Consider the following 54,778-nt stretch of genomic DNA (forward strand, 5'->3'; position numbering starts at 1 on the left):
CGCAACCGCTTGTTGGTGCGCGCCTGTCGTGGCTGTGTTGGAGGTGTCGTGGCTGGCTGGGGGCGCGGCCGCTGGTTCCGCACTGTCGGCTGGCAAGTCCTCATGTGTGATGAGGGTCTGGATCTCGTTTGAGGCGAAGCCGAGCGACATCGGGCATGCGACGCCGGGCAGTGCGGCGACGTCGTAGATCTCTGCGACGGCGCCATCGATGCGGAACCAGTCGATGCAGGTGCCGGTGTCGAGGTCGATGACCTGGAGGCCGCACCACGGCTCGGAGTCGGCGTCCTTCAGCTTGCGGTCGAGCGGGAGGCCCTCGAAGCGCTCGTAGCGCGGCTTGGAGAGGCCGACGAGGGCGTAGCGCCCGGCGAAGGCCAGGCCGCGCAGGAAGCCGGGGCAGAAGGCGACGGGATGGAAGGTCCGGCTGTCGCGGTCGACCCAGCCAAGCTCGCCGGCGCCGGAGTTCAGGATCCACAGCCGCCCCTGGTGGAGGCGGGGCGAATGGGGCATGGACAGCCCCTCGCAGACGATATCGCCGGTGGCGACGTCGATGACGACCCCGCCGCCGGTGCGCCGGTCGCGCCAGCCGTCGATGGTGTTGGAGCGGCTCACGGCGGTGACATAGGCCGGCCGGCCCTCCTGCATCGCCATGCCGTTGAGATGGCAGCGGTCTTCATCGACGATGTGCGAGATGAAGGGGGGCTTCCATATCGGCGTGAAGCTCCTGGCGCGCGCGAGGCTCGCCAGGCAGTTGAAGCGGGTGTTGACGAAGACGACCTCGCCCTCGGCCGTCAGCCCGACATCATGGGCATCGAGGACGCCGGTGGTGAAGCTGATGCGCGGCACGTAGCAGGCATCGAAGGTGTGGTTGATGAACTGGCCTTCCTCGAGCACGTTCTCGAAGCGGTGTATCTGGAAGAGCGTGGCCAGGATGAGCGCGTTGCCTTCCACGGCGATGCCCATGGCCTTGTGGAACAGGCGCTCGTCCACCATCAGGCCGCCCGCGGGATTGCGGCCCAGCAGGTAGAACTTGCCCGACTGGTAGGAGGAGATGGCGACCGAGAGATTCAGCCGCGCCAGGGTCGCAACGAACCCGGGCGAGACCGAGTAGGCGGTTTCGGCAGCTTCGCTCATGATGCCGCCATCCATGCCACATGCCCCACGGCTTCGCTGCTTCGGCCGGGTTGACGGGAGTGGAGACGTGAGAACGACATTGGACCCTGCGCAGATTCAGACAAAAATCGCTGATTGAAAATTTCTGCTCGGAATGTAGTATATTACCTAAGGTAATGTATCATATATAATGATCACATGTTTCACAAAACGATGGCTTCTGACGTTTATTTCAATCATAAATTGCCGATTTTGTCGTGACTGTTGTGGATATACAACAGTGGTTCCAAAAATGGAGCCGCGGATCAGGGGGCGAGCAAGTCACGACGGCGCGAGGCCTGAATTCGTGTCGGGAGCCTGGGAGGGCCATCACGCCTATTGCAGCGATGCACTGCCCATTCCCGAGGAGCTGGCTGAGAAGCCGATCCCAAACGGCACGGCAGCATTGTCCCAATAATACCCGGAGGACACCATGATACTCACAGCAAAGCAGAAAGTCGCGCTCAGATCGGTGCTCGTCGAAGCGCTCGATCTTCGCCGGCTCGCGCGGCATCCCGATCTGGAATTTACATCGTCGGCTTGATTCCTGCGTCTCGCCGGCATGCAGGTTGATCAGGACAGCGCTTGCAGAATCCGGACGCCGCCGCATACCCGTGTCTCACGCACCATCTCGCCCTTCGCCACCAGTTTGCGCATGCCCTGTGCAACCTGACGGAGTGACTGCCGCTTGCCGAAGCTCAACCAGATGCTGTCCCGAACCTGCTGCGTTGTGGCTCCGTCCGGACCGTCCGGCCTGTGCGCTTGCATAGCAGCGACAATCCACGTCTGAAGTTCGGTCCGGCGCGCGCTTTTCATTGACCGCTACAGAAATCAGTTGGGCAACAGTATGCTCCCACCGCAAGCCCTCACCGATCGAACTACTGTCGCGGCCAATCGAAGAAGACAGCTATCCGATCGATGCATTGCCGCGCCTTCTGCAGATCGGCTTCCACCTTCTGCTTGTCCCGGACCAGCTTCGACGAATTTATCTCAACTGACTCATCAAACAAGGAACTCGCGTTCGGATCGGGCGGGACTGCAAAGCACGCCGTGCGCCTCGACATTGATCCCCGGGCTTTGTGGCTGCAGTCTTCTTTCGGGCATTAAAGGCTGTAGTGTCCAATTGAAAACACCACGGGCCAACCTGCAACGTCAATGTCGTTGGTGCGTTGTCTTATATTAAAGATCATTTTGTGATAAATGAGATCATTTTATATAAAAATAGAATTTATACTTTAACGTTGTATTTATGTCACACAAAATATGGGCAAGATGATGTATATATTTTAGGTCAAAGGGATTTAAATTCATGAAAACATTGTTTGTGGGAACTATTGCCGTTGCGCTATCCTCAACTGTGGCAATGGCTGCCGATCTTACGCCTCGGGCAAGCGAACCGGTCGCCCCGATTGCGATACCATTCACCTGGGCCGGCTTTTATGTCGGTGCCCAGGTCGGTTACGCCTGGGGGGACTCAAAGACCAGGGCTGTCGATGCCACGGCCGGAGATTATGGTGGGACATCCAACGATCCGAAGGGTGTTATCGGCGGCGGCTTCGCTGGGTATAATTATCAATTCAACCAGAATATTGTCGTGGGCGCCGAGGCCGACATCAACGCTTCAGGTGTAAAATCGTCCTTCCATCCGGTAATTGCGAATGGCAATGACTTTCCTGCTGGCACAGCCCTGCCTGTTGGCTTCGAGGTGAAGCAACAGTGGTTCGGTTCCGCGCGGCTGAGACTGGGTTACGCCTTTGATCGCTTCCTCCCCTATGTTACGGGGGGCCTCGCTTTCGGTGACATCAAGACGGACCTCAAGAACCCATCGCAGGGTATCTCCGCATCCGTGAGCGACACCCGGGTGGGCTGGACTGTCGGGGCCGGTCTGGAATACGCGGTCACCGACAATATCATTGCTCGCGTCGAATACCGGTACGCTGACTACGGAAAAGCCAAAATGGCGGTCACCGACTCAAATGGTGCCCCGGGTCATCTTCCTACTACCCTCAAGACCAACTCTGTTTTGGTTGGCGTGAGCTACAAGTTCTAATCTACCGTTGGGTGAGCACCGGTGCGCTGGTGTTGGCTCGACACATTATCCGCGATGGCGTCAGCTTCGGTCTCGCCAAGGGCATGTTGGCTGCCGGCATCGCGGATTTCGATATTCGGTCCAAAGGCCAGCGCCCCGCGCTGGTCCTCCTCACTTAGGCGCCCTGCGATTTTCTTCGTTATCCAGCTCGACCAGACGCTCAGGCATTGAAAGTAGCTTTTGGGCAGCGGCCGCGATTGCCTCTGCGACCGTTGGGTAACTCTCTGCCGAGCTCACTTCAGTCCCCGAAGCATAAGTGATAGTGGCTTGGTAGCCATTTCCTTTTGGCGTTGCGGAAAGGACGACCTGCAACACGAGCTGTCCTTCTCACTTGGACTATGCGTCACATCCCACACAAGGCGCTCAGTTTTGCCCGCACGTCGGCCAGGGTTGCGGCAGGCACTGTCCCGCCAGCCTGACGAATGGGACGAGCCAAGATATCGATGCTACGGACATGACTGGTCAGGATCTCGCCGGACACCGCCAGTCCAGGCGGAAGAATTACGCTGGTGCCAAAGTTGCGGATCGTGCTGGTGATCGGGCAAACAATGGCAAAGCCAGCCGCTCGACTAAAGGCAACAGGCGATAAAACCAGCGCCGGCCTTCTGCCGCCTTGTTCCCGGCCCGTTCTGGGGTCGAAATCGGTCCAGATAAGGTCGCCTTCATTGGGCACATAGGTGACGTTAGTCATCCACGACCTCTCTGCCCACATCCGCATCCCATTGGAACGCCGCACGCATCGCCTCGGGCGTCACGTTGGACAGCATGTCCTCCAGGCGATAGCGAGGGGCAGCAGCCTCAACAATCAGCCTATTGCCTTCAGCTGTTACGCTGACCGATTGCCCTTCGCTGACCCCCATTTGCTGAATGAGCGCTCTGGGCAGCCTCAACCCGAGGGAATTACCCCATTTTGATATAACGACCTGCATGTGCCTCGCCTCCAATAAAGGATATACATTGTATATCCTATGTGAGCGCTATGCAAGCCTTTCCGCTGGACTGCTCGTCCAATGTGAGCATAGCTCGACCAGAAGGTGTGATGGTGGTGTCACCTCAACGGATGGCAGACCCGGATGAGGGCACATTGGGCATTCCGTCAGGCTGCAATCGACAAGGCGACCTTTTGCGGCGAGGAACTCGATCCTCATGGCAACCGGACCACGCATCCAGGCTGGGGCAATCTCCGTGATGTAGAGCGCGATGCCGAAACTGATCGGCATAGCGATCATCATGGCGATAAGAGCGCTGACGATGGTTCCATAGATCGATACCAGGGCGCCGAACTGCCTGGTTACCGGATCCCAATCAGTGCTGACGACGAAGGGCCAGCCAAGGGTGTAAAAGGCCAAGCTTCCGCCCCAGAGCATCGACAGCGCGGCTGCGCTGAGGGAGAGAAGCACGACGATAGAGGCAGCCATGACCAGGCGCCGAAAGAGCTTGTCCGAAAAGGCGTCCCAGTTGGCGGCCGACGACGGCCCTCCGGCGGAAAGCTGTTCAACTGCGGTTGCGTCAGCCATGGCTCGTTCCCGTTGCACGAGGGGGAATGGAGTTCCCCGGAGGCTGGCACCTCCGGGGAAGTCGACGGCACTGCGTTAGCTTGATGTTGCCGGCCCAATAGGCTTCGATCTGCTTGACCAGCGAATCGGGCAGCGGGACATAGTCGAGCTTGTCCGCCTGCTCCTTGCCGACTCCAGGGACCACTTGAATAAATTCAAGGCCGACTGGTTGCGGGCGCCGTCCTTTGGTTGCTTATACCTGATGACGAACACAGTGGCGGTTATCGGATAGGCGGCATCGCCCGGCGAATTCGTCATAACGAGATTGAAATCCTTGGCATTGGACCAGTCGGCACTGGCCGCGGCAGCCTGGAAGCCCGACCCGCGGGATAAGCGCTCAAGTCTTGTTTCCCTGACCAAGAAGGCGGTTGAGCGACTGCCGGCAGGCCGGGCCATATTGCGCCAGGGCAACGCCGACATGACCAGCGGGTTGTCGTGCGAGGAAGTCGACACGCTGGTCTCACTTCTGCGCCGGGCGCTCGCCAATATCGATGCACTCGAAGCCTGACGCCCGCTGTCCCATACCGGTAGTTGGAACAAGATGGCCGAGTGGGTGGAGGGGGCCCAGCCCCTGTCCCGGTCCTACCACTGAAGTAGCGATCCCTTGGGCGGAGGAGGAGCCGGCTCATCGGCTTGACAGCCATGCCTTAGCAGCGCCGATTGATGCCAGGGGAGGGGGCTATGGAAGATGACGTGACTGATGTGTTCGAGGAGGGCGAAGGTCCCTTTGCCACACCACTCGTGACGAAGCTTCGCGAGATCCGGTACGATGACGACGAGAGAGACTTCGTTGTGGCGACGTTCGAGCTTGAGGATGGCGCCTTGGTTCACGTGCCTCTCGCCAACACGGTGCTGGTCCAATTGCGCGTTGCCATCGCCGCCATCGAGGCCGAGCGGGACAACCGCGAGCCTGTCAGGCATTGAGGCTGCCGATTGTCAGCAGAGAATGGCGGATTTGCTGCAGCTCTCCCTGAAAGCGCCCCAATTCGTGCGCCTTTCTCCTCGTCTGGATTTCGCTCTATATATGAAGAAGGACACCCCTTGAACAATCCCATCACGGACCTGACGGCCGATATCGTCTCCGCCTATGTCTCCAACAATTCGGTGCCGGCGAGTGGTCTGGCGCAGCTGATCGCCGATACACACCAGGCGCTCGATCGCCTCACGCGCCCCCAGACGGCAGCCGTCGAGCCTGCCAGGCCCGAACCAGCCGTGCCGATCAGGAAGTCCATCACACCCGACTTCCTCATCTCGCTCGAGGACGGCAAGAAGTACAAGTCGCTCAAGCGCCATCTCAGCTCCCAATATGGCATGACACCGGCAGACTATCGCGAGAAGTGGGGCTTGTCGGATGACTATCCGATGGTGGCGCCAAACTATGCCCGCCAGCGCTCTGAACTCGCCAAGACGATGGGGCTTGGCAAGGGGGGAGCTCAGCGCAAGCGTCCCAGGAAGTAACCCCACCGGCACGGACGCCGGGGATTGGGAGGGATGCAGGATTGTGCTGCCAGCACCAGGCTTCCCTCGGACGCACTCACCCAATCGTAACCTTTCGGGACGACTATTACCTGGTTCGCAAGGACGAGCGCGATCCGGCCGATGACTTGTAACGCGTACTGCCGGATCGCCTTCCCCTCATTCTTGCTAGCGCTGGAGCGGCTTGCAGCGCCCTCCAGCCAAGGGGCAGTGGGGCCCGCCGGACGGGTCAGCTGTCCTCGTCTTTACCGGCTTTCTGTTTTTCCCGGCGTTCGAGGACAAGCCGTACCTTCTCGAATTCCGACGGAGCCATCGAGACTCCCTCCACCTTATCGCTGCCCAACTGCTCGACAGTTGCACGCAGATGTTCGGCCGGCACTACTTTCACCTCCCCACCCTTGAGGATGATGGCGACCGTACCGAGGGGCACCAGCTCGCTCGCCGTGATGCCAAAGCCCTCCACGAGGATCACTTCCTTGTCCAACAGCGCGTTTCTTCCTTTTCTTGGGCCCGGAAAAGAAGATCTACAGTCTCAACCGCGACACCAAATCTGCGATGTCGATCGTTGAAATACGACAGAAGGTGTCGGACACGGCGTACGGCAAAATAATCTTGCTCCCCTGCCGCATCGCTCCGCACGTATAGACAACATTCGGGACGTAGCCTTCGCGTTCGGAGGGCTGGGGCCGTATCAATGGGTCGCTTGACCTTCCCAGGATTTTTGCCGGATCGTGCTTGTCCAGAAGAACAGCTCCGATGGAGTATTTCCGGATCGGGCCAACGCCATGGGTCAGCAGGAGCCAACCCTCATCGAGCTCGATTGGTGAACCGCAATTACCTATCTGCACAAACTCCCAAGCATTGCGGGGCCTTAAAATGGCAACGCCGCCATCCCAGGAGTGGAGGTCGTCGGAATAGATCAGATAGAGGTTTTCATTGTCCTGTCGCCCGATCATGGCATAGCGGCCATCGATCTTGCGGGGAAACAAGGCCATGCCCTTGTTACGAGCGGCTGCTCCTCCCAGCGGCGTCATTCGAAACGACACGAAATCCGTCGTCTCAATCAACTCTGAACGTATCGACCGACCATCATAGGCGGTGTAGGTGGCATAGAATTTATTTTGGGAGCCGTCTTCGAACCGAACGAAGCGAGCGTCCTCGATACCGTGGGACTGTGCCAAAGTAACCGGAAAGATAACCCTTTCGCTAATTTCATCGGCCGGATCGAAGACGACAATCACCTCTTCACCGGCCGGCCCCGACATCCTGCTCTGTACCTTTGGAAGCGATGCGAGGCGCGCTGCGGGCTGGACCGTTACGGTACTGTCGGCCGTAACGGTGCCGGAACGAAAGGTAAGTGAAGAAATATGTCCCTCACCTACGGCACGCAAGCTGAGAATGAAGCGGCATCCTCCCTCCGGCGCGCCCGATTGGTTGGGGTCGAGGACGATGCTCGGATTGAACAAAGCAGACGCTTCAAAGGAGTACTCATTCAAAAAATAAGCGCCTACCAGCAGACGCTGTGCTCCGGTGAAGGTGATATGCGATGCAAGGGCCGCCTCCATTTCATCGGCTCGCGTCTCCATTGAGGCCAAAAGACTACGATGCCGTGACTGGAAGTTTGCAAGAACGTCGGTCAACTCGTGTTCAATCTCCGCGGGCGTGAGCGCCAAGACACGATCGACGATGTGGTTCGCCCGCGTCTTGTCGACCGGACTGAGATCTCTCGGCTCGGTAGCAGGCCTGAACTGACGCACAATCACTCTGCCAGGATCCGGGTGCAGATGAACATCCTGGGGCTCAAAGAGCGAACGCCAGCGCGGCTGGTCCCCAACCGGCTTGTGCGGATCAGAGAGCTTATTCATGGCCATTATTCCAATGCTCTCGCCTGAACCCGACTTAGGTAGAAATTTTAAGCCGAGGCGACCTCAGGCATGAAGTGCCTGCACGGGCTTGAGTTTTGCCGAAACCCTGCCCTCACGAGCCATCTGGCGAATTTCCGCAAGGCTGCTCAGATAGGAAAGGACCGACTCGCCCCCCCTGTTTTCATTGGCGCGATCTGGATGAAGTCCGTCACGGCAACTGCCGCTTTGCGGATCGGCCAGCGGCACTCCCAAGTCGTTGCTGCCAAGGAACCAAGCAAATGTCCGGGTCGCATCGGCCTGCCAGATGACGTCGTTGGTCGCTCGCCAAGCGGAGAGACAGGCCGAGATCATGGCCGTTGCTTCCACCGGCTGCTGGTCGAAGGCATGGGGCAGCTTACGAATCTCGCCGAACCCCCTGGTGCCAACCGGCCGGAAATGGCCGGTGGGGCTGATCTGCAATTGTGTTAGCCAGCGCAGGGAGCGTAGCCCCGCTTCGACATAGGCGGGATTTCGGAGGGTATCGCCAGTCAGGATCATAGCTTGCGAGAGGCGGGCATTGTCGTAGGAAAGTCCCTCCTCGAACCAGACCCAATTGGGTGTTTCCACTGTCGACAGCAGCGAGAGCAATCGGTCCGCGAGCACGATGCGTAGACGCGAGGCCGCAGCGTTCTCGCTAACAACGGCGCAGAAATCATCGAGGCCCAACAGCGTGAAGGCCCAGGCACGGGGTGAGGTGAAACTCTCAGCAGCTGCGAGCGCCTGCTCGAATAAAGATGCTGCCCACTGCCGCCGCGAGGGATTTGCGTCATTACGCATGCATTTGCCTAGAGACCAGAGAGTTCGGCCATGGCTGTCTTCCGAACCGCAATTCTCGAGCCAACGGCGATCAAAACTCATGAAGTTGCGAAAGCGTTTGGTGTCGGGATTCCAGGCATGCTGGACGAATGCAGCGAAGCGAGTGGTCATTGCATCTGAAAGGCGCAGTTCACCAAGGCTGTTCAATGAACAGGCAAGGAGAAGGGCGCGGGCATTGTCATCGATGCAATAGCCGTGGTCCCGGTCGGGCACGCAATGGATTGCGTGCTGGAAAAGTCCCGTATCGTCGCACATGGACAGGAAATGGGCGAGTTCCATAGGCGGTGAAGCGGTGGCGTCGCGGGCGAAACGGTGGTGGTCGATTTGCGTGCGCGTCTTATAGGCGGCCCTGATCCGGCTCCCACCAATCGCCTGCTCGATCGTGACTAGATAGCGTTCGGCGGTTTGCTCCCATGTCATAGATCGACTGCTGGCATAAGCTCGCTTGCGCATTGCCTGGCGCTGGGTCTCGTTGGTGAGAAGGCCTCCGACGGCGCTGCCGATGGCCCGCGAATCGCCAAATGGCACGAGGATGCCACGGCCATCGGCAAGCAGTTCCTGAGCGTGCCAATAGGGGGTCGATACGACTGCCTTGCCGAGCCCGAAGCTATAGGCCAGCGTACCCGACGTCATCTGCGCCTCGTTGAGGTAGGGCGTGACATAGACATCGCACATGGCAATGAAAGAAAGGAGCGTGGGCTTGTCGACGAACTGGTCGAGGAATACCACGCGATCGTCGACGCCCAAATAGCGCGCCCGTTCCATCAGGCTTTCGCGATAGGCTTCCCCATCGGTGCGCACGAGGTTGGGGTGGGTGGCGCCAAGAACCACATAAACTGCGTCTGGCCGGCTCTCTAGGATGGAAGGCATGGCATCAATCATGGTCTCGATGCCCTTGTTGGGTGAAAGCAGGCCGAAGGTCAGGATTACAGCCTTGCCGTCGAAACCGAGCTTGGCCTTGGCAAGATCGGGTTTGACGAAGGCAAAGTCGGGAATTCCGTGCGGAATGACCTCGATTTTTTCGTCTGCGACCTTGTAGATCTGACTCAAGAGCTCGCGCCCTTTCTCGGCCATCACGATAACCTTGGAGGAGGCGTCGACCACGTTGACCAGGACGCTGCGTTGCTCGCACGTCGGCTTGGCCAGGATTGTGTGAAGCGTGGTTACGGTCGGCATGGTCAGACGGGAAAGCAAGGCCATAATGTGGCCGCCGGCCTCGCCTCCGAAAATGCCGAACTCATGCTGGAGGCTAACGGCATCGACCCGGCCGCCGTTCAGGAAGTCGGCGGCTTCGATGTAGTCCTCCAACCTGTCGTCGTGAATCTGAAGCTGGACGCTGGAGGGATAGGCATAATGCTGGCCGTGATCGGTCATTGGCACAACCGAAGTCTGGATGTCCGTACGCAAAGTGGCCACCGCCTGCTGCAAATCGGTCGTGAAGGTAGCAATGCCGCAATGGCGAGGCAGTGAATTGCCGATAAAGGCCAAACGGTTCAATGAGGTCATAGGCGCGCTTCCATCTTTTGTGAGGCCGCTCGGGGAAAGATCGAAGGGCGGGGAAAATCGCAGCTCGGCTTGTTCGCAGGGGCAAGATCGAGCTGGATCAGCAGGTTCTCGGCCGGGCGATTGCCTGAGTAGGCCAGAAGGCCGATCAGACCATCCGGGCCGACCTCGATACGAGCGGTACCCGTATCGAGGTAGAAGGCCCGGCCGATGGCGGCGCTCATTGGGCCGATCAGCGCATGGCCATCGAGCACCAGCAACCAGGTCTCGCTGTCGACCTTCAGGCCCCAATGGGCGTTCGCAGCAAGATCGATTCGCTCGAGGATGAAATAGGAACTGGCAATCAGAAGCGTCCTGGCATCCGACAGGCTGTCGGCGATGGGCTGTGGCTCCGGATCCTCCCGGCTGGAGGCGGCAACCGCATCGTCCACATCGAGGCTGCGCCGGCGCCCATAGTCGAAGAGGCGAAATGTGGAGTCGCTTCTCTGCTGGATCTCCGCCAGAACGATGTTCGGGCCGATGGCGTGGATCGTACCCGCTGGAACGAAGATGACGTCATCCTTCTGAACGCTATGCCATCGCACCAACTGCGATATCGAGCCATCTTCGATCGACGTCCTTAGTTGTGTGGCGTCAAGATGGCGCGTTAGGCCGAGAGCCACGCAGGCGTCCGCGGCAGCCGATAAAATGTACCAGGCTTCGGTTTTGCCATGGGCGAGGCCGATGGATCGCGCAAAGCCATCGTTAGGATGTACCTGGATGGAAAGCGGCTGAGTGGTGAAGATCAGCTTGAGCAGCAGCGCCGGTTCGATCGAGTGAAGACCGACTCGTTGGCACCACAGTTCTCCGATAGGGCCGTTATCGTCCTGAATATTACTCCAGGGCAGCAGATCCGTACTTCCCCATGGCTTGCGCACGACGCGCATGCTCGCCTGTTCGATTGCCATTGTGATCTCCTGGTTTGCACCAGCGGATGTCATCCAAAGCGAGGATTGCTCCTGACGCGCTGATCCCGATGGTTGAGTTCGTTCAAATAGGACAGCTTCACCCCCAGGGTGCGCTACCCCTTTTTCTTTGGAATGGTGCTGACGGGGCTCGGCAAACCTTGTTCCAAGCGCGGCTGCACCGCAGAAGCCGCCAGCTTCGCAGTCTTCGGTTTGCGGATTTCCCGATTACTGCGCTTCTTTCCCTTGCTCATGCCGCTCTCCTTTGTCTGTCGCCCTCAGAAACAGGACGCTCCACGATCTTCGCAGATCTGCAGCTCTTCTGTGGTTACAACCAGCCGAAGTGCCACTCATGCATGAAAACCCACGCCAAAATAATCGAAATTGTACTAATATTATCAGTGCTTAAATAAAAGTAATTACGAATTGCCGAATTTAAAGGTGCTAAAATATTTAAATTATAATAGCATAAAGCTAGGAATATTTGACGTATTTCTAGGTAATTTTATGTAATTATTATATGATTTCGGTGCCTTTGGACGAACGATGTGTGCCAAAGCGGCGTACCCATCAGTTATCAGGATTGGCTTCTTATATGACCCGCCGAGCATCCCGAGCCGAGGCTAATCATCGTGGCCGACGCTCCTCTGGAGCCGTGCTGCCATTGGCGCCGTGCTTCTTGATCTTATTGGTGGAACGCGAACCTGCTGCCCGCTTGAGAGGTGCTAACGACCTGCTCGATGAAGGTTATGACATTATCGAGAGTGAAAGTGTCGCCGAGGCCGTGCGGATTCTGCGTGGCCGTAGCGATTTCGACGCGATGGTCGCCGATATTGATGAAGAGCATGTCGCCGGTGGGCTAGCTCTTATCCGCTATGCAGCAAGCCATCATCCGGCGATGAAAATTCTTGTAAGCACTGCCCAGCCGGGACTGTTAATCGAGTCTGAGGAGGTTATTACCGATTTCCTCGCAAAGCCATATCCTGCTGGCGGGCTTGCCCGGCGGATGCGAACCCTCCTCGGCCAGAGGCCGCCTCGCGAGCGAAATATTTCGTCAGGTTAGGTTCAGCTGCTTTCCATGGCTTCATTGGTACCAAGTGCCGTCTTTACCCCTGATCAAGCTATAGAGAGCCCTCCGAGTCCTGCCGCGAGCCACTCGAACCTTCTGACAAAGGATTTCTGCCGCATCTAAATCGCCTCTCTCAAATGCGAGCTGACGCTCGATATCGGAGCTGCCTGCATCGGCCGCTGCCAATATGGCATCAAGTGCCGGGCCCCAAAACTCCATTGGGAACTCCTCGGGTGAAACTGTCATGCTGTATGGCCTTTGGCTGTACGCCCGAGGCATTCATTCACATCGGGGAAACAACCATAGCAGATCATGCCTACGATGCGGGGATATTCAAAGGACCTTCTCCAAAGGTACATCACTCGTGACCGATGGCGTCCGCCTTCCCTTTACCAGTTATTGTGATCGCATCCGAGCCGCCGATCTGCATAGTTTACGGATAGCCGTAGCAGTCCTCGCAATAACACAAAACGGAATATACTGAGCTTGGCGGTATCGTCTGGAGTTCAGCGACGTCAGTGACGGTGCTGGGGCCTCCTGGTCTTCGTCAAGCGACACAAATACCCGCTATTTTCATCTGGCATCCTGCTATTCGCTCCAGGAACGATCCGAAAGCGTGCACTCTCAGCGCCCGGTTAACGCTCACGCTAGATCAACGTCCACGTTAAGTACGGCCCTCGATTCATAAGAAACGCCTGGTAGAATGATTTTTAGTGCGCTCAACGATCAAGAATATTGTCCATTAATTTTAATTTAACATCCGTATATCAACAGAATTTTCTTTCTATAGCGATGGCGATACCTCGTAAGTCCATACTCGAAAGGATTTCAGCGCGTGAGGGCCGAATGAATTGATGAGAGGGACATCTGCGGCGTCGCGCCCGCGTGCGACGACTATTCTACCAATCCTCGGCACATTATTGCGAGGATCAAAAGTATGCCAGGTGCCATCGAGGAAAACTTCGATCCAAGCGCTGAAATCCATGGGGTCAACGACGGGCACGCCGATGTCACCTAGATGGCCATTCACGTAGCGGGCCGGGATATTGAGGCAACGGCAGAAGGTGACAGCCAGATGCGCGAAATCGCGACAGACGCCAACTTGTTCGTGAAAGGCTTCGTAGGCCGTGCGAGTTGCGCGCGCTTGCATGTAGTCGAAGCGGATGTGGGCATGCACGAAGTCGCAAATCGCCTGCACCCGGCCCCAGCCAGGCGGGAGCGATCCGAACGTGTCCCACGCGATCTGACTCAGACGATCCGTCTCGCAATAGCGGCTGCCCATGAGGTAACCTAGGCACTCATCCGGCAGATCCGCTACGGGAGTTTCGTGCGCTTGGGTCAGCACGGGGTCCAATTTGCCGTCGTCTTCGATCGTGGCGTCGCCCCAGATCATGACGTCGCCCGCCGGGGCGACGAGCCGCCGGCACTGGTTCCCGAAAAGATCCCGGTAGGCGGATATAGGAACGGCAGGCGTTGTGAAGGTCGTCTCGGGAATCCTGATATCCGCCGCACGATCTTCGTGGACAGACAGCAGACACACCAACGCCGTCGGTCGTGCGAAGGTCAAGGTGATTTCATAGCCATAGCGGATTAGCATCGTCACGATCTATCGGAAGTCAGAGGGGGTCAGGATGTTCAAATTTCGATGATGGCTCGAATACACCCCGCCAGCAACGTCATAGATGTTGGGACGCATCGCATCGAATGCGGAAAGACATTCCGCTTCCGACAACGGCGTTCCTTGTGCCCGATGCGTGGCCAGCGCCGCGGCCTCGACGAAGAATTGGATCTCGAACATGCCATCATAGCCAAAAAACCGCACAGCGTTTCGCACCTGGTCGAAACTTCGGCTCGTATTGGGAAAAGCCAGCGTCATGGTTGGCACGCTACTTCGAGCGCCCGTAATGCAGGCGATGGCGACCTATTTTGGCACTCCGTGGGTTGTAGGCTGAGCGACAGCATCGTATCCGTCGGCTCCGACCAGGTGAGACCTGTCATTGTGCGGCCATCCACGTCGGCCGTTGTCCCTGAGGATACGTTACAGAGGGCCCAGAATCGGTCACGCTCGATCCATTTGCCATACTGATGATCATCCGTGCCAGAGGCGGACGCACCATCGTCATTATCCCAGGCGCCAAGGGCGAACGCGTGTTGCTCGAATTCGATAGGGAGCAAGTCCATGGCGATGTCCTTTGATTCAGAGGCCTGCGCCTGGGTCTAACTTACGGGAATAGAGCTCGTGCCCATCGCTGTCGACGATGGACACTGCGTCCGGACGCTGCGGCATGTTGAGAGTCCGGCTAAGCCGCCCTGCCGCTTCGATTGCGCCATCTAGATCTGTGGCGTCCGCAATTTCTTGGCCAATAACAGCATGGGCGTTATCTGTTTCACGTATACGATAGAACTGAATGACGATCGTCATCGTCGCCCCCGGATTTTACAAGACTTCACGACCATTATTATTTGTCATTGATACGTTTGGTGTTTGTATAGGCCACAAGCTGGCTCTGATTGGTGCGGCTGCCTGCAGGCTTGAGAGCGGGGGATTGCGGCTTCGGTTTTCTGACTTTGCGATTACTGCGCCTCTGTCCTTTAGCCATAACCCAAGGTGCCCTCAATAAGAGTAGAGTCTTCGTTGCCAATCGATGGTTCAAGGTTTCGAGCTCGTCCCGCGTCGTTACCTCTAAGAAAACGTTGTCTATCGTTGTTCCGGTACCGCGTGAATCTTCCCTTTTGGCGTCAATATGGGGATGCCGGTGGTTCAGCATACCATGGCATGAAAGTGGCCCTTAGTCGAACCACCTGTGCTACGGCATAAAGATGTACTGGCGGAGAAGGAAGCATTGGGCGAGAACTGGGAATAATCTGGAGGACTCACGGTATTCTTCTGTCCTTCTCAATCACGGCGTCGAGGACCGCCGGATTGATCGGCACCATCTGATGTGTCGACATCTTTGCATCGATTGCAGGTAAGTGAATAAAGGAGGCGGTGCGAAGCCATGCCAGACGGGAAATACCTTCGATAGACTCCTCGTCGTAATCGACGCGGTAGTTCCCGGCTGATTGCGGCTTATCGAAATCGGGCAGCAGGAAGGCGTGCGAAAAGCTAACGATAGTCTGAGTGGTCCGGCTGGCCATGGCTGCGGGTCTCCGTAGGCGACACAATGATCGCGTTGTGGGTAATGCTGGTTCAAACCAGAACGTTCGCCGAGTTGCCAGCCTATCCGGACTTAGTGGCAGAGCCCAATTTCGAGAGCTTCCACGGACTCGTCCGCCACTTCAACTGGCCTGAGCCCCAAAAGGCGGTAGCGGCACAAGCCAGATTAATGATACATAAGTATGCGCCTGAATCAAAGCAAAAACAAGGAGACAAATTATAGTTATGTATGAGATAAAAAGCATGTTATTTTTTCGAATAAATGGAATTTTGGAGGGAATCTCTATTTAATTTGAATTTATACGGAATGATATTATAGCCTAATACATCATAATGCCGCTCATTTTTCGCTAGTTTTATTTGTGCTAGGGCGTTGCAGAAATAGCCTCGTGGGGTCGTCGTCACCAGGCGAAATCGTCCACCGAGAGCGCAATTAGCCATCAGCCACTACTGGTACAAGGTTACCTTCAACGGTGACATATGCAGGGCATACCGATATATTTGTGACGGCGACAGTGCTGCCAATCTATTCGTCTTAGCTCGTCGCGGAATGCGGACGATTGTCTGAAAAGTCAAATCAAGTAGCCCGTCCGAGGCGTGCTCAGCCAATGCCCATTGCTCTCTGGGCTGGCGACGTTGATCCACTTGTGCGCGGCCAGAGCGACGCGGCTAGTTCTTCAGCAAAGCTGGACAGGGCTCGAACGACGGCGGCTTCGTTCAGGCTTACCGATCCCTGATCATTTACGACAATGGGCAGTTCCATCCTACCGACAGCCGAATGTACCCGAACGTTGAAGAGAAGCTGCCCGCCCGGGCGCTCCTCAACCTTGAGAATATTGAAACTTGCCATACATGGGCCTTCCCGTCGGAGTATCGGAACATGAGCGAATATTGACAGAGTCTTATTTGCTTCATCCACCCAGGCAGATTAGGTAGCCTGGACGAAAGTCCCCTCGGTGTTCGTTCCAAAGTTCACGAGCGCCAATAGGAACCTTGAAAAGACATCCGATGCCCAAGGCCCCAACGAAAAAAACGCTCTACGAACTTATATGAGAACTTAATCACGAAATACAGACCTATCTCATAGATTGAATTAGTATTATAGAAATAAAAGTATAAATCACAATCCAAAATAATCTTGAATTGTGATGATTTCTATCATCAATAACACTTTTTTGCTGACTCTCCTATTTTAATCGAAGGGGTGTAAAATTATTTTTTATCTGGCGAAATTACAGCTGGCTTGACGCGTCCTCGTACAGCGTCCACATTGAATTCTCATTCTTGGCCTCCGACTCTTCTATGGCCAAGCCACATCTCGCAAGAGTGCATTCCCGAAAATTGGCCCGATCCCTCCGCGTTCGCCGCTTCATGGCGAGAGCGAGAGAGAGCCTGTTTTGAAAGGCCCGGCATGAGCATCGGCACCATCAAATCGTTTAGTTCGCTAAAGAGCTTCGGCTTCATTCAACCCGATGATGGCAGCCCGGATGTCTTCGTCCATCTCAGAGCGATAGAGCGCAGCGGAATGAACGAACTCAGAGATGGACAGGGGGTCAGTTACGAAGTGATACTTGATCGGCGAAGCGGCAACGCACCACATCAATCTGCCTAAGCATGGCGAGATGCCGGAAAACCTAGGAAAGTGGATTGATGCTAAGGAACCGCAACGTCGATCCGATTGAGCGCATCTGTCGTGCCCTTTGCCAATTCCACGGCCACTCTGAAAACCTCAAGATGGATGGTCGCCCCATGTGGGAGAGCTATCGCGAGGAAGCCATGATGATGCTCTGGGCGCTCAGGGAAGGCGACTGGTTGCCGAGCGGATTGGTGGTGACGAAAGAGACGAAGTAGTGTGATGGAATTCCGGCCAGAGCCAGCGATGGATCGTGTGGCCCCCGGCCGGTTCCAGCCGGGCTGACCTGTAATGAGACCTCACATGACGATTGTTAGGTCAAGGGGGTATTCAAAAGTACCATTGGCGATATCCTGGAGTTGCGCATCCAAGGTCTGAGCCCTTCGACGAGACGCGGCTCGGAAGCGAGCCTGATCAACCTCACATGCGGTTGCCGCGCGTGACGCGCGTGCCATGACGATCATCGAGACGGCCAAGTTGAATGGCCTGGATCCCCAGGCTTATCTGGCCGATGTGCTCGACCGCATCCATGATCACAAGATCAATCGCCTCGATGAGTTGCTTCCCTGGAACTGGTCACCTGTCGCCACCATCCGCGCCGAGGCTGCCTGATGGCAACAATCACTCATGTCCGCACGATCAAATATGTCGCTGAAATCCTCGGCGAGGATCCGGAGCTTCTCCAGGCAATAGTCTCCAACGATGATAATCTGACCTACGGCAGCATAATCAGTGTCTATAGCGGTGAGGACGAAGCCATTACCGCGCTGACAGATGACGGCATGGAGGAACTGGAACAGATGCTCTCCTACGCGCGCCGCTCAACTCAGGAATGGAACGACTTCCTCAACAGCTTTGTCGACGACGAAGCACTCATCGCGCGTATCAAAGCAAAATATCCGCGGTAACAATCGGTCGGTTACGATCCGACGCTCCTCTCTGTCGTCTCTCTAGACCCCCAAGAGCTCGAGATCTGGCGGGGGTGCCGGGACTCCAGCGGCCCTTGGTGGATGATGTATTTGTGGGACCACCATCGTCTGGCGCTCTGAGCCCCCAACCGTATCGACAGGAGCATTTCTCCTGCTTGCGCAATTGGAGCCGGTCATCACCATCAGGAAGCCGGCTTAGTTTCTCCTGGCGGGATCAATTTTCAGAGGCTCTTAGCATTTAGCGGATAAGCGCCGGCTCAAAGCTCTATGCGAACTTCGTACGCAGTGCGCTGTATAGCGCACCATCGCGCTCGGGCGTGTCATCTAAACGCATATCGCCCAGCGTTCTCCAACCCAGATCCAGCAAGTAAGTTAGCTGCTGTCTCAGTTCCGGAGATAGCTCAATTTCGCCCCGAGAGAGCGTCAGTCTAGCCAGATTTAACAATCTCTGTTCAGGGCTGAGATTGTCGATCGATTCCAAGGTGGCAGCACGGAGGCGCCGCGCGGCGCGCAGACCTTCGATAAGCAATACATTCATCTCCAACGCTTCATGGCGGGTAAATAAGATTTTCAACTGCCTGTCTCTCCAAGTGACTAGTTATGCTATGCGCTGAGACGTTGCTCTTCTCGTCTAGCGTTTCACGCGGTATTTTCCTGTAACGTATGGACCGATCGGGTTGCCAGATACCGTCGCCTAGCGGAATGTTCGTAATCTCACTATCTTCTCCTGCCTTTCTGACGTCTCTGTGGGGATGATTGCCTTGGCCGCCGCATCCAAGGCCGCGTACCTCGCTCCCTAATCGCCTGGCTTGCCGTGGTCTTGAGTCCTGATTTCAGCTCTCCCGTGGAAGGTTTGCCGCTATCGATGGCTGGCTCCGTGACAGCGAGATCGACGATATGCCTGCGGCCGTTTCCTCGATGTGAAAGACGATTGGAGGACCAATGGGCTGATAGACGTACCAGGCGTCGCCCGCTCGCTCATATCCAAAGGGTTGCCTGTAAGCCTTTACAATAGCCAGCACTGCCTGCCGCGCCTGCGAGGAGAACTCATAACTCCGGCCCTCTGCCCGGTTTCTTCTCCCCTGGCGGTCAGTATAAATGATGATGAATGGCATCGTCTCTCTCATTTCATCGAATATGAATTCGCGATCGAGAACCCATCGGAACTCTCGCGTCATTTTGTGGCAGTCTACTTGAGTCAAGGCTGGCGCGCCCTGACGGATCAATGGGTGCCTTCCAGCTTCACACTCACCTGCTCCGCCGCTGCTTGCCGGAGTGTATTCGCTGAGTACCCTAGTGCGAATACTGCTGCGACTATCGTCGCGATAGTGATGTAGGCGCGGAAGTCCATCCCAACTTTCCCTAGCGTATGGGTTCGCGTGGACGAAAGTTCCTTCGACGTTTGATCCAACGCCCACGTCCGCTAGGAAGGACCTTGAAAAACCGTCCAATGCTTACGGAACCTAATGAAATAAAGCCGTTCTACGAACGCACATGAAGCTTCAATAAGAATCTATAGGCCTATTTCATAGGTTTAAATTTATATCGTTGAAATGATAATTGTCGTTCCTATGATATAGATCTCAATTCGAAATTGTTTTGAATTGTCAACGAGTTCTATAAAGAATAACACTTTTTTGCCAGTTCTCCTATTTAAATCGTGGCAGTGCGAAATATTTCTCGGGAGCCGTGAGTAATGCTGGGAACGGTGCGCGCGAACGCTCCCCACGGGACAACCTCGGGAGGCCGGAAGCTATTCTCGTGCGAGGAACGGCCCACACTAACTTCGATCCGTATGTTACCACCGGCAGCAGGCCATGCGCCCGCGCTGGGAGTTCAAGCCGAGGCATCACGCTTCCGGCTAAGGGGCTGAATACCCCGACCGCCGCGAGGCTACTCACCGGACATCCCGACCCTATGGCTTTTTTTCGATGGGCCTAGGGCGGTTTGCAGTGAGAAAGCCACTAGGGCAATCTCGGCCCGCTTGGGGGGAATGTCCAGACGATATTCAGTCCGCCTACAATGCTTCCAGTCGGTGGCGGGCGATCTGCAGGCTCCAACAGACCGGTTTGCGTGAGATCGCCTTACCCGTCGGGCATGAGGATCCAGTTACAAGAATCGGGGCCCAACATTCCCATTCGACCGGGAGATTGCTGGGGTGGACGTGTGAGAGTTGCAGCGACTTAGGTTCCAAAAGTCTGCTGAAAGGCGTAGTGTTATATTCTGCATAGAAGGGTCGAGGTAGAATGATGACTGGATTGCGTGGCTACATCTACGAAAGTATTAGCCCAGATATGCCCATCATCGCGGTAATATTTGATGCGATTGATGAGTTGATTCAAACTAAGGTTGTCGCAAATTCGGAGGAAGGCTCAAAGTTTATTCTTGAGAGCTTGAGGACTCTACGAGAAGCACGAAAATCCTCCCTCACCGATGGAGGAGCCCTTATGCCAACCATCTCCTCGCCGCGGTAACTGGCAACACAGACCAGACAGCGCGCACGGTCTATAGAACGCGGGATGACGCCAGGGTGGACGTATACTGAATAGCCCCTAGATTTGTGGACGCCTTCTTCTCTAATTTTGAGGCAAGGAGGCCATGATGGGGTCTGGCAATTTCAGTGACGAGTTCAAGCGCGATGCTGTCGCGCAGATCACGGAGCGCGGCTATCCGGTTGCGGAGGTGTCGCAGCGGCTGGGCGTGAGCCAACACTCGCTCTACGCGTGGAAGAAGAAGTTCTCGAAGCCATCAGGAAGCGATGGGGATCAGGCGGCAGAGATACGTCGTCTGAAGAAGGAACTGGCGCGCGTCATCGAGGAGCGCGACATCTTAAAAAACCGTCGCTGGGCCGCAGCCCGCCTGTGCGCGGTAAAAACACCTGCTACTCTCGCAGGCGGAGGGGAGTTGCCGATGGCTTATTGGTGGCGTCTGACCCCGTTAAAAAACGTGGCACATGGGCCTATGCGCACTTGAGAATGGCGACGCCGTTTCCGCGGTGATCCCGGTTAGGAAGATGACGGACTTGCATGGCCCAGCCCCTCCGACCTGAACGGAGGAGATACTATGATGAAGACCGACACCGGTAATAGAGCGGGTCTGAAGATGTTCAACCCCGGAGCTGCCGCGGTCGATATCGGTTCGACCATGCATATGGCCGCAGTGAGCCCGCACAGTGACGACATGCCAGTGCGCGCATTCGGCACCTTCACGCAAGATCTGCATAGTCTGGCCGAGTGGTTCCAATCTTGCGGAGTGACCAGCGTCGCAATGGAATCCACCGGCGTCTATTGGATTCCCGCCTTCGAGATCCTCGAACAGCATGGCTTCGAGGTGATCCTCGTGAATGCCCGATATGCCAAGAACGTGCCGGGCCGAAAGACCGATGTCAGCGATGCAGGGTGGCTCCGGCAGCTTCACTCTTACGGCTTGCTCAGAGGGAGCTTCAGGCCAGCGGCGGAGATTGCGACCCTGCGAGCTTACCTGCGGCAACGCGAGCGGTTGGTGGAATACGCTGCCGCTCATATCCAGCACATGCAGAAGGCGCTGATGGAGATGAACCTGCAACTTCATCACGTCGTCTCGGACATCACCGGTGCAACAGGCATGCGAATCATCCGGGCCATCGTGGAGGGGGAGCGCGATCCGGATGTGTTGGCGTCACTCCGCGATGTCCGCTGCCACTCCTCGATCGAGACCATCCGGGCATCGTTGGTAGGCAATGATCGTGGCGAGCATGTCTTCGCCCTGACCCAATCCTTGCAGCTATACGACTTCTACCAGGAGAAGATGCTGGAATGTGACCGCAAGCTGGAGGAGGCCATCTCGGACCTGACGGTCCGTGCGGAAGGTCAGCTGCCAGCCCTACCGAAGATAAGGACGAAGACCAAGCAGGTGAATGCGCCGTCCTTCGATGTTCGAGCAGCACTTTACGGTGTTCTCGGCGTTGACCTGACTCAAATCCATGGTCTCGGCTCTTCTTTGGTGCTCAAGCTGATCGGGGAATGTGGCTCGGATTTGCAGGCCTGGCCGAGCGCAAAGCACTTTACATCCTGGCTTTGCCTCGCGCCGGGCAACAAAATCTCAGGGGGCAAGCTGCTCTCATCACGCACGCGGCGATCTTCCAGTCGGGCAGCGGCACTGCTGCGGTTGGCGGCCGTCACGATTGGGCGAAGCGACACGGCTCTCGGTGCATTCTACCGACGTCTCGCAGCACGGATCGGCAAGCAGAAGGCGGTCACCGCGACTGCTCGCAAGATCGCGGTGCTCTTTTACAATACGCTGCGGTCCGGCGTGATCTATCACGATCCTGGCGCCGCAGCCTATGACGAGCGGCATCGCAGTCGTGTGCTCGCCAATCTTCAGCGTCGTGCCAAGACGCTCGGATACTCCTTAGCTCCAACTACTGCCGGGTGTGTTTCTTAGGAAGCCACTACAGCTACCCCTTGTCCGGGGGGCGAACCGACGCCGCCAGTTCCTCTGCGAAGTCAAGCGTGGATCGAAGAACCGCGGCTTCGTTCAGGGCAGATGATCCCTGATCTTTGATCGCGATTGGAAGTTCCATCCTGCCTGTAGTCAAAGGAACCCGAACGTTAAACAGAAGTCGGCCGTTCACGCGTTCCTCCACTTTTATTATCTCCACATGGGCCATCTTCAATATCCCATCCCGCCATTGGGCGTGACGCCGGCGCCATCCGATTTCGCCGTCACAATCATCGCCTCGGTGGTGATCATCAGGGCCGCCACGGAACCTGCATCCTGCAAGGCGGTTCGCACCACCTTGGCGGGATCGATGATGCCCGCTTCAATCATGTCGACATAGAGCTCGGTCTGGGCATCGAAACCGGCATTGGGATTGTTCGCTTCCAGCAGCTTGCCCACCACAGTCGACCCTTCGACGCCGGAATTCTCAACGATCTGCCGGATCGGCGCCTCCAGGGCCCGCATGATGATGGCAATGCCGGCCCGGACATCGGGATTGTCCGAGGTGACATTTGCCAGGGCCGCCTTGGCCCGCAACAATGCCACACCGCCGCCGGGGACGATGCCTTCCTGAACCGCGGCGCGTGTGGCGTTCAGCGCGTCCTCAATGCGGTCCTTCTTTTCCTTGACCTCGACTTCGGTTGCACCGCCGACACGGATGACCGCCACGCCGCCTGACAGCTTGGCCAGGCGTTCCTGCAGCTTCTCTTTGTCGTAATCGGAACTCGCTTCTTCGATCTGCCCCTTGATCTGCTGGATGCGGGCCTCGATGTCCTTCTTCTTGCCGGCACCATCAATGACGGTCGTCGCGTCCTTGTCGATGCGCACGCGCTTGGCTCGGCCGAGCATGTCTATCGTGACGTTCTCCAACTTGATGCCTAGTTCGTCGGAGATGAGCTGTCCCGCCGTCAGAGTGGCGATATCCTCGAGCATGGCCTTGCGGCGATCACCGAAGCCAGGAGCCTTCACGGCCGCGACCTTCAGGCCGCCGCGCAGCTTGTTGACGACCAGAGTCGCCAGCGCCTCGCCTTCGACATCCTCGGAGATGATGACAAGCGGCTTGCCGCTCTGTACCACCGCTTCGAGCAGCGGGAGGAGAGCTTGCAAGCCTGTAAGCTTTTTCTCGTGGATCAGGAGGTAGACGTCCTCCAGTTCAACCGACATCTTCTCGGCATTGGTAATGAAGTAGGGCGAGAGGTAGCCGCGATCGAACTGCATGCCCTCGACGACATCGAGTTCGGTTTCAGCGCTCTTGGCCTCCTCGACCGTCACGACGCCTTCATTGCCGACCTTCTTCATCGCCTCGGCAATCATCGCGCCGATCGAGGCATCGCCGTTGGCGGCAATGGTACCAACCTGGGCGATCTCTTCGGAGGACCGTACCTTCTTGGCCCGCGCCTCGATATCCTTGACCACGGCAAGCACGGCAATATCGACACCGCGCTTGAGGTCCATCGGGTTCATGCCCGCTGCGACGAACTTGGCGCCTTCACGAAAGATCGAGGTAGCGAGTACCGTCGCGGTAGTGGTGCCATCACCGGCTAGGTCATTGGTCTTCGAAGCGACTTCGCGCACCATCTGGGCGCCCATATTCTCGAACTTGTCGACCAGCTCGATTTCCTTGGCGACAGTAACGCCGTCCTTGGTGATGCGGGGCGCACCAAAAGAGCGCTCGATGATGACATTGCGTCCCTTGGGGCCGAGCGTCACCTTAACGGCATTGTTGAGGATCTCGACGCCGCGCAACATCCGGTCACGTGCATCGGTGGAAAACTTGACGTCTTTAGCGGGCATGGTGGAACTCCGGTAAATTCTGTGAATGGAGGGGCGGCGGAGGCGGTGGATCAGGCCGCTTTAACCGCAATCTTCGCCTCGCCGACGATGCCCATGACATCGCCCTCCTTCATGATGAGGAGATCCAGACCGTCGATCTTGATTTCGGTACCCGACCATTTGCCGAAGAGGACGATATCGCCGGGCTTGAGATCGACGGGAATGAGTTTACCGCTCTCGTCGCGCGCCCCGGGCCGACGGCGATCACTTCGCCCTCCTGAGGCTTCTCTTTCACGGTGTCGGGAATGATGATCCCACCTTTGGATCTATCTTTGCCTTCGAGCCGCCTGATGGCGACCCGGTCGTGTAGAGGTCGGAAAGTCATTGGGTGCCCCTTTCGGGCTGGGCGCGCAGCGGCGCGCCATCCCACCTTTATATACCCTTTGGCACTCATGCGCCACGAGTGCCAAAAGTAATTGAGAAAAATATTACGGAAATTCTGAGAATCAACATTCAGATCACATAATTTTCGATCATTAAATTAAAATGATTATCTTTTTTTAAAATTATAGCAATTTCAATATAAAAGGAGTACTATGCCGCAATTGTAGCAATAATTTTCTATTTCTGCGAAATGCGGGTTCCACAATTCACTTTCAACCAATTCCTTGTTCGAAGAATTTGAGAATTTGGTTTCTTGTCTAGCATTTACTGTTAGGCAAACAGCGTTGAACGCGTCAGGATAAGCCAGATGAAACAGCATAAATTCAGGCTCGGCGAGCATGTCTCACTACGGAGCGAGCATCGTGATATGGCGAATGGCACTGGCTACGAGGTAATCCGTCTCTTGCCCGAGACTTGGCCCGAACCGCAGTACCGTATCAAGCGCAGCATTGAGATTCACGAGCGAGTTGCTGGTGAGCATCTGCTCCACAGTATGGATCAAGCGAAATGATACTGGTTCGTCCGGCTACCTCCCCTTCGCTAGACGGCGAACCTGCGAACGCCATCGCAATTTGGGAAAATGAAGGTGGCTCCACGGGTGCTTCCCGATCCACTTTCCAGGCGGACACGCAGCGGCCGTCCGTGAAAGCAGGACGACGGCTGCCTGTGCAGAAATCATCCGATCACCGAGGAGAGACGCGATGACCACTCGTACGACGCAGTCGACCGTAACGTTCACGAAGCCGTTCCAGATCGACAGCATGAAGGAGAGCCAGCCTGCGGGCGACTATCGGGTCGACATGGATGAGGAACTGCTCGAGGGCCTGTCGTTCCTGGCCTATCGGCGCATCGCGGCTCTCATTCATCTGCCGGCGATCTCCAGGCCGCAGACCCTGATACAGATCGTGCGCGTCACTCCATCTGAGTTCGATGCCATGATTCAAGTCGATGGAGCCCCGACAACAGCTGTCGAGTCATCTTGATGTTTGGAGCAGGAGAAGGCCTGCGCGGCCCTAAGGCGCTTGTGGGCTCAATTGAGAAGAGCACAGATGCGAGGTCTCCGATTTTGCCATGCCTCGCACCGTCTCAAGCCATCGCGACCACTGCCAACGGCGCCGATAGTCACAATGACGATCACTCCGAGCTACCGGCTGCTTCAGCTTTGATCTTGTTGGTCGAATGCGATCTCGCATCTCTGCTGATCTGCGCAAACGAACTACTTGACGAAGGATATGAGGTCATCGAGAGTGAGAGTACCGTCATCGCAATGACAATGCTCCTGCATCGCGGCGATTTCGATGCGATGATTGTCGACATCGACGTGGATCTTGCGCCAGGAGGACTGGCTCTTGTAGGTTATGCGGTCCGTCATCTTCCTGAGATGAAAATCCTGATCCATTCTGCCTGGATCGACGCTCGGGCCGAGTCGGACGTCATCGGAGCTGGCTTTCTGCCTAAGCCCTATCCGGCCGGTGCCCTCGCTCGCAAGATGCTAAGCCTGCTGACGCCGTTGCCTAAACAAGCGAACAATTTTTGCGACACGCCGCGCCGGTCTCATCATATTGAGCCCGTTGCGAATAATTCGAGCCCGGTCTCGCGCAATGTGAGCCAGATGCCGTTTTCGATCTCAGATAATTTGAGCCGGCAACCACGATGATCTCAAGCCTGGCGCTCGATGATTTCAAGCCGCTACAATTAAGGTTCGAAGAATCGTCACTGCGCGATAGCTATTCGTATCGTTGCATTTGATCGCCTGGCAGGTAGGGGCAGGAAACATTTCGAAGGGCACCTCCCATGGATACTCATCCTGACAATGTCGAATGGCTGAGGGAAACGAGAGCGGTCATACTGACCCATGAGGGCCGTAAGATAGTGCTTGAAAAGAAGGCAAAATCGCTGCCCGAAGCATTCGCCATCGTTCGCGCCTTCCTGAACGAGATCGAGACAGCAAAACGACCAACGTCGCTCGGTGATTCATAGCACCGGAATATCCGTCGGCAGCGAAGCCTCACCCTCTAAGCTCGTGAACAATCGCCTCGTCGGCTTCCTCGCGCAGTCCTTTGAGCGCCACCCTCCCAACCGGACAGCAGCGATATATTGCGTGCGAAGCCCCTATGCGGTCCAAGTCGGCTTTGTGCTTTGTGCAGATCGCTCCTCTGTTTGCGGGATAATCAGGCAGTGCAGAACGTTATATGTTTGCACAATCGATGACCTCGCCAACCAAGGTCATCGTCCTGGAGCGAGATGAACTTGCCCAACGCGCTTTCGGTTCGCCGTTCTTTTTGGCGTCGTATTATCGGGCGCGGTCGAGCTAACGGGAGGAGCTTGAAATGGGAAGAAAATACTATGAACTGCTCAGCATCGATAGCGTTGATACCCTTCGCAGCCGAATGTTTTTCAAACGGGAATCATCCGACGACAGTTACAGCATGCACCTGAAAGACGGCTTGATCGAGATGAAGAGGAGAATGCGAGAGCTGATCGCCGATGGCGTCACTTTCCGCAATTGTATCGTCACGGGGCACGGCAGCTCAGGCCATATCAAGGTTTGTTCCGACTCGATTACCCGCCGGGTGTGGTACGACCACTTTTATCGCCAGGGCTTTGACCGGCTTTTCCCCGGAAGCAATGGCCGCCTCTATTTCGGGGGCTGCAATGTGGCGGAGGACCCGCATGGATGGGCGTTTCTGGCGGCCGCGGCGCGCTCGCTGATGAGCAACGGCGGCGGCAGCGCGTTTGGCTGGACTTCTGTAGGATTCGGCTCCCCGTTTTCGGGTCATGAGAGGCATCTGTGGGGCGACACCAAGGCCGTCATGGTCAGTGCAGGCGGCGACACGCTGCGCTACTATCGAAACTGGGACCTGATCACAGACACCGAAGGCAATCCCACCCTTCCTGAAGAAGGGGTGGATGAGAGTGATTATTAGATTCCCGTAGCGGGGGTACGTGGGAAGGTGTTAGCGCCGATTTAGGCCATTCGCCCGCGTCGCCCCACAACCAATGATCCATTTCCCGGGGAACAGCCAGGCTGCTTACGTCGTTCCAATATCGGAAACCACGAAAGGAACGTGTCATGACAGCCAAGAGAGAGTCGGAGCCGCGAGGCCGCCCCAACGACCACGAGCAGAACGAGGAAGCGGAGAAGCTCAAGCACGGTCATTCTGAAAAGGATAAGACCGGCGCCCCCAAGGGCAAAAACCGTGCGAACGCTGGCGAGGAGACGAGCTAGTACGACGGTGCTGACGGCAATCCACGCGCCTTCCATCCTCCTCCCGTACGAGCTGGGCAAAGGCCACCGTATCCAGATGTGTGAGCAGCCTGTAGTCCGGAGGTTCCAACGCTGGCGGCTCGTTTAGGCCGCGCGTGCAGATGGTATGCATTACCACGAGGGTATCCGGGTGCTCGATCGTCTCGCCGGTCATCTCCTGGAAGTAGGCTGGCGCATGCTCGGCTTAGAAGATGTTGATCTGAGATAAAACGGTGTAGGCCACTCCCAGCAGAGCCAGAACCATCACTGCGCCGGCCGCCAGATAGGCAGCAACTTCTTCTCTTTGTTCGCTCGATTTTTGCATGCGCGGACCATAGGCAGCCGCCAACTGGTGCGCGAGCGGAAATGTTGACGCATGCGCGCCAATGTCACGATCCAGTCACGAGAAGAGACTGCCCGGCGAAAGCCGGGCTACTTCCAGCCCTCTAGGAACAGCAAGCGGATTTGCAGCCTCCCCCTTGGAGGAGGCGAGGAAGTCGACAATCGTGGCCGATTCTGCTAGTATCATCAGCGAATTGGATGAGATTGCATGACTGCTTCCCTTGCTCTCCATGCTACCAGCAGGTCCGCTGTAGCTGACGAAATTCGGCGCTTGGCCAAGGAGAACGGCATCACTTACAAGGCGACGGCCCTCGATGCCTGGGCCGATCATGTCACCCGTCTCGCAGGGGACGACATCGAGCTCGACGACACCGAAAATCTGCTCGTGGAGCTTGAACGCTCCGGCGTCGTGACGGGACCGCAGGCGACGCGGCTTCACGCCGCCTATCTTGCCGCTGAGTAGGAATGGTCTTCGATCCCTTTGGCGACGCTGCCACGCGCGGGTACCTTCGGAATTTCGCCGGCGCCTCCGATGTGGAGCATGTCAAGCGACTTGAGCATCGCGCCTTCAAGGCCAATGTCGGCAAGGCGCTCGACACTCTCGCGAGCAAGCCCGAGTTGACCTTTGGCGACGTTTTGGGCACTCACAAAATTCTGTTTGGCGGTGTTTACCCCTGGGCGGGTGAAGATCGCAGCCGGCACGCGCCGACCATTGCGATCAGCAGGGGCGGACGTAGCGACCTGTTCGCGCATCCGGGCGACGTCAAGGCCGCAATCGATTATGCCCTTCGCGACGGCCAGAACACGTCATTGATGGCCAGAAAGCCGGGCGAGGTCATGGGCACGCTGGCCTATGCCCACCCTTTCCTGGATGGGAATGGTCGTACGATCATGGTGGTGCATACCGAGCTTGCTCACCGCGCGGGCATCAGTGTCGAATGGAGCCGAACCGATAAGGCGCAGTATCTGCATGCCCTGACGCGGGAGCTTGATCAGCCCGGAAAGGGGCATCTCGACACCTACCTCAAACCCTACGTGCAAAAGGTGGTGGAGCGCGAAGTCCACGCCGCGCGACTTGCGGCGCTAACGGGTCTTGGGCCGAGCGACACCGGCGCCTCCCCAACCTCAAGAGAGACCGCGCCTTTGGCTGAGGCAGAGCGGAAGCCGGAAGGGCAAGGCGAGGCGCCAGCTGATAGGCCGCGCGGTCAGCGGCCGCGATAACGGCGTACGCATGTCAGTGCGTCCAGAGCCACATGAGCTCGACCAGGCCAAAGCCTGCCGCCAAAATTGCGATCAGGAGGATGCGATTTTGAAGCTTCTTGCGAAGAGGGTCCTCCTCTAGGGGCGGCATATGCAACCTTGCGTCCTGACTTAGATATGGATTTATTAACACGTTTTCTTTCGGCCACCCGTTAGTCCTTGCCGTGATGTACATGCTTCGATATATACGTATATAGCAAGTCCTGTACATAAAGGGGATTGCCGATGACGCTTCACATTACCGACAAGGAGGCGGATGCCGCGGTTCGCAAACTTGCGGCCGCCCGCCAGGTCAGCCTGACGGAGGCCATTCGGGGGGCCTGCGCCGAAGCCTTGGCCAATGACGAGCGGAAGGTGCCTCTATCCCGTAGGCTGGGCGCGATCCATTCGCGCGTCGAGGCCGCCGCGCCCACTGGTCAACGTGCCGACAAGGCCTTCTTCGATGCGGAGTATGGCGAGTGACCATCTTCGTGGAGACTTCCGCCCTCGTTGCGATCATGCTGCAGGAGGAGGGCTGGGAGCAGCTCGCTGACAAGATCGGAGAGGCGCGCAAGCCGATCACCACGGCCGTCGTCGTCTTCGAGGCGACCTGTGCTCTTTCGCGCCAGCGCCAGCTCACGCCCAAGCAGGCCCATGAGATCGTCCTTGCGACGATCGAGGCGGCGAACGTCACCGTGGCCGGCTTCACGCCGCAGATGACGGAACATGCGGTCGCGGCACGCGAACTGTTCGGGAAGGGCCGGCATCCGGCAGCACTCAACATGGGCGATTGCCTGTCCTACGGAGCGGCCCGTTATTTTCGGGCGGCGCTGCTGTTCAAGGGGGATGATTTCAGCAAGACGGATATCGCCACGGCATAAGCCCTGGCGATTTCGTGGCCTATTTCCCCGGCGCTTCCTCCTGCGCCGGGAACTTGCCCTGCCACAAGCCGCGCCCGCTTGTTCTCGCGGCCGCCTCGTTGGCCTTGTAGGAGGCATAGACCGGCACCCCCTTGCTTCTGTCGAGCACGGCCCAGCCGCGCTTCACAAGCTCGGCGGCGAGGTCCGCCGTGGATGAAGAGGAGCAGATCGCGAAGAGTCTACCCTCGGCATCCCGATCCCTGCCATTGATCGGCGTCGCCCTGCAGCCGATGCTTTGTTCCGCAACGAGCGAGGCGAGCACGTCGCGGACGAACAGGCCGACTGGATAGAAGCGTCCCACCCTGTCCGTTGCCTGCTCCGAGAGCGCCGGCGCAATGATTGCGGCGAGGCGAACCTTGTCGGTTCCGATCGCCAGGGTTTCGCCATCAACGACGTAGCCGTAGCCGGATATGATGTGGTCCGCTTGCTGGGAAAGGGCAGGCGGGGGCAAGACCGTCAAGGTCAGCGCCGCCAAAACAAAACGAGTTCGCATATCGATCCTTCAGGATTTGAGGAAGGAGCGGATAGCGGCCTCGACCAGATCCGAGAGCGACATGCGTTCCTGGATGGCCCGCATCTTCGAGGAGACGATGAGTTCGGGATCGAGGTTGAGTTGGACCCTTTCGGCGCCCGCCTGGCGCCGTGAAAGCCGGCCCTTGATGGGACGGGTCTGGCGCGTCGGTACTGCTTTCTCTTGGGGGACTGGGGCTACTACCCCGGCCGCGGCGATATCCGGTGCCATCAAGATCCCCTGCTTGGCGGCAGCCGGGCGCGAGCTCGCGAGCATCTCGCCGAGATCGAATGTTTCCCGGCGTTTCCCGCCGAAGGGGGTCTTGGCCTTCTTTTCTTCACTCATTGATTTGCTCAATGGTTCGAGAGATTTCCGAGATCAGGTTTGTGATGTTGACCCGCGCCTTGTCGACCTGATCGCGCTTGGCGGGATCATTGCCTATGGCCGACAGGGTGCCGGCGTCCTTGGAAAACTGCTCATAAACTTTGCGCTGCCTCACGAAGGTGTTGAGGCAGGCGAGGCGATGCTCCCGGATGAGCGTGATGGCATCCTGAAACGCGGTCGTCGACCGATCGATGCCCTCCACCTTGTTCAGGACCAGGCGCAGGGGTGCCCGGCGCAGGTCCCTCGCGAACTCGAACATTTTGACGGCTTCGACCATTTCCATGACCGTCGCCTTGGTGGGCACAATCGTGATGTCGCTTGCCACGATCGCCACAGTCAGGAATGCGTTCATCGAGCCTTGCACGTCAACGAGAAGGATTTCGTCGTCATTGGAGGCGCGGGAGCGCTGAAGCCGCTCCGTGAGTTGGTGCTCCGATGTGATCGGCTCGACCTGGAGGAGCTTCGGCAGGGTTCCTGCATGACGGCAGCGCGCCGCCCACTTCGAGCAGGACTGCTGGATGCTGTCTGCATCGAGGATTGTCACGCTCGCACCCTGGCTCGCCAGCTCGGAGCCGATCAGGGTGCAGAGTGTCGATTTGCCAACTCCACCTTTGGAATTGGCGAAGGCCAGAATCGTCACGTTTCACTTTCTCCTCTGAATGCCCCTTCCCGCCGACAACCGCAAAGGCAAATAGGGATCATAAATCCATAAATAAGATACCTGGCTTTGCCAAGTGCCTGCAATGCTCGAAGTGCTTGCCATGCCATCAGCGTCCTCAGTTGCCGTCGTGCTGGTAGCGCTCGTATTGCCTTCCGTGTCGGGGGCTCTGGAAGTGCTTGCAGTGGTCGTCGTGCACGAAGCGGCAGTCGTGCATGACGTGGTCATGGTGCTTGAAGGGGCCGGAGTGCTAGTAGTGCTCGATGTGACAGTAGTGTGTGCAGTGTATAGAGTAATTGATTTCGAGTGGTGAAAAATGGATGAAGTAGAGATGGCAGGATAGCATATATTGTGATACAAATATGCGTGTGCCCTTGCCGGGCGGGCTTATGGTCTGTTGCGGCAGTCGCCCCAGGACCCCGAAACCGAATTGATTGTGTTGGAATTATTGATCCGTGGCATCGAGGGAGAGGAAGAGCCGTGTTGTCCATGTTCGTCTCAGCGAGGCGGAATATGCGCGGTTGCAGGCGTTTTGTGCTGAGGAACGGCTCACGGCTAGCGAAGTGCTGCGGCGCCTGGCGCGCGAAGTGGGCGAGTATGGACCGACCTTCGAGGGCGAGACCCGCGTGGCCATCCTCGCATACGCCAAGCAGCTGCGCGCGATCGGCATCAACATCAACCAGGTGGCCCGCGCCCTGAACGCGGGACGCTCGCCAAGTGCGCGGTCGCTGCAAGAGGGGCTTGGCGCGTTGACGCAGGCCCTCATCCAGCAGGAGCAGGATTATCTGTCCTTGTGCGCCGCTGTCCGGCGCCGAGCCGAGCAGAGCGTAGAGTTGGCGCGATGACGGACCTATTTGCGGGTTTGGATGCATTGACGTTTCGGCAGCGCTCGCGCCGGCAGGCGGCACTCGACGTGAGCCTGATCCAGCAGGGTGTCATCGGTGGAAAGACGTCCAGCCCGGCCTCTCGTCAGCCTTCCAGCGGCAAGCCGAGGACCGGTGGAAAGCCGAAGGCCGGCGCCCGCCCCATAGACCTGTCGGCCCAAGAGGAGATGCGCAAGAAGCGGCCGGACAATGCCGGAGCCGGCGGAGGCGGCGCGAGGGCTTTCCGGATATTGCCAAAGACATCGTCAGGCGCCCCCGCTTCGAGGAAACCGCAATCGGCCGCGGATCTTCTCGCGGTGAAAAGAGCGATGGCGGCTGGCTCACAGAACGCCGTGGTGAAACTGGCTAGTTTCGCGGGGGGCGGCGGACGCATTGGCGCCCTCATGGCTTATCAAAGCCACGACGGCGAACTTGCGCTGGAACGTGAAGACGGAAGTACCGTGCAGGGGAGGGAGGCGCTTACCCAACTGGCGCGGTCGTGGGCCGATGAATCGCCCGAGCGCCAGCCTTCCAGCGACGTGATGCATTTCCGCATGACTCTGGAGGGTGTGCGTCCGATCGCTGAGGTCGAGGCGGCGCTCGAGCAAGCCCTTGCCGGTCATCGCTACGCGTGGCGCACAGAGTTTTCGGCTCCGGGTACAGGTATCGAGGTGGTGGCTTCTGCGGCTGCCAAGGGGCAGGGGGAGGGCGTGCGGGGCTCGCGCGTCTACGACAACCGGAAATCTCTTGCCCAGTTCGAGGGGCGGCTCGATCGCGCTTTCGGGACCGACACCCATTTCGAAGAGCGCGGCTTTGCCCATGGCGTCGAGGGTGCCTCGCGCTACCTTTCTCGTCTCACCAAGGGCGGGGCCATTGCTGCGCAGACCGGTACCGGAACGGTTTTGACCGGACATGATGCCAATCTGGCGGAAGCGAAATCCTGGAAACGCGATTTAAGATCGCGCGAGCAGCGGGACGTTGCTCACGTCATCCTGAGCGCGAAGCCCGGCACGGACAAGGATGCCTTCGTGGAAGCGGCCAGGGCCACACTGGCGAGCGAGTTCGCCGGGCATAAGTTTGCCTTCGCACTTCACACCAACCGCGAGCACATGCACGTGCATGTCGTTGTGAAGATGACGTCGGAGACCGACGAGCGGATACATCCGAACGTGGGAGACTTTCACCGCTGGCGCCAGACGCTCGCCCGGGAAGCCCGGGAGCGCCACATTCCCATGCAAGCGCCCCGGCGCTTCGACCAGGCCAATCCGCCCGGCTACAAGCTCAAGGACATCAAGCGGGTCGAGCGCGGCACGGCTTCCGAGCCTGTGCGCCGGCGTGTCGAAGCGGTCCGGACGAAGGCCGTCCATGTCCCAACCCGGGAGGAGGGCAGGAAGCGTGCCAATGAGGCCGCGGCCCAATGGCGTTCGGTCCAGGCGCTCGTTGGCTTAGCCGGCGCCGTGCCACCACTCGCCTCTGGCGCAATGCGCCTCTACCGGGTGGATCGCCGTGGCGCGGCTGAAACGTCCGCGCCCTTATTCATGCGGGACCTGGCCGGCGCCGAGGCCATGGCCTCGCGCTCGGGTGGAACGCTGTCCTATGTCGATGTACCGGCATCGCGCCTGGGGGAACTGCAGCCCGCCAGGAAAGCGCAAGGTACCCAGTTCGTGGTCGGCGCCGCCCTGGCGTCAGAGCGCAAGCCATTGGAGCACGCCACCAATCCAGATATATATAGATTTGTGAACCGAACGGAATTAGCGGCTCGCACGGCGTCGCAGCGCGAATTTGCTGCATCCATTCAGATACGCGAGGGGAATGAAGTGGCGAATTCGCAAACCATGAAGAAGGCCTATGCCGAGCTTGACGCGCAGTTGACGATCATCGGCAAGAACCTGCCTGACGATCGGGCCGCTGAATTCAATTCGGCCAAGCAGAAGATCGCCGAACAGCAGCGCGTTACGCTCGACGCCCAGGAGCGGATCGAGCGCAATCGCGGTTCGGTGGAAGGGGAGGGCTATGTCGCGCCCAAGCCCAGGAATTTTACATCCTATGTTGTGGAGCAGAGAGGCGAGCAGCTTCGCTATGCGCATCGCTATGACGACGGCACGACCGGCCGTGTCGCGTTTACGGACACCGGCCAGAAGGTGGAGGTGAACGATTGGAAGGACCGTGAAAGCACCCTGGCGGCGATGCAACTCGCTGCGGAGAAGTGGGGCGCTCTGACGATCAGGGGACCGGAGAAGTACAAGGCCATGACCGTGCAGCTGGCGGCCGAACATGGCTTCCAGATCGCCAATCCTGAATTGCAGCAACAATTGCAGAATGAGCGCGAGCGCGTGCAACGCGAGCGGGACGCTCAGCCGGGCTTCGAGCGTGGGGCGCCGCCGAGCCAACCCGGCTCTAAAGAGGGACAGATGGATGATGCGGGCGAGAAGCCGCCGGCGCCGGTTGTCGAGCGAACGCTAGCGGCAGACCCACGGCCGGAGTCGACGTTAAAGGGACGGCCTGGGTTCGTAGAAGGTGAGATCGTCGGCGAGGGCACATCGCCTTATCGCAACGAGAAGGACGCCTCCCAGACGCCCCACGTGGATATAAGGACAGATCGGGGTGTGACCCGTGTTTGGGGAGTTGCCCTTCCCGAGGCCTTGGCGGAGGCTGGCGTCGAGAAGGGCGACCGCATTGCGATCGCTATTGCCGACCGGGAACAGGTCATGAAGGAAGTCAAAGTCAAGGACGAGGAGACCGGCGGGTGTCGTGTCGAATCCCAAAAGGTCTGGCGTAACAATTGGAGCGTCGAGATTCAGGAGAGGGCAAAGCAGGAAGAACGCAGCGTTCAGGCAGAGTCTGCGCCAGGGGCCCAATCGGATCTGCCTCACTCGGGGCAGTCGTTGCGCGCGCCAGGAGAACGCGAGATTGCATTGAGCCAGGTCCGCGAACGCACAGAAAGCGAAGCGGCCCGCGAGGTTCACCAGTATCGGGAATCCGCACGCACAGATGAGCGTCCGATCGACGGCGGCGGTCAGGACCATGCCTACCGCACGAAGGCCGAAGCCGTTGCCGCGCTGAGGGCCGAACGGGCTGTCGACTCCAACCGGTCGATACCGGCCGATATCAACCAGACACTGCAGGTCGAGCGCCTTCGTCAGGAGCAGGACGAGGTGCTCAAGGAAAAGGCGGAAACCGATAAGCAGAAGCAGACCCAGCAACATACGCAGCGCCCCCACCGTCCCAGAATGTGACCCCTGCGATGAGGCGTCTTACAACCTGACTGGCGACGCTTCTCCTCGCGACCTTCCCGGCAACTGCCCAGGAGGTCGCGACCGTCTGTTATGGCCCGGCCACCAATTCGAGGACACGCTCTTGCTCACAATGGCCGTCTGTATCCGGTCACTTTCGCCTTCAAGGAATGGCCATCGTCGCCACGTTTCCCTTGAAGTGCTGACAGGCGGCCTCTTTCTGACCGGCATCGTCATTGTGAATGCATCGCCCGTTTCCGAACACCATCTGACAGTCGTGGCCGCGTGAGCTGGTACGTCCTGCCTCTGATGCTCGTCTGCGCCCATGCCGTTCGCAGGCCGCCGAAAGGGACCTGCGCCTGAGCCGAGAGGCCCATTGACCAACCGTGGAAAGGATTATAAGTGAGACAGGTCTGTCTCATATAAGGCTTTGCCATGCCACTCCGCGCGGACGCTGCCGAAAAACGCCAACATATCGTCGAGACCGCCTATCGCCTCTTTAAGCGCGACGGCTTCCACGCCACCGGCATCGACAAGATCATCGCCGAGGCCCAAGTCGCCAAGATGACCATGTACCGGCACTTCCCAAGCAAGGACGGTCTGATCGTCGAGGTTCTGGACTGGCGGGCGGAACGTTTCGATCATCAGCTCGAACAACTCGCCAGGTCCGCAACCACGCCGGCCGAGAAGATCATGGCTATTTTCGACTGGCACGAACGCTGGTTCGACAGCCCGGATTTTCATGGGTGCCTGTTCCAGCACGCCCTGGCCGAGTTTGGAGGGTCTACGCATTCCGTGTTCGAGGTTGCGGCGCGGCAAAAGTACGATCTGCAACAACGGCTCCGGGAAATTCTAGCCGGATCTATACCTGAAGACCGAACCGACCGCGTCGCAACAACCCTCTTCATGCTCATCGAGGGTGCAACAGTGCTCGCCCATATGGGGCAAGGCAAAGCAGCGATCACCGCCGCGCGAAAGGCGGCGGCCGATATCCTGGCAATGGCGTAGACCCCGCAATGAGCACGGTTGTCATTGGCCTGGCACTGTTCGCAGCCATCTTGCACGCGGCATGGAACGCTTTTTTGCGCAACGGCGGGGACCGGCTTTGGACGGTGACCGTGATGAGTTTCGCCAGCACGGTCTTTGCCCTCCCGTTCCTGGTCTTCTTTCCTCTGCCGGAATCAGGGGCATGGCCCTATATCGTGCTCTCGGCGGTCCTCCAGGTTGGATACAGCGTATTTCTTGTCGCGGCCTATCGCTACGGCGAACTGGGACAGGTCTATCCAATCGTGCGGGGAACCGTGCCGTTGCTGGTGACACTCGCAGGACTCGTCACCACTGCCGAGAGACTGGATTCCTACCAGGTCGCCGGAATTGTCCTCGTTGCCGTGGGCATCATGAGTCTGGCGTTCGGCAGAGGGCGAGCGGCCACCTCCTCCATACTCTTCGCGTTGACAACGGGCGCGATCATAGCCGCCTACGCGACCATCGACGCCATCGGGGTGCGTCAAACCGAACAAAGCGGAGCCTACACGGCTTGGGTGCTCGTGCTCTATGGGATGTTGCTCCCAGGCGCATTCCTCGCAATGCGTCGGCAACTGGTGGTCGACTTTCGGGCACCTGACACCTGGAAAGCGCTCGGTGGAGGACTGGTGGCGACGATCGCCTACGGCGCTGTGGTTGCGGCTTTCGCTCTAGGACCCGCCGGCCCTATCACCGCGCTGAGGGAGACAAGCGTCGTGTTTGCCGTTCTGATCGGCTGGCTTTTTCTCGGAGAAGGTCTGACCGCTCGGCGTATTCTGGCCTGCATCATTGTCGCGGCAGGCGCGATCCTGCTCGGGCGTTAAACCTGGGTGCAAGGCAGTTGTTTGAACGCACCCATTGGGTTACTATCCGATATGCAGACCGTCGCGGAAACTCCGACCTTCACTCGTCAAGCTGAGAAGCTTTTCAGCGAGGAGGAGAAGCAGGAACTCATCACCTTTTTAGCGGAGAACCCGCTTTTCGGCGACGAGATCCCCGGGACGGGCGGTGTCCGAAAGGTGAGGTTCGCAGCCTCATGACGTGGCAAGCGTGGTGGTGCTCGAGTGATCTATTATTATCTCGATGAGACCGTGCCACTTTATGCCCTGCTGGTTTATGCGAAGAACGATCGAGCCGCTATGACGCCCAATCAGAAGCGAGCGGTCGCCGCACTGGCGGATGCAATCAAAGCCGCGGCGAGGAGGGACGGACGATGAGTACTTTTGGCGATGACCTGATCCAGTCGCTCGGCGAGGCCCTGGCCCATGTGAAGGGGGAGGGGACCGCTATCATCCATGAACCCCTGAGTCCGCGCGAGATTCGCAAACGTGCCAAGCTGACGCAGGCACAGATGGCACCTCTCATGGGAATGAGCTTGTCCGGCTATCGCAAGTGGGAACAGGGACAACGACGGGTCAGCGGACCTGCAGCGGCGCTTCTGCGCCTCATCGAAAAGGAGCCCGAAGCCGTCAAGCGGGCTCTGGCGGCTTAGCATCGGACGTGGCATTTGCATCTAGCGCGCCGTAGCGCCGTTGGACGGGTCGTGGTGCGCTTTGATCCTGCAAAGCGACGTCAGCGACTGCAACGGGGCCGTATCCAGACGGTCCGCTATCGGGAGCGAATGCTGTGTAGCTGCCGTTCTGCAGCCGACCCCAAGTCGGCCATACGATGCCCGTCAACCGTGCCCAAAAGCGGTCAGGTTGGGTAGTTGTCGGCAGCGGCTGCGCTATCGTCCACGTCGCCCGGGCAGCGACCTCGATTTGTCGATGAGAAAGACGAACCTCCTCCGGCATCCATCGCCCGCCGACCACCTAAAAATTCAGCCCCCGCTTGGTCATGTGGTCAGAAAATGTCAATCTTCCTCCGTTCAAAGAGGAAACGATCTTGCCCCCCGACCGAAGTGCTTTACCGGTCCCACCATCCCCCCGACAGCAAGCAACAATGCGTGCCTTCAGGGCCGAGGAGCTCGTAGCGGAGCTATTTCAGGCGCTCGGCTATAGGGTCCAGCGTGAAGAAGCTATATCGGGCGCCCGTATCGATATAGTGGCCACCAAAGATGAAACATCGATCCTTGTCGAAGTGGTCTCGACAGCCGATAGCCGTAACATATTGAATAAGCTCCGGGCGGACGCAGCACGGCTTCAGAGCGTCATCTCGATCGGAGAGGGGAAAGAAGCCCTAATCGCAGTTGTCGCCCCTCTCTCTTCGGCCGCTAGGGAATGGTCAGAGAGCCAGTTTCATGTAAGCGTGTGGGATATTGACATTCTGCTTAGTAAAGCAGCTCCTTTTGCAAAGCTTCGCAAGCAATTAGAGGATTTCACCTCTTCCAGCCCTCACCGACCGGCAGAACCAGATAACAGCCTTGGCAGAGATCTCATAAGAGAACTTAACGACCACATAAGAGATAAATCGACCAGCACGCCGAGCCAATACGAAGATCTTTGCCAGAGAGTTTTCACCTACGTCTTCGACCCGACGCTTTACGGCTTCAAAAAACAAGCACACACATCCGATGGAGCTAATCGATACGATTTCATATGCCGCATAAGATCAGGTCAGCAGTTTTGGGACAACTTGCGCGCCGACTTCCGTACAAAGGCGCTACTCTTTGAATGCAAAAATTACGATGAGAAGATCACAGCCGATCAGGTCTATTCCACCGAGCGGTACCTGTTCTCAGGTGCTTTACGAACTGTCTGCTTTCTAATCTCACGTTTAGGGCCGGACGAGGGTTGTATTCGAGCAGCCCAAGGCGCCATGCGCGAATCTGGCAAGCTTATTTTGCTGCTGTCCAACCAGGATCTTGTTGAGCTGATCAAATTGAAACCCGACGATGGCGGGCCAGAGGACTTTCTCGACGAGAAGATATGGAACTTTGTAATTAGCTTGCCGCGCTAGCACGACACCTGCGTCAAGCGCCATACTATCAGGCGACATCGGCTTCGTAAGGCCACTATCCGTTTAGGACCGGCCTCGTCCGAAAGCCACCCCAAGACCGACCGGCAGGCAACATATCCTGCGCGTCAAAGCGGCCATCCGCGCCTGCTCGGACGGCCGCCCAACGTCAGATTTCGGTGCGCTCCGCCAGCAGCAGAGCGTCCTCCACGTCGACACCAAGATATCGGACCGTGTTCTCAATCTTGGAGTGACCGAGCAAGATCTGGATGGCGCGGATGTTGCCCGTCGCCTTGTAGATCATGGACGCCTTCGTGCGACGGAGCGAGTGAGTGCCATATTCCTCTTGGCGTAGGCCAATCGCGGTGACCCACTCGTCTACCAGGCGAGCATACTGCCTTGTGCTCATGTGGTGCGCGTGATCGATGCGGCTCGGAAAGACATAATCCTCAACGGTGCCGCCGCGCCGTTCCAGCCAGGCCAGCAGGCTCGCTCGTACGTCGCTGGTGATCTCGAACTGGACCGGCCGCCCCGTCTTCTGCTGCACGACAATCGCGCGCGTCCTGATCTCTGGGCCGGCGACCACGTCACGGATCCTGATCTTGACCAGGTCGCAGCCGCGAAGCTTGCTGTCGATGGCCAGATCGAAAAGCGCGCGGTCACGAACGCGTCTTTCGCGATCAAGGAAAAACCGAATTGCCCATATCTGTTTCTGGGTGAGAGGACGCTTGGTGCCGACCAGCTTTCCGGCATTCCAAGCAGCACGCTCGCGGCTGGCATCATCAAATTGAGAATGGCCCATGTGACTTCTCCTTGGCCTTTATTAGCCTAGGGAGAAACGTCGAGGGCCCCTACCACGCAGGGGCCGGTGGCTGACTGTCCGCTATTGGGGACTTCAAACGAGAAGAGGACATATCGCCGATGAATGTCCGAAGCCGAAACTGACCCATTCCAGGCGTCAATAATTTCCGCTGTGTGGCGTCTCGATTCATGAGCCAATCCACGGTAGCCCGTCAGCATGGCCTCCTACGCCCTAGCTGCCTGATACGCGAGCAATGGCAACTTTCCGTATGCCGGCACGTGGGCTAAGCTTCCACCTCATCTTGGCGTCCCCCACTCGTAAGTTCGACTTTTGCCCTCATGAATGCGCTGTCGCTATTTATCCGATTATCTCAGTCTGCACTCCTTGATGGTTATCCGATAAAAGACGTCGCACCCGCGTTCGCGTGAATCTTAGAGCGTGGAATAATTGTCATGTACTTCATGTCCGATGCCGAGGCGATTAGATGACTTCACTGCGTGGAGATGTAGTAAATCGTGTAAGGCGGCTTCCGAAGCCTACGCAGGCCGCTGAAGCCCTCCAGCCCGTCTTTGAAGCCATCAGCAACGCGTTGCACGCGGTCGAGGACAAGTTCGGGGAGAACTATCAAACACGCGGCCGGATTCTCGTAACGATGTCATCGGTCAGAGACGCGGATGCGATCACGATGACCGTGGCGGATAACGGTGTTGGCCTTCAGCCCTCTCGCTTTGAGGCCTTCTGCACCACCGACACAGACTACAAAATCGAGCGCGGCGGCAAGGGAGTCGGCCGTCTTCTGTGGCTTGATGCGTTCGAGCGAATCAACGTCGCAAGCATCTACGAGCATGAGGGGCTTCTTATGAGCCGCTCGTTTTCATTCAGGCTGCAGCCCCAAGATCAAATCACAGATGAGCGAGACGAGCCGATCACAAGTGTAGCGCCCACCGGCACCGTGGTTACGTTTGTCGGTCTTCGCGGCACAGCCTATCGCGGCAAGTTTCCGATCCAACCCGCGACAATCGTTAAGCATTTCGGCTCGCATTTTTTCGCCGACTTTATCCTTGGAAAGTCACCAGAGGTTCTGCTCGACATTGACGGCGCCGCGACGCGATTTCCTGACCAGATTCAAGGCCTCATGGTCGAGGACCGCGGCGTCGCCGAGATCGAAACAGCCGAGTTCGGTACGCTGCGCCTAGCGAGCTTCATATGCGAGAAGGCTGCCAGCGCGAATTTTGATGGCCTTCATCAGATTCACTTGGTTGCCAACGGTCGCACCGTGACAACCAGAAAAATAGATGGCCTTTTGGGCATCGGCCGGTTTGGATCAGAGAACAACTGCGTCTACCACGGGTGTGTCACGGGTGAGTTTCTGGACGATCGCGTCAATCAGGAACGCACACAATTCAACTTCGACGAGACCATCGTGGAGCTGATCGTCAGAGAGTGCGCTGAGCACGCCCGCCGAAATGCTATGGCAGGCGAGATTGTCGAGTTTGATAATCAGCGACTCGGCACGATGAAGGACTTTGTCGAAGAGTATCCCACCTTCGGCTTCGAAGAGGCCGAGGCCCTTCTCGAACGCACGCCCAAGAACGCGATTAAGCCTGAACAGTTCGCTCAGGCACTCATTCCCATCCGCATACGCCGGGACAAGGACCGCAATGAAAAGGTGCAGCGCATAATCACTGAACTTGGCAGCGAGACGGGAATTCCGACCGATCTCGTGGCCGCCGTCCAGGCCGCCGCAAACGAGGTTCGCGCAGAAGAACAGCGTCAGCTGGCGGAGTATGTCCTGCGGCGCAAGATCGTGCTCGATGTCCTCGCGGTCCTGATCCGGCGCATTCGTGAGCGGGCTGACGGCTCTCAAGACTTCCAGCTTGAAAGCACCCTTCATCAGTTCATTTGTCCGATGAGGGTGAGGGGCGATGATCCCTCCAAGATTGAGCAATCCGACCATGACCTCTGGATTGTCGATGAACGTCTAACCTTTACGAAGTATTTTGCGTCTGACGTTCCATTTACCCAGATCATTGCCGAGAGTGAAACAGCGACGCGCCCTGATCTTCTTATCTACGACCGGCTGCATGGGCTGGGGGCAGATACCGAAGACCCACTGCGTCGCGTCATGCTGGTGGAATTCAAGCAGCCAGGGCGACGCGATTACTCCGAGCGCTATTCTCCGATGAATCAGATTTCAGAGTACATCACGCGCCTCAAGAATGGCGAGATCGAAGATTTCCGCGGCGGACGTGTCCGCATCGCTGATGACTGCATCTTCTACTGCTACGTTATCGCTGACATTGTCGGCAAACTAGACATTCACACAGGCGCTTGGCGCACGACCTCCAACGGACGCGGGCGCATCCAGGAGCTCAGTGGAAAGTTCCGAGGCGTTATCGAAATTGTCGAATGGGCAGACCTGCTTGGCGATGCGCGCCTACGGAACCATGCATTCTTGCATGCAGCAGGCCTGCGCTTTGAAAGGCATCCGAGCTAGGCAGACGACATGTCTGAAGACGATCTCACCGACAATCCAGACACGAATGAAACTGAAAAACCCAAGAGAGCCTCGGCGACCTTTTTATCGCGCCACGTACTGGCCTCGGATAGTCATAGATTCGTGGGTCGCGTATACGATCTTGGAATCATCTCGCTTCATTTTGATACCTATGAAGCACTATCTAAGTATCCAGATTGTAAATATGCATTCGATATCGGCTATCAGGTTCAGGTCATGGTAGAACGGGTAGAATCTCTCAATTTTGCGGGCGCCTTGTTGTGGCCAAACCCGATGCCAGACAATTTTGGTCAGTTTCCCGTGTCGAGATACGATTGGCTGAAGGCCTCGGCGGACGTGTTTCTGATGCGATATATATCGGTTGTTGATTGCGCGATTATCCTCGTCAACGCTGTGTACGAGGTGGGGCTCGATGCAAAAAAATGCTCAATCGCTAACTTACGCAAGGCCAGAGTACCTGAGCTTGTTCTCGGTCGACTTCAAGCAATGCAGGATGATCAAGGCGCTCTCAGAATCGAACGTAACGCTCGCTTTCACCATGGCCGCGAGCGCTCATTCACCCAGGATGATGTGAGTTTCAGAACGGCATCGCTGTTCGAGCGACTCGGGTCACCAATGGTCGGCCACGATCGATATGGCCGAAAGCTGGATTTAGTGCGGTCGTTCAAAGAGGGACTGGTAGGACTGCAAAGAAATTTCAACAGCTCGACCCGGCGGTTGGCTCGCCATCTTGATAAACTTTATGATCCTCTTGGCGAAGAATTCGAGGGAAGATTCGCGCCACTCATTGCAGCCGCTACGCATGGGCTCAATGCAAAGAGCCGAGTACGGCCTGAAGGCTGAGGAACATGGAGCACGATTTCGCGCCCGCAACGTTACGCAGACAGATCAATCTGCTCTCCGATCTAGATCTAGTAAGAACACGGTACTGTTACCAAATTGGCTCGACGTTTGTTGCGTGCGCCTTGCTTGAGGACTCGGTTATAACTTCGATGCTTGTTTGCGACCGAGTGAAAATAGCGAGCGCTCTTCGCGAAGACGCTCCTAAATGGGAGGAAATGTTAGAAAAGCATAAGAATCTTCAGGCCTCAACGCTTGGATCACTCATATCACTGCTCGCAAAGCACAGCATCACACCAGCCGATCTCAATTATCTCCGCTGGTTAAAGGCCAAACGGGATTTCTTCATTCATCGGTTCTTTCACACTGGACCTTGGCCTGGTGAACTTGATGAAAGGCAAATCGACCAAGTCTGTCGCACATTGGGTGCTCTGGAGATTCTGTTTCATCGAGGAGCACGCCGTATGGTCCCAATCCTCGGGCGGGCCGGGCTCATGAGAGTAGAAACTTTGGCTGAAGGCTATCTGGCATTCAATACAGACGTATTTGACCGCTTGAACGAGTGATACACCCACGCCGAACTGGAACGTTTGTACGACGCCGGCTTCATGGCCGTGAACATGGGGATATTCGACCCTTTGGACGCGCAAGTCGCGGGACCGATGAGTCTGAGAGCTGAAAAGAAGGTCGCCGGCTCTATCAACCCACTGAACAAAGATATCTGCCTGATGGTGGTGACGTTTGATCACTGGTGCGGCAGCTTCAGCTACGGCCGCTTTTGAGCCGTAGCCGTCGCCAGAGCAATGGCCGAGAAGGCGGCGCGAAGCCGACGGTCGGGTTAAGGCGCGCGTGCAATCCGAGGTCGCCAGCACAGCAGAAAGGCGCTCGACCCTTTCGGGGAGCGCCTTTCGATGGTTCGGTCCGGGCCGCTGGGGGGAGGGTCCGTGGGCGCAACCACTGGGAGTGATGTAAGCGCGCCGAGGCGGATTTCAAGGCAGATACTATATATGATAATATCCTTTATCATATACTGTTGAGCGTGAGGCCGCGCGCGCGCAAGGGGGAGAGAGAAATGATGGCGAACTGGAAGGCCGAAGAAGAGATCACCGCGGCAGAGCTGTCGAAGGCTGCTGGGTCGAAACTCCACAATGCCCCCGAAGCCTGGCAGCGATACAAGGATATCGTGGCGGGCGGCGGCAAGGCACGCATCACTTGGCAGTTCACCGGCCTACACACAGGCGTCTATCGCGTCAGGGGGGATGATGTCTAAGAAACGAGAAATGGAAATCCGTCATAAGACGGACGAGATCGAAGCCGGACTTATGGCACGTGGCGTCGCCCATCTGCGCAACGGAAATTCGGGATGGTTGGAAAGCGGCGTGCGTATCGAGTTGCGCCGGCGCCATCCAAACAACGATCTGGTCATCGAGGAGCCGCTGCGTGGTTTCGACGGCGAATACACCTTCCGGTCGGCTACCCATCTTGGAACCAAGCCAGAGGGTAGCGCGGAATGAAACGAGATATGGATCTGATCCGCGAGTTACTTCTAAAACTCGAAGCACTGCCATTGCGTTCGGGCGCGATCGCCATCATCAGCGGTCATGACGAGGAATTGGCGATCGAGGGACGAACACCCGATGAGATCGACGAGCACCTCGGAATGCTTCGGCGCGGAGGGCTGATCGAGACGCCTGGTTCCCAGCCTATGGATGGCAGCATCACGTTTCGCGCCTTGACCTGGGAGGGTGCTGACTTTCTGGATTCGGTGCGCAACCCCGAAACTTGGGCGAAGACGAAGGCAGCCGCAACCAAAGCTGGCGGGTTTACCGTCGATCTTCTGAAGGATTTGGCCAAGGGCTTCATTAGGAAGCAGATCGAGGAGTACACGGGTGTCAAGCTCTGACTTGGTTCTCGTTTCCGCTGCGGCCCATCACACTCCCGCTCTTGTCGCTGCGGCAGGCGAACGTGCGAGCTACCGCTTCCTCGAATTTTTCACCGCACACATTCGCAACCCGCATACCAGGCGCGCCTATACCGGCGCCGTGGGCGACTTCTGCGAGTGGCTTGAGCGCCAGGGCCTGACCTCGATTGCCACTGTCACCTCGCTGCATGTCGCTACTTATATCGAGCTGCTCAGCAAGGAAGTCTCGGCACCGACGGTGAAACAGCATTTGGCTGCGATCCGCTCGCTGTTCGATTGGCTGGCGCGTGGCGGAGTGCTGCCGTTCAATCCGGCCTCGGCGGTGCGCGGCCCCAGACACGCGGTGAAACGTGGAAAGACGCCGGTGCTGGCGCCGGAGGAAGCGCGCCAGCTCCTCGACGCCATTGATGTGTCGACGCCGGCCGGCCTGCGCGATCGCGCCCTGATAGGGCTGATGGTCTATTCCTTTGCCCGCATCGGCGCGGCGCTCGCCATGAAAGTCGAGGATGTCTATGTGCAGCGGCGGCGTCTTTGGGTGCGGCTACACGAGAAGGGCGGCAAGCGCCATGACATGCCCTGCCACCACAATCTGGAGGCCTATCTGCACGGCTATATTGATGGCTGCGGCTTGGGTGACGATGCCAAGGGCTTCCTGTTTCGCACCCTTGGCCGCGGCACCGGCAAGTTGACCGCGACGCCGCTGCCACAAGCCAATGCCTACGCGATGATCCGTCGGCGGGCCGAAGCCGCCGCGATCGAGACCAAGATCGGTAATCACACGTTCCGGGCGACCGGCATCACGGCCTATCTGAAGAATGGCGGCACCCTGGAGAAAGCGGCCGCCATGGCGAACCATGCCAGCACACGCACCACGCAGCTCTACGATCGACGACAGGACGAGGTCAGCCTCGACGAGGTCGAGCGCGTGCTTATCTAATGTATATAAGGAGAGGGGTTCCCGTGCTCAAAACCCATACGCGTCAGGCCAACTGGCGTCGCGCCAATCCCGGAAAATACGATGCGCACCTCGCCGTTCGGCGGGCCCTGAGCACGGGCGATCTGGCAAAACAAAGCTGCGAGGTCTGTGGAGCGCACGATGTCGATGCTCACCACGATCACTATGACGAGCCCTTGAGCGCGCGCTGGCTGTGCCGGCGCCATCACACCCGGCTGCATAGCTATGGCGAGGACATGTTTCCGATCAGGAACAGCCCTCAAGGCGGCGCATCCGAGACTGGATAGAGCTCAATAACGACTTGCCGATCTCCGAGGGCCAGAGTGACGCCCGAAGATGTGATGGTCTTCACGGTCCAGCCTTCGATGACATCCCCTTGCCTGTGCCAATCCCCCTGATCCTCGCCCTGTTTGTGCAGATGCGCGGTGCGCTCAGTGCCACGTAGCAAAATACCGTCTGCCGCCAGATCCGGTGCGGGGAGCGGAGCCGGCGGTGGCGGCGGCGCGGCGACCACGGGCGGTGGCTCGGGAGGAGGTAGCGCCTGGAAGGGCCGCCGCGTAGGAGAGAATAGCGGTCGTGACAAGGCCACGGCGTCAGCCTCCGCGATAGCCGGCCTGGGGGTGAGAAGTTTCGGCGCGGGATCGCGGGCGAAGGAGGTTTTTCGCTCAACCTGAATGCGGCCAAGTTCCGGCGCCGCCCAAACATGCCAGGCGAGGGCGAGCAGCCCCGCATCCAACGCGGCGAGGCCGATCGCAAGACCGATCAGATAGGGGACTGGCCGATCACGGCGCGTGGCTGGCATGGGTCGCACCATAGACATCCAATTGTACGTCGAGGCTCGCCTCTTCGGTTGGAGCGGCGCCGCCCGTTGTCGCCGGCGCTCGGATCGCAAGCGCGGTCACGAACAGATAGGGCAGCGCCTGCTCGATCGCGCCCACGGCCGCATGAATGGTGGCAATGCGGCCATTCACAACGAGATGGGCGCCCAGATAGCGTGTTCCCGCCATATCCCGCGGTTCAAGGGCTTGCACGGACTGCACCTGAGCACCGGCCTTCTCTGCGAATTGCTTGAGTTCAGCCTGAAGGTTGGCGCTTGCGGCGCCCTCGCTGTCTCCCGGCAGGAAAGCAGCGTCGATGCCGGCGATGTCGATGGCATCGACCTCTCCTTGCCGATCCACCAAAACCTGCAGATGGGATAATTGCAAGCCGAGTTGCCGCCCCTCATCGCGCTGATCCGCCAGGATACCCAGGAGGGGAGCGACGACAGCCAAGTAGAGCCCATAGAGGCAACCGGCCGTGATGCCAAGGAACAGGGCGCGTCGAATGAGAGGGGACTCGAGGCGGCCAAGGTCGAATTTTCGGATGAGGCTCTCCAGCATCTCAGGGACCTGGCTGGACAAGCTGGGCGACGATGGAAAAGCGTTCGCGCTGGGCGACAGGATCCGCCGTGATCGGCGCGTTCAGAGCCACGCCTTTGAGCAGATGCGACGTCCCGAGAACGGCAACCAGGCCTGCCGCGTTCCTGGAAAGCCCCGAGAGCGTGACGCGCTGGTCCTCGACACTGAAGTCGGTCAACCAGCAGTCGTCCGGCAGGATGCGGCTGATCTCCTCCCAGAGCTCGATGGTTCGTGGCATCGCCGCCCGTCCGAGCAGGGCTTGTACCGAGGCTCTGGTGCTGTCGGCCTCCTCCAACTTCTGCCGTACCAGCCGGGCCTTGGCTTGGAGCGTGGGCAGTTGCGCGTTCAAGGCATCGATACCCTGCTGCTCGCTCCACCAGACGATGGCGAACAACGCCGCCAGAAGGCAGAAGGCGAGCACCAGCAAGCCTCTCACGATCAGGCCCAGCCACGAACCCTTATGGGTGGGCGGGGGCGACAGGCTGATGATCCCCTCGATCGCCCTAATCTCGTCCGTCGGGGCGACATGGGTGGGTAGCGCCCCCGCCAGCCCCAGCTTGGCCCAGGCGGCCTCTACGAGCGTGCGCTTGACGATGCGTTGGTGAACCCTGAGTTTTTGCCGGTCTCCTGCTTCCGGTTCCGTGCGGTTGCCCACGAATATCTCGGAGGGACGGAACGGCGTGCGCCGCTCGATCTCCTGGGCCACCAGCAACGGCAGGTGGGGCAACGCCGCCGCCGGGATGAGAAAGGAGCGCTCAAACAAGGCGCCCTCCGGCAGGCACAAGATGGTGGGCAGGGAACGAGGAAGCGAGGCCGCGCGCAGGATGTCGTCCAGGCTCTTGCCCTGGCAGCGCTCATCCGGGATGGCCTCCCGCCGGACGACGCGCCCGCCCGTCGCGATGATTTGAAGCTCGAGTCCGTTCTCCGTGGGCTGGAGCCACAGCCATCGGGTCGGACGGCCCGCCAGCCAATCCCGCAGGCGCGTGGGCAACAGCGCCAGAAGTTCGGCAAGCCACCAGGAGCCCAGGGCCTTGAGCCCGTTCCCCAGGATTGACCGTGCCGGGGAGGATGAACGGGCCGTTGTCATTCAGCACCCAGGCCAGATGGGAGACGAGGAAGAGGCCTGATGCTTATAAGCGTCCTTCAGCAGAGTGGAGAATCGGCTGCGGCCCTGCCGCCATTCCTCAACGACAAAGCCGTCGGGAGCCCCATGCCAGGTCAAAATGGCTTCCCGGGACGCCAGGGCGCCTCCCGGCATGGCGACCTCGGCATGAATGAGAAAGCTCGAGCGTGTCGATGGAGTGGAAAGGCCGGAGCGAAGCCCGCCCATGACGGCATCCTGGGCGCTCCTGACCTCGCGCAAGCTCGCCGGCGGCCGAGCCAAAGCTTGCACCGTGCTGGGAGATTGATTGGTAAGAGCCGCGAGCAGGGCTGGCGCGGCAACGCGAGTATCAACGCCCGTCTGGTGGGAGTGCACGGTCACATAAGGCAGTACGGCTTCGAACAACGCCGGCGTCATGCCCGGGATCTGGTCGAGTTCCAGCGTGGTGTCGAAGGGAGCGTGCTTGGGTCCGAACTCGAGGCCGGCTTCGTGGTAAGGTTTATCCTCGGCCTGCTGATTGCCTGTGCCGAGGGAGGCGGCGGAGAAGGTGCGAATGCGCCAACCCAGCGCTCTTGCTTCCTCATCCGAAGCGCCAAAACCTCGCAGCAAGGCTTCCAGGAGAGCGGGTGGCGCAGCATTGAGGTCGATCTTGCCGGCCTCATCGTCGGTCGTGATGGCGGCCAATGCTCCCGATGGCATGGCGCAGAAGACAAAGGCGCCTGCCGGCACGCTCTCAGCCTCGCCCGTCTGCTTTTCGACGAAGACCTGATTGGTCAATGCCGCTGTCGCCAGTGCCAGTCCCGCCTCTGCCAGCGAGACCGCCTTCGCCTCCTCGATGACGTTAGCCGCGGCCTTGACGCGGTAATGCGTGGTGGCGACCAGGGTCAGCGCCATGACCGAGATCAGCCCGACTGCCCAGATAACGATGAGCAGGGCAAACCCCTCCTGGCCAGGAGGGGCAGGAACGGTCAAGGCTATCGGGTTGTCACGGCGGGAGAGCATGGAGCAGCTTTCTACTCGATCACCTTCTTGAGCGTGCCTTTGAAGGTATGCTTGACGCTCCGGGGCGCGGGCATGAAGACGTTCAGTCTCTGGCGGTACTCGGCGGTGATGGCGGCGGCATCGTTGGGATCCCGCACGATATGAGGGGTTATCAGCACGATCAGTTCGGTCTTGCCGGCGCTGTCCGACTTGCTCTTGAAGGCGTTGCCCAGCACGGGGATGTCGCCGAGAACGGGGACTTGGGTATGGCCCGTGCTGACCTGGGTCTGGATGATGCCCCCGAGCGCCAAGGCCTCGTCGTCGTTGACCATTACCGTGGTCTTGACCTTGCGCTGTTTGATGGTCGGGCTGTCGATATCGGAGGAGGTGGTGTTAGCCACGCTCGAGACCTCCTGCTGAATGTCGAGCAGGACATGACCACTGTCGTTGATGCGCGGAGTGATCGAGAGGATGACGCCGGTATCGCGATAGGTGACGGAATTAACCACCGGAGCACCGGCAGCCAGCACGCCCGTCGCCGACTGGGTGATGATCGGCACCTGGTCGCCAACCTGGAGGGTGGCCGTCTTGTTGTCGACCACCATCAGCGAGGGAGCCGAGACGATGTTGACATGCGTGACCTGGTTCAAGGCGTTGATAGTGGCCTGCACATTGGAGGCCTGCATGGCATAGGAGAAGCCGGGGAAGACCGATCCGAAGGCCTTGCCGGCCGCATCGGTGAATGAATAGCCCGACTTCTGGCCCTGGAAGTACCAGCGCACGCCGAATTTGAGGTCGTCGTTGAGGGTGACTTCGGCGATCGTCGCCTCGATCAGGACCTGCTTGGGCGGCAGGTCGAGGGTCTGGATGATGCTGAGCACCCGCTTGTAGTCCGCGGGCGCGGCCAGGACGATGAGGGAATTATCGGACTCATCCGCCGAGACGCGCACGCGATCGCTGTCCTCTCCCCCACCATCCATCTCCGGCGCTTGCTGAGAAGGATCGGGCTGGGCGGCAAACGCGGTGCTCTGGGCCGGTGTCGCCGGCTGATCGGTGTCACTCGACTGCACATCCGTCTGCTGGTAGCGCGGCGCCACGCTGCGCCCCGAGGATCCGCTTCTCGACCCCGACGAGAACATGTCGTTGATGATTTGCACCAGTTCCTTAGCCTGACGGTTCTGTACCTTGTAGGTAAACAGCTGCTTGTCATTGCCGCGGGCCCGAGAATCCAGGCGCTTGATCCACATCTCGGCCTTAGCGAGATAGGCAGGCTGCGAGGAGATCACCAGGATCGATTTAAGCCGCTCATTGGGCAGGAACTGCACCATGCCCTTCATGCCGCCCTTGTCGGAGCCGAAGATACCTTTGAGATCCGCCGCGATCGCGCCTGGCGGTGCGTTGACCGACACCACCAATACGGATTTACCCTTCATCATGTCGACGTCGAAGATGGCGATCGTGTTGAGGATGGAGGAGATATCCTGGCCGTCACCGGAAAGAGTAATGGTGTTGCGCTCGTCATCCACCCCCACGATCGCCGACTTGCCGACCATCGGCTCAAGGATGTGCCCCATCTCGGTTGCCGAGACATAGCGCAGTGGCACCACCCGCATGCCGGCGCCGATCTGACCAGCCGCGCCGCCGCTCTGGGCCGAACCGACCTGGACCCCGACAGGAATGTTCCTGGCCTGGTCCAGGGTGACAATGCGATAGGAAGAACCGGTCCTGACGATGGTTGCGCCATTCGCGGTAAGGGCATCTTGCAAGAGATTAATAAGCTCGCGCCCGGGAATAGGCGTCGAGGTCTGGATGGTGATCTTGCCATTAACGGCCGGGTCGACGGAATAGTTGAGCTTAAGCGTGTCGCCCAGCACGCTCCTGGCGGCGACGTCTACCGGAGCATTGACCAGATTAAGGGTGACTGGCTCCTTGCTCGAAACCTCTTCCGTCAGAAGTGGGGCCGAACCATTCCCCACCATCTGTCCGCTGCCTTGATAGTAGAGGGGCTGGGGTAGAGCTGCGGCCCCCGAGCCATTCATGGCGACCCCCGCGCCGCCTGAGGTCCAGCGCGCCCGTTGTCCCGTGGACTCTAGGCCGAAGGGCGAGTTTACCCAGCTTCTACCGCCCCTCGTGTCACCATCGCTTCTTGCACACCCCGACACCATCAGCGCCGTGGCAACGCTACATAGCCAGAATGGGAAGCGATTGTGCAACAAGGCGGGTAATGACGCAACGCGAGGATTCATAGAGACACTTTGAACGAGAGGAGAGCTCTGGGGAATTTACGAAGCGCCGACCTAACACCCGGAGCTTCACCAGGCGGCGGAGATGCCCCATAAAAATTCATCTCGAACAATGCCCTGGAGGATCCAGAATTCTCTTCAGATCGGCTTTGAAAATTATTACTCCCAAGGGAACGTCCTGCTCGTCTAGCCACGTCGCCACATAACCCTTGTCTGTTTCAACAAGACCGGCTCGAACCGGAACATCGCTTTTGACGCTTCCAGGATTCACCTCACCATCTTGGGTTGAAGCCAAAGCGACATAAGCTGGCCACCAACTAACAAGACGGCGGCACGCCGGGCATATTCGATTGCAGTAACCTGGCCGAGTGGCGTGGCATCGCCTATACAAATCCAGCCCGAAGCTTGATCCCATACTGTCGGCCAAGACGCGCTTTTGGGAAATGGAATCGACACTCCCGCTGTTAGCTTCTTACTGTCTAGAAGGAGCCGTACCCTCCCCGGCTGCAAGTCCGGAACGGAAAGACGTCCGGCCTGCCAGCGAGTGTTTGGAAACAGTCCCCACGGATAGAGCAATTCGCCTTGCTCGACTCCGATCTCTATTTGAAGCGTTCTAAATGAAAGTGATGTATTGCCGGCCGATCCCGCACGATTTGCGATCAGCTCCGGTGAGGCTTCTTTGAAGTCGATGGAGTATTCGCCTTGCCGATATAGCAATTCTCCGTCGAGTGGATCCCCTGACGTCCATTCAAAATTCATTGTTAATTTCCGTTATCTAGCAAATAGCAAGTGTAGAACCGTACCCGTCTTCGGATCTACGACAAGCTGATAGGCTCCGCTCGATCCGTTCATCGTTCCAGGCACATCCCAACGAAGTCCGCCGGGCACGCCGCCTGGGTCAGGAATAGGCGGCTGCGCATCCATTATCTCTTGCATTAGTATCCGAGAGCCCCCGTAAGGTCGGGCGGGAGTACCAGCCCTCGATATATCGCCGAGGTGATTTTCGACCGTTGTGGATAACTTTAGATCGAATGCGCTTAGTTGAGCCGCCCCACTCTCTGCGGCCGGATTTCATTGAATAAACGTTTCGGTCGAGACCTCCTGCTTTGTGGTGAATACCATGACTCCTAACAGCTTATCGTGCTCATCTACCCAAATACCGATATAGCCTCGATCAGTTTCTATAGCGCCTAGGCGCACCGGCACGTCCTGCGCAGCAAGGGCTTCGATCGTCTCGTCCAATCCGATTGCAGCCCCAGGCTTGTAATATCCGGATCGCTTCCTGAAGGAATGAAGATCGGCAACTGACTTCGATGATTGAAGCAAGGTGTTCGGACCATCCTCGCGGCGCACCTCAGCTGACGACAGCAATTCAATGGCCGCATCTATGGCTCGGCCAAAGCGATGGTCTCCAACGTTAGCATGGAGAAGTTCGATCATTGCAATCTCCGTCATGGAATGGGTGTTACCCCGGCGCCCGTCACCGGCCCGCGAATTAGATACTCCGACTCTCCAAGCCCCATAGCGTTGCCAGGTGACCAAACGGCCGTGCCCGGTGCAAACGTGTTGGAGAGCACCACACCCGAACCGCTCTGTCGGGTCGCGAAGCCTTCAGCAACACTGTAATCTGATGTCCAAGATGTAAACTCGCTAGCGGTATTGCCGAGTGCGTGCGAAGCCATACTCGCGTCGCCGCCTATCGGATTGGCGATACCATTGAGAGCATTACTGTAACCCGGATGCAGCGCGTCCACGCCTCGATACAGCGTTATGCCTTCCTCGG

63 protein-coding genes and 4 pseudogenes (2 of these 67 running past the window's edge) are annotated in these 54,778 nt (G+C 58.1%); 35 read left to right on the forward strand and 32 right to left on the reverse strand.

The window, feature by feature from the left end:
* Nucleotides 1-1,131: the 5' portion of a TIGR03032 family protein gene (locus tag AC6H34_RS34360; protein WP_497542116.1), read on the reverse strand. 42 nt of this gene lie to the left of the window's left edge; only the first 1,131 of its 1,173 coding nucleotides appear in the window; the start codon lies at nt 1,129-1,131; its stop codon lies beyond the left edge, outside the window.
* Nucleotides 1,132-2,458: 1,327 nt separating this feature from the next.
* Between AC6H34_RS34360 and AC6H34_RS34365 the strand changes: the two genes are divergently transcribed.
* Nucleotides 2,459-3,199 (forward strand): outer membrane protein, encoded by a 741-nt coding sequence (locus tag AC6H34_RS34365; RefSeq protein WP_497542117.1) that lies wholly within the window; start codon nt 2,459-2,461, stop codon nt 3,197-3,199.
* Between the two features lie 150 nt (nt 3,200-3,349).
* Here AC6H34_RS34365 and AC6H34_RS34370 read toward each other — a convergent pair whose 3' ends face one another.
* The 5 genes and pseudogenes from AC6H34_RS34370 to AC6H34_RS34390 all read right to left on the reverse strand — a co-directional run.
* Nucleotides 3,350-3,553, reverse strand: a complete 204-nt coding sequence (locus AC6H34_RS34370) for a hypothetical protein (protein ID WP_497542118.1) — start codon at nt 3,551-3,553, stop codon at nt 3,350-3,352.
* Nucleotides 3,554-3,581: 28 nt separating this feature from the next.
* Nucleotides 3,582-3,929, reverse strand: a complete 348-nt coding sequence (locus tag AC6H34_RS34375) for a type II toxin-antitoxin system PemK/MazF family toxin (RefSeq protein WP_497542119.1) — start codon at nt 3,927-3,929, stop codon at nt 3,582-3,584.
* Nucleotides 3,922-4,167, reverse strand: coding sequence for an AbrB/MazE/SpoVT family DNA-binding domain-containing protein (locus AC6H34_RS34380; RefSeq protein WP_497542120.1), 246 nt, complete (start codon nt 4,165-4,167; stop codon nt 3,922-3,924). Before AC6H34_RS34380 ends, AC6H34_RS34375 begins: the two co-directional genes overlap by 8 nt.
* A 48-nt stretch (nt 4,168-4,215) precedes the next feature.
* On the reverse strand, nt 4,216-4,755 hold the full coding sequence (locus AC6H34_RS34385) for a hypothetical protein (protein ID WP_497542121.1): 540 nt from the start codon (nt 4,753-4,755) through the stop codon (nt 4,216-4,218).
* A gap of 82 nt (nt 4,756-4,837) precedes the next feature.
* A pseudogene (locus AC6H34_RS34390) lies at nt 4,838-5,109 on the reverse strand (phosphate ABC transporter substrate-binding protein PstS); the annotation flags it as partial.
* Between AC6H34_RS34390 and AC6H34_RS34395 the strand changes: the two are divergent.
* The 3 genes from AC6H34_RS34395 (at nt 5,069) to AC6H34_RS34405 (ending at nt 6,252) form a co-directional block, all read left to right on the forward strand.
* Nucleotides 5,069-5,302: a winged helix DNA-binding protein gene (locus AC6H34_RS34395; protein WP_497542204.1), complete on the forward strand. Its 234-nt coding sequence runs from the start codon at nt 5,069-5,071 to the stop codon at nt 5,300-5,302. The pseudogene AC6H34_RS34390 and the gene AC6H34_RS34395 overlap by 41 nt on opposite strands.
* Nucleotides 5,303-5,487: 185 nt before the next feature.
* Complete coding sequence (locus AC6H34_RS34400; protein ID WP_497542122.1) at nt 5,488-5,718, forward strand: hypothetical protein; 231 nt, start codon at nt 5,488-5,490, stop codon at nt 5,716-5,718.
* Between the two features lie 117 nt (nt 5,719-5,835).
* Complete coding sequence (locus tag AC6H34_RS34405; protein ID WP_497542123.1) at nt 5,836-6,252, forward strand: Ros/MucR family transcriptional regulator; 417 nt, start codon at nt 5,836-5,838, stop codon at nt 6,250-6,252.
* A gap of 247 nt (nt 6,253-6,499) precedes the next feature.
* Here AC6H34_RS34405 and AC6H34_RS34410 read toward each other — a convergent pair whose 3' ends face one another.
* The 5 genes from AC6H34_RS34410 to AC6H34_RS34430 all read right to left on the reverse strand — a co-directional run bounded on the left by AC6H34_RS34410 (nt 6,500) and on the right by AC6H34_RS34430 (nt 11,691).
* Nucleotides 6,500-6,754 (reverse strand): hypothetical protein, encoded by a 255-nt coding sequence (locus AC6H34_RS34410; RefSeq protein ID WP_497542124.1) that lies wholly within the window; start codon nt 6,752-6,754, stop codon nt 6,500-6,502.
* 40 nt (nt 6,755-6,794) lie between these two features.
* Entirely contained in the window at nt 6,795-8,135 is a 1,341-nt protein-coding gene (locus AC6H34_RS34415; protein ID WP_497542125.1) for a glycoside hydrolase family 130 protein, read from the reverse strand.
* Nucleotides 8,136-8,198: 63 nt separating this feature from the next.
* Entirely contained in the window at nt 8,199-10,496 is a 2,298-nt protein-coding gene (locus tag AC6H34_RS34420; RefSeq protein ID WP_497542126.1) for a glycosyltransferase family 4 protein, read from the reverse strand.
* Nucleotides 10,493-11,440, reverse strand: a complete 948-nt coding sequence (locus AC6H34_RS34425; protein WP_497542127.1) for a class I mannose-6-phosphate isomerase — start codon at nt 11,438-11,440, stop codon at nt 10,493-10,495. Before AC6H34_RS34425 ends, AC6H34_RS34420 begins: the two co-directional genes overlap by 4 nt.
* A 113-nt stretch (nt 11,441-11,553) precedes the next feature.
* Nucleotides 11,554-11,691 carry a hypothetical protein gene (locus AC6H34_RS34430; protein WP_497542128.1) on the reverse strand — a complete coding sequence of 46 codons (138 nt, stop codon included), beginning with the start codon at nt 11,689-11,691 and terminating at the stop codon, nt 11,554-11,556.
* A gap of 437 nt (nt 11,692-12,128) precedes the next feature.
* Between AC6H34_RS34430 and AC6H34_RS34435 the strand changes: the two genes are divergently transcribed.
* A complete protein-coding gene (locus tag AC6H34_RS34435) occupies nt 12,129-12,500 on the forward strand; it encodes a hypothetical protein (protein WP_497542129.1) in 372 nt (123 codons plus the stop codon).
* A 790-nt stretch (nt 12,501-13,290) separates the two neighbouring features.
* On the opposite strand, the gene AC6H34_RS34440 is transcribed toward AC6H34_RS34435, so the two are convergent.
* From AC6H34_RS34440 to AC6H34_RS34455, 4 genes are all read right to left on the reverse strand, one after another.
* The gene (locus AC6H34_RS34440; RefSeq protein ID WP_497542201.1) at nt 13,291-14,103 is read right to left on the reverse strand and encodes a transglutaminase-like domain-containing protein; all 813 of its coding nucleotides are present in this window, start codon (nt 14,101-14,103) and stop codon (nt 13,291-13,293) included.
* A gap of 9 nt (nt 14,104-14,112) precedes the next feature.
* Nucleotides 14,113-14,382 (reverse strand): DUF1488 family protein, encoded by a 270-nt coding sequence (locus AC6H34_RS34445; protein WP_497542130.1) that lies wholly within the window; start codon nt 14,380-14,382, stop codon nt 14,113-14,115.
* A 321-nt stretch (nt 14,383-14,703) separates the two neighbouring features.
* On the reverse strand, nt 14,704-14,928 hold the full coding sequence (locus tag AC6H34_RS34450; RefSeq protein WP_497542131.1) for a hypothetical protein: 225 nt from the start codon (nt 14,926-14,928) through the stop codon (nt 14,704-14,706).
* A gap of 452 nt (nt 14,929-15,380) precedes the next feature.
* Complete coding sequence (locus AC6H34_RS34455) at nt 15,381-15,644, reverse strand: hypothetical protein (RefSeq protein ID WP_497542132.1); 264 nt, start codon at nt 15,642-15,644, stop codon at nt 15,381-15,383.
* Nucleotides 15,645-17,074: 1,430 nt separating this feature from the next.
* On the opposite strand from AC6H34_RS34455, the gene AC6H34_RS34460 reads away from it, so the two are divergent.
* The 3 genes and pseudogenes from AC6H34_RS34460 to AC6H34_RS34470 all read left to right on the forward strand — a co-directional run bounded on the left by AC6H34_RS34460 (nt 17,075) and on the right by AC6H34_RS34470 (nt 18,204).
* A complete protein-coding gene (locus AC6H34_RS34460) occupies nt 17,075-17,275 on the forward strand; it encodes a cold-shock protein (RefSeq protein WP_497542133.1) in 201 nt (66 codons plus the stop codon).
* Between the two features lie 465 nt (nt 17,276-17,740).
* Nucleotides 17,741-17,908: pseudogene (locus tag AC6H34_RS34465) on the forward strand (transposase domain-containing protein); the annotation flags it as partial.
* Nucleotides 17,908-18,204 carry a hypothetical protein gene (locus tag AC6H34_RS34470; protein ID WP_497542134.1) on the forward strand — a complete coding sequence of 99 codons (297 nt, stop codon included), beginning with the start codon at nt 17,908-17,910 and terminating at the stop codon, nt 18,202-18,204. The pseudogene AC6H34_RS34465 and the gene AC6H34_RS34470, both read left to right, overlap by 1 nt.
* 286 nt (nt 18,205-18,490) lie before the next feature.
* Here AC6H34_RS34470 and AC6H34_RS34475 read toward each other — a convergent pair whose 3' ends face one another.
* Nucleotides 18,491-18,799, reverse strand: a complete 309-nt coding sequence (locus AC6H34_RS34475) for a hypothetical protein (protein WP_497542135.1) — start codon at nt 18,797-18,799, stop codon at nt 18,491-18,493.
* Nucleotides 18,800-19,058: 259 nt separating this feature from the next.
* Nucleotides 19,059-19,340 carry a hypothetical protein gene (locus AC6H34_RS34480; protein ID WP_497542136.1) on the reverse strand — a complete coding sequence of 94 codons (282 nt, stop codon included), beginning with the start codon at nt 19,338-19,340 and terminating at the stop codon, nt 19,059-19,061.
* A gap of 1,486 nt (nt 19,341-20,826) precedes the next feature.
* Between AC6H34_RS34480 and AC6H34_RS34485 the strand changes: the two are divergent.
* Both AC6H34_RS34485 and AC6H34_RS34490 read left to right on the forward strand, forming a co-directional pair.
* A pseudogene (locus AC6H34_RS34485) lies at nt 20,827-21,069 on the forward strand (transposase); the annotation flags it as partial.
* Between the two features lie 219 nt (nt 21,070-21,288).
* Nucleotides 21,289-22,647 (forward strand): IS110 family RNA-guided transposase, encoded by a 1,359-nt coding sequence (locus AC6H34_RS34490; RefSeq protein WP_497542137.1) that lies wholly within the window; start codon nt 21,289-21,291, stop codon nt 22,645-22,647.
* A 228-nt stretch (nt 22,648-22,875) separates the two neighbouring features.
* Here AC6H34_RS34490 and groL read toward each other — a convergent pair whose 3' ends face one another.
* The gene (gene groL, locus AC6H34_RS34495) at nt 22,876-24,498 is read right to left on the reverse strand and encodes a chaperonin GroEL (RefSeq protein WP_497542138.1); all 1,623 of its coding nucleotides are present in this window, start codon (nt 24,496-24,498) and stop codon (nt 22,876-22,878) included.
* Between the two features lie 50 nt (nt 24,499-24,548).
* A pseudogene (locus AC6H34_RS34500) lies at nt 24,549-24,862 on the reverse strand (co-chaperone GroES).
* 366 nt (nt 24,863-25,228) lie between these two features.
* Here AC6H34_RS34500 and AC6H34_RS34505 point away from each other — a divergent pair.
* From AC6H34_RS34505 to AC6H34_RS34530, 6 genes are all read left to right on the forward strand, one after another.
* Nucleotides 25,229-25,432: a hypothetical protein gene (locus AC6H34_RS34505; protein WP_497542139.1), complete on the forward strand. Its 204-nt coding sequence runs from the start codon at nt 25,229-25,231 to the stop codon at nt 25,430-25,432.
* A gap of 190 nt (nt 25,433-25,622) precedes the next feature.
* Entirely contained in the window at nt 25,623-25,904 is a 282-nt protein-coding gene (locus AC6H34_RS34510) for a hypothetical protein (RefSeq protein WP_497542140.1), read from the forward strand.
* Nucleotides 25,904-26,578 (forward strand): hypothetical protein, encoded by a 675-nt coding sequence (locus AC6H34_RS34515; protein WP_497542141.1) that lies wholly within the window; start codon nt 25,904-25,906, stop codon nt 26,576-26,578. Before AC6H34_RS34510 ends, AC6H34_RS34515 begins: the two co-directional genes overlap by 1 nt.
* Nucleotides 26,579-26,715: 137 nt before the next feature.
* Entirely contained in the window at nt 26,716-26,901 is a 186-nt protein-coding gene (locus AC6H34_RS34520) for a hypothetical protein (RefSeq protein ID WP_497542142.1), read from the forward strand.
* Nucleotides 26,902-27,251: 350 nt separating this feature from the next.
* A complete protein-coding gene (locus AC6H34_RS34525) occupies nt 27,252-27,848 on the forward strand; it encodes a hypothetical protein (RefSeq protein WP_497542143.1) in 597 nt (198 codons plus the stop codon).
* 146 nt (nt 27,849-27,994) lie between these two features.
* Nucleotides 27,995-28,150 carry a hypothetical protein gene (locus AC6H34_RS34530; RefSeq protein ID WP_497542144.1) on the forward strand — a complete coding sequence of 52 codons (156 nt, stop codon included), beginning with the start codon at nt 27,995-27,997 and terminating at the stop codon, nt 28,148-28,150.
* Nucleotides 28,151-28,373: 223 nt separating this feature from the next.
* On the opposite strand, the gene AC6H34_RS34535 is transcribed toward AC6H34_RS34530, so the two are convergent.
* On the reverse strand, nt 28,374-28,517 hold the full coding sequence (locus AC6H34_RS34535; RefSeq protein WP_497542145.1) for a hypothetical protein: 144 nt from the start codon (nt 28,515-28,517) through the stop codon (nt 28,374-28,376).
* 201 nt (nt 28,518-28,718) lie between these two features.
* On the opposite strand from AC6H34_RS34535, the gene AC6H34_RS34540 reads away from it, so the two are divergent.
* From AC6H34_RS34540 to AC6H34_RS34555, 4 genes are all read left to right on the forward strand, one after another.
* Nucleotides 28,719-28,973: a hypothetical protein gene (locus AC6H34_RS34540; RefSeq protein ID WP_497542146.1), complete on the forward strand. Its 255-nt coding sequence runs from the start codon at nt 28,719-28,721 to the stop codon at nt 28,971-28,973.
* A gap of 2 nt (nt 28,974-28,975) precedes the next feature.
* Nucleotides 28,976-29,731, forward strand: coding sequence for a Fic/DOC family protein (locus AC6H34_RS34545; protein WP_497542147.1), 756 nt, complete (start codon nt 28,976-28,978; stop codon nt 29,729-29,731).
* Between the two features lie 264 nt (nt 29,732-29,995).
* On the forward strand, nt 29,996-30,232 hold the full coding sequence (locus AC6H34_RS34550; protein WP_497542148.1) for a type II toxin-antitoxin system VapB family antitoxin: 237 nt from the start codon (nt 29,996-29,998) through the stop codon (nt 30,230-30,232).
* Complete coding sequence (locus tag AC6H34_RS34555) at nt 30,229-30,630, forward strand: type II toxin-antitoxin system VapC family toxin (RefSeq protein WP_497542149.1); 402 nt, start codon at nt 30,229-30,231, stop codon at nt 30,628-30,630. Before AC6H34_RS34550 ends, AC6H34_RS34555 begins: the two co-directional genes overlap by 4 nt.
* A gap of 19 nt (nt 30,631-30,649) precedes the next feature.
* Here the strand turns inward: AC6H34_RS34555 and AC6H34_RS34560 are convergent, their stop codons facing one another.
* The 3 genes from AC6H34_RS34560 to AC6H34_RS34570 are packed head-to-tail and all read right to left on the reverse strand — an operon-like array spanning nt 30,650 to nt 32,204.
* Nucleotides 30,650-31,129 (reverse strand): thermonuclease family protein, encoded by a 480-nt coding sequence (locus tag AC6H34_RS34560; protein WP_497542150.1) that lies wholly within the window; start codon nt 31,127-31,129, stop codon nt 30,650-30,652.
* Nucleotides 31,130-31,171: 42 nt separating this feature from the next.
* Entirely contained in the window at nt 31,172-31,525 is a 354-nt protein-coding gene (locus AC6H34_RS34565) for a hypothetical protein (protein WP_497542151.1), read from the reverse strand.
* On the reverse strand, nt 31,518-32,204 hold the full coding sequence (locus AC6H34_RS34570) for a ParA family protein (RefSeq protein ID WP_497542152.1): 687 nt from the start codon (nt 32,202-32,204) through the stop codon (nt 31,518-31,520). The genes AC6H34_RS34565 and AC6H34_RS34570 overlap by 8 nt, the downstream gene beginning before the upstream one ends.
* 473 nt (nt 32,205-32,677) lie before the next feature.
* Between AC6H34_RS34570 and AC6H34_RS34575 the strand changes: the two genes are divergently transcribed.
* From AC6H34_RS34575 to AC6H34_RS34600, 6 genes are all read left to right on the forward strand, one after another.
* A complete protein-coding gene (locus tag AC6H34_RS34575; protein WP_497542153.1) occupies nt 32,678-33,067 on the forward strand; it encodes a plasmid mobilization protein in 390 nt (129 codons plus the stop codon).
* Nucleotides 33,064-36,321 carry an LPD7 domain-containing protein gene (locus AC6H34_RS34580; protein WP_497542154.1) on the forward strand — a complete coding sequence of 1,086 codons (3,258 nt, stop codon included), beginning with the start codon at nt 33,064-33,066 and terminating at the stop codon, nt 36,319-36,321. The genes AC6H34_RS34575 and AC6H34_RS34580 overlap by 4 nt, the downstream gene beginning before the upstream one ends.
* A gap of 432 nt (nt 36,322-36,753) precedes the next feature.
* The gene (locus tag AC6H34_RS34585; RefSeq protein ID WP_497542155.1) at nt 36,754-37,326 is read left to right on the forward strand and encodes a TetR/AcrR family transcriptional regulator; all 573 of its coding nucleotides are present in this window, start codon (nt 36,754-36,756) and stop codon (nt 37,324-37,326) included.
* An 8-nt stretch (nt 37,327-37,334) separates the two neighbouring features.
* Nucleotides 37,335-38,165: an EamA family transporter gene (locus AC6H34_RS34590; protein WP_497542156.1), complete on the forward strand. Its 831-nt coding sequence runs from the start codon at nt 37,335-37,337 to the stop codon at nt 38,163-38,165.
* A 389-nt stretch (nt 38,166-38,554) separates the two neighbouring features.
* Nucleotides 38,555-38,833 carry a helix-turn-helix domain-containing protein gene (locus AC6H34_RS34595; RefSeq protein WP_497542157.1) on the forward strand — a complete coding sequence of 93 codons (279 nt, stop codon included), beginning with the start codon at nt 38,555-38,557 and terminating at the stop codon, nt 38,831-38,833.
* Nucleotides 38,834-39,282: 449 nt separating this feature from the next.
* Nucleotides 39,283-40,239, forward strand: a complete 957-nt coding sequence (locus tag AC6H34_RS34600; protein ID WP_497542158.1) for a restriction endonuclease — start codon at nt 39,283-39,285, stop codon at nt 40,237-40,239.
* A 166-nt stretch (nt 40,240-40,405) separates the two neighbouring features.
* On the opposite strand, the gene AC6H34_RS34605 is transcribed toward AC6H34_RS34600, so the two are convergent.
* Nucleotides 40,406-41,038: a tyrosine-type recombinase/integrase gene (locus AC6H34_RS34605; RefSeq protein ID WP_497542159.1), complete on the reverse strand. Its 633-nt coding sequence runs from the start codon at nt 41,036-41,038 to the stop codon at nt 40,406-40,408.
* 484 nt (nt 41,039-41,522) lie between these two features.
* On the opposite strand from AC6H34_RS34605, the gene AC6H34_RS34610 reads away from it, so the two are divergent.
* The 9 genes from AC6H34_RS34610 (at nt 41,523) to AC6H34_RS34650 (ending at nt 47,559) form a co-directional block, all read left to right on the forward strand.
* The gene (locus tag AC6H34_RS34610) at nt 41,523-43,535 is read left to right on the forward strand and encodes an ATP-binding protein (protein WP_497542160.1); all 2,013 of its coding nucleotides are present in this window, start codon (nt 41,523-41,525) and stop codon (nt 43,533-43,535) included.
* 9 nt (nt 43,536-43,544) lie between these two features.
* Nucleotides 43,545-44,399 carry a hypothetical protein gene (locus AC6H34_RS34615; RefSeq protein WP_497542161.1) on the forward strand — a complete coding sequence of 285 codons (855 nt, stop codon included), beginning with the start codon at nt 43,545-43,547 and terminating at the stop codon, nt 44,397-44,399.
* A gap of 5 nt (nt 44,400-44,404) precedes the next feature.
* A complete protein-coding gene (locus AC6H34_RS34620) occupies nt 44,405-44,962 on the forward strand; it encodes a hypothetical protein (protein WP_497542162.1) in 558 nt (185 codons plus the stop codon).
* A gap of 42 nt (nt 44,963-45,004) precedes the next feature.
* Complete coding sequence (locus tag AC6H34_RS34625; RefSeq protein ID WP_497542163.1) at nt 45,005-45,178, forward strand: hypothetical protein; 174 nt, start codon at nt 45,005-45,007, stop codon at nt 45,176-45,178.
* A 290-nt stretch (nt 45,179-45,468) separates the two neighbouring features.
* On the forward strand, nt 45,469-45,666 hold the full coding sequence (locus AC6H34_RS34630; protein ID WP_497542164.1) for a hypothetical protein: 198 nt from the start codon (nt 45,469-45,471) through the stop codon (nt 45,664-45,666).
* 10 nt (nt 45,667-45,676) lie between these two features.
* Entirely contained in the window at nt 45,677-45,910 is a 234-nt protein-coding gene (locus AC6H34_RS34635; protein WP_497542165.1) for a hypothetical protein, read from the forward strand.
* Between the two features lie 8 nt (nt 45,911-45,918).
* Nucleotides 45,919-46,299, forward strand: a complete 381-nt coding sequence (locus AC6H34_RS34640; RefSeq protein WP_497542166.1) for a DUF2513 domain-containing protein — start codon at nt 45,919-45,921, stop codon at nt 46,297-46,299.
* Nucleotides 46,286-47,254 carry a tyrosine-type recombinase/integrase gene (locus AC6H34_RS34645; protein WP_497542167.1) on the forward strand — a complete coding sequence of 323 codons (969 nt, stop codon included), beginning with the start codon at nt 46,286-46,288 and terminating at the stop codon, nt 47,252-47,254. Before AC6H34_RS34640 ends, AC6H34_RS34645 begins: the two co-directional genes overlap by 14 nt.
* Before the next feature lie 23 nt (nt 47,255-47,277).
* Complete coding sequence (locus tag AC6H34_RS34650; protein ID WP_497542168.1) at nt 47,278-47,559, forward strand: hypothetical protein; 282 nt, start codon at nt 47,278-47,280, stop codon at nt 47,557-47,559.
* On the opposite strand, the gene AC6H34_RS34655 is transcribed toward AC6H34_RS34650, so the two are convergent.
* The 8 genes from AC6H34_RS34655 to AC6H34_RS34690 all read right to left on the reverse strand — a co-directional run.
* Entirely contained in the window at nt 47,532-48,074 is a 543-nt protein-coding gene (locus AC6H34_RS34655) for a hypothetical protein (RefSeq protein ID WP_497542169.1), read from the reverse strand. The two genes, AC6H34_RS34650 and AC6H34_RS34655, sit on opposite strands and share 28 nt — an antisense overlap.
* A complete protein-coding gene (gspM, locus tag AC6H34_RS34660) occupies nt 48,055-48,651 on the reverse strand; it encodes a type II secretion system protein GspM (RefSeq protein ID WP_497542170.1) in 597 nt (198 codons plus the stop codon). Before gspM ends, AC6H34_RS34655 begins: the two co-directional genes overlap by 20 nt.
* 1 nt (nt 48,652) lies before the next feature.
* Nucleotides 48,653-49,756, reverse strand: coding sequence for a PilN domain-containing protein (locus tag AC6H34_RS34665; protein ID WP_497542171.1), 1,104 nt, complete (start codon nt 49,754-49,756; stop codon nt 48,653-48,655).
* Nucleotides 49,757-50,773 (reverse strand): hypothetical protein, encoded by a 1,017-nt coding sequence (locus tag AC6H34_RS34670; protein ID WP_497542172.1) that lies wholly within the window; start codon nt 50,771-50,773, stop codon nt 49,757-49,759.
* Nucleotides 50,774-50,784: 11 nt separating this feature from the next.
* On the reverse strand, nt 50,785-52,791 hold the full coding sequence (gspD, locus tag AC6H34_RS34675; RefSeq protein ID WP_497542173.1) for a type II secretion system secretin GspD: 2,007 nt from the start codon (nt 52,789-52,791) through the stop codon (nt 50,785-50,787).
* Between the two features lie 471 nt (nt 52,792-53,262).
* Nucleotides 53,263-53,754: a hypothetical protein gene (locus AC6H34_RS34680; protein ID WP_497542174.1), complete on the reverse strand. Its 492-nt coding sequence runs from the start codon at nt 53,752-53,754 to the stop codon at nt 53,263-53,265.
* A gap of 312 nt (nt 53,755-54,066) precedes the next feature.
* Nucleotides 54,067-54,435: a hypothetical protein gene (locus AC6H34_RS34685; RefSeq protein ID WP_497542175.1), complete on the reverse strand. Its 369-nt coding sequence runs from the start codon at nt 54,433-54,435 to the stop codon at nt 54,067-54,069.
* 11 nt (nt 54,436-54,446) lie between these two features.
* Nucleotides 54,447-54,778, reverse strand: the end of a protein-coding gene (locus AC6H34_RS34690) for an RHS repeat-associated core domain-containing protein (protein WP_497542176.1). It continues 5,602 nt past the right edge of the window; 332 of the gene's 5,934 nt are visible here — the last part of the coding sequence; its start codon lies beyond the right edge, outside the window — the gene reads right to left on this strand; its stop codon occupies nt 54,447-54,449.

This window comes from Labrys sp. ALF-8 (genome assembly GCF_059699065.1).

Excerpts from the sequence above, each read along its gene's own strand:
- AC6H34_RS34550 (WP_497542148.1), top strand. The coding sequence starts at position 29,996 with ATGACGCTTCACATTACCGACAAGGAGGCGGATGCCGCGGTTCGCAAA.
- AC6H34_RS34440 (WP_497542201.1), bottom strand. The coding sequence starts at position 14,103 with ATGCTAATCCGCTATGGCTATGAAATCACCTTGACCTTCGCACGACCG.
- AC6H34_RS34505 (WP_497542139.1), top strand. The coding sequence starts at position 25,229 with ATGAAACAGCATAAATTCAGGCTCGGCGAGCATGTCTCACTACGGAGC.
- AC6H34_RS34420 (WP_497542126.1), bottom strand. The coding sequence starts at position 10,496 with ATGACCTCATTGAACCGTTTGGCCTTTATCGGCAATTCACTGCCTCGC.
- AC6H34_RS34520 (WP_497542142.1), top strand. The coding sequence starts at position 26,716 with ATGGATACTCATCCTGACAATGTCGAATGGCTGAGGGAAACGAGAGCG.
- AC6H34_RS34605 (WP_497542159.1), bottom strand. The coding sequence starts at position 41,038 with ATGGGCCATTCTCAATTTGATGATGCCAGCCGCGAGCGTGCTGCTTGG.
- AC6H34_RS34455 (WP_497542132.1), bottom strand. The coding sequence starts at position 15,644 with ATGGCCAGCCGGACCACTCAGACTATCGTTAGCTTTTCGCACGCCTTC.
- AC6H34_RS34480 (WP_497542136.1), bottom strand. The coding sequence starts at position 19,340 with ATGCCATTCATCATCATTTATACTGACCGCCAGGGGAGAAGAAACCGG.
- AC6H34_RS34470 (WP_497542134.1), top strand. The coding sequence starts at position 17,908 with ATGGCAACAATCACTCATGTCCGCACGATCAAATATGTCGCTGAAATC.
- AC6H34_RS34415 (WP_497542125.1), bottom strand. The coding sequence starts at position 8,135 with ATGAATAAGCTCTCTGATCCGCACAAGCCGGTTGGGGACCAGCCGCGC.
- AC6H34_RS34425 (WP_497542127.1), bottom strand. The coding sequence starts at position 11,440 with ATGGCAATCGAACAGGCGAGCATGCGCGTCGTGCGCAAGCCATGGGGA.
- AC6H34_RS34445 (WP_497542130.1), bottom strand. The coding sequence starts at position 14,382 with ATGACGCTGGCTTTTCCCAATACGAGCCGAAGTTTCGACCAGGTGCGA.
- AC6H34_RS34635 (WP_497542165.1), top strand. The coding sequence starts at position 45,677 with ATGGAAATCCGTCATAAGACGGACGAGATCGAAGCCGGACTTATGGCA.
- AC6H34_RS34460 (WP_497542133.1), top strand. The coding sequence starts at position 17,075 with ATGAGCATCGGCACCATCAAATCGTTTAGTTCGCTAAAGAGCTTCGGC.
- AC6H34_RS34365 (WP_497542117.1), top strand. The coding sequence starts at position 2,459 with ATGAAAACATTGTTTGTGGGAACTATTGCCGTTGCGCTATCCTCAACT.
- AC6H34_RS34640 (WP_497542166.1), top strand. The coding sequence starts at position 45,919 with ATGGATCTGATCCGCGAGTTACTTCTAAAACTCGAAGCACTGCCATTG.
- AC6H34_RS34585 (WP_497542155.1), top strand. The coding sequence starts at position 36,754 with ATGCCACTCCGCGCGGACGCTGCCGAAAAACGCCAACATATCGTCGAG.
- AC6H34_RS34545 (WP_497542147.1), top strand. The coding sequence starts at position 28,976 with ATGGTCTTCGATCCCTTTGGCGACGCTGCCACGCGCGGGTACCTTCGG.
- gspD (WP_497542173.1), bottom strand. The coding sequence starts at position 52,791 with ATGAATGGCTCGGGGGCCGCAGCTCTACCCCAGCCCCTCTACTATCAA.
- AC6H34_RS34515 (WP_497542141.1), top strand. The coding sequence starts at position 25,904 with ATGTTTGGAGCAGGAGAAGGCCTGCGCGGCCCTAAGGCGCTTGTGGGC.
- AC6H34_RS34565 (WP_497542151.1), bottom strand. The coding sequence starts at position 31,525 with ATGAGTGAAGAAAAGAAGGCCAAGACCCCCTTCGGCGGGAAACGCCGG.
- AC6H34_RS34665 (WP_497542171.1), bottom strand. The coding sequence starts at position 49,756 with ATGACAACGGCCCGTTCATCCTCCCCGGCACGGTCAATCCTGGGGAAC.
- AC6H34_RS34430 (WP_497542128.1), bottom strand. The coding sequence starts at position 11,691 with ATGAGCAAGGGAAAGAAGCGCAGTAATCGGGAAATCCGCAAACCGAAG.
- AC6H34_RS34615 (WP_497542161.1), top strand. The coding sequence starts at position 43,545 with ATGTCTGAAGACGATCTCACCGACAATCCAGACACGAATGAAACTGAA.
- AC6H34_RS34385 (WP_497542121.1), bottom strand. The coding sequence starts at position 4,755 with ATGGCTGACGCAACCGCAGTTGAACAGCTTTCCGCCGGAGGGCCGTCG.
- AC6H34_RS34655 (WP_497542169.1), bottom strand. The coding sequence starts at position 48,074 with ATGCCAGCCACGCGCCGTGATCGGCCAGTCCCCTATCTGATCGGTCTT.
- AC6H34_RS34625 (WP_497542163.1), top strand. The coding sequence starts at position 45,005 with ATGGCCGTGAACATGGGGATATTCGACCCTTTGGACGCGCAAGTCGCG.
- AC6H34_RS34450 (WP_497542131.1), bottom strand. The coding sequence starts at position 14,928 with ATGACGATCGTCATTCAGTTCTATCGTATACGTGAAACAGATAACGCC.
- AC6H34_RS34530 (WP_497542144.1), top strand. The coding sequence starts at position 27,995 with ATGACAGCCAAGAGAGAGTCGGAGCCGCGAGGCCGCCCCAACGACCAC.
- AC6H34_RS34580 (WP_497542154.1), top strand. The coding sequence starts at position 33,064 with ATGACGGACCTATTTGCGGGTTTGGATGCATTGACGTTTCGGCAGCGC.
- gspM (WP_497542170.1), bottom strand. The coding sequence starts at position 48,651 with ATGCTGGAGAGCCTCATCCGAAAATTCGACCTTGGCCGCCTCGAGTCC.
- AC6H34_RS34490 (WP_497542137.1), top strand. The coding sequence starts at position 21,289 with ATGATGAAGACCGACACCGGTAATAGAGCGGGTCTGAAGATGTTCAAC.
- AC6H34_RS34685 (WP_497542175.1), bottom strand. The coding sequence starts at position 54,435 with ATGATCGAACTTCTCCATGCTAACGTTGGAGACCATCGCTTTGGCCGA.
- AC6H34_RS34525 (WP_497542143.1), top strand. The coding sequence starts at position 27,252 with ATGGGAAGAAAATACTATGAACTGCTCAGCATCGATAGCGTTGATACC.
- AC6H34_RS34375 (WP_497542119.1), bottom strand. The coding sequence starts at position 3,929 with ATGACTAACGTCACCTATGTGCCCAATGAAGGCGACCTTATCTGGACC.
- AC6H34_RS34620 (WP_497542162.1), top strand. The coding sequence starts at position 44,405 with ATGGAGCACGATTTCGCGCCCGCAACGTTACGCAGACAGATCAATCTG.
- AC6H34_RS34380 (WP_497542120.1), bottom strand. The coding sequence starts at position 4,167 with ATGCAGGTCGTTATATCAAAATGGGGTAATTCCCTCGGGTTGAGGCTG.
- AC6H34_RS34630 (WP_497542164.1), top strand. The coding sequence starts at position 45,469 with ATGATGGCGAACTGGAAGGCCGAAGAAGAGATCACCGCGGCAGAGCTG.
- AC6H34_RS34590 (WP_497542156.1), top strand. The coding sequence starts at position 37,335 with ATGAGCACGGTTGTCATTGGCCTGGCACTGTTCGCAGCCATCTTGCAC.
- groL (WP_497542138.1), bottom strand. The coding sequence starts at position 24,498 with ATGCCCGCTAAAGACGTCAAGTTTTCCACCGATGCACGTGACCGGATG.
- AC6H34_RS34670 (WP_497542172.1), bottom strand. The coding sequence starts at position 50,773 with ATGCTCTCCCGCCGTGACAACCCGATAGCCTTGACCGTTCCTGCCCCT.
- AC6H34_RS34600 (WP_497542158.1), top strand. The coding sequence starts at position 39,283 with ATGCGTGCCTTCAGGGCCGAGGAGCTCGTAGCGGAGCTATTTCAGGCG.
- AC6H34_RS34510 (WP_497542140.1), top strand. The coding sequence starts at position 25,623 with ATGACCACTCGTACGACGCAGTCGACCGTAACGTTCACGAAGCCGTTC.
- AC6H34_RS34595 (WP_497542157.1), top strand. The coding sequence starts at position 38,555 with ATGAGTACTTTTGGCGATGACCTGATCCAGTCGCTCGGCGAGGCCCTG.
- AC6H34_RS34610 (WP_497542160.1), top strand. The coding sequence starts at position 41,523 with ATGACTTCACTGCGTGGAGATGTAGTAAATCGTGTAAGGCGGCTTCCG.
- AC6H34_RS34680 (WP_497542174.1), bottom strand. The coding sequence starts at position 53,754 with ATGAATTTTGAATGGACGTCAGGGGATCCACTCGACGGAGAATTGCTA.
- AC6H34_RS34540 (WP_497542146.1), top strand. The coding sequence starts at position 28,719 with ATGACTGCTTCCCTTGCTCTCCATGCTACCAGCAGGTCCGCTGTAGCT.